The sequence below is a fragment of the Enterobacter sp. UPMP2061 genome, from assembly GCF_053709615.1.
In genome coordinates this window covers 857,024-914,694 of the sequence record NZ_JBSKJP010000001.1, presented here as the reverse complement: position 1 = coordinate 914,694, position 57,671 = coordinate 857,024, and the positions used below count along the sequence as shown (strand labels likewise).

Here is a 57,671-nt window from a genome sequence, read left to right as displayed (position 1 = left end):
TTAGCTTTTGATTTTTCTGTAGATAAACAGAACAACCAGCGCGCCAATCACCGCGACGACAAAGCTGCCGAAGTTGAAGCCATCAACTCTGCCAAAGCCGAACAGGGTACTGATCCAGCCACCGACGACTGCACCCACAATCCCCAGAATGATCGTGACGATGAAACCGCCGCCATCTTTGCCCGGCATAATCCACTTCGCCAGGATCCCCGCAATCAGCCCAAAGATAATCCAGGATAAAATTCCCATAGCTTTCCTCTCTGTATGGTTTTTGTCATTAAATCAACGACACAGAAAAGGATAGCACAGGATCTGAGAAAGGAAATTTGTGATAAGAATCACACGGTTCGTTTGATTAAAATATGAGCAGTAAAAAAATGCCGTTCCACACTCATCGTGGGGTTGCATCTTTTACTGAGAAAGATTATCTTTCTCATTACTGAATAGTTGAGCAAATCACTCAGGTATTCAGTACGACATTGCTCACATTGCTTCCAGTATTTCTTGCCCACTCTTGAGTGGGCTTTTTTTTGCCCGAACCCACCAAAATCTGGCGTTTCTTCAGTGGAGGTGAAACGCTATTCTCTGTGGCTACTGAACAACAAAAACGTTGATAACATGAACGTATCAAGCAAGTTTGTCATCTGCCTTAATCTTGTTTCTGCCAGTACGTTACTGCTACTGCTCTCAACACGGTTTGAGTGGTTCTGAGATGAAAGGAGCCTGGCATGGTGGCTTTCCTTTCGATTCCGTGCAGCCTCAACTCTCGTACTTGTAGCTTTTATGACCTGTGTTAAGATCCCTGCACCTCAGGACGTGGTGGGACAACAGGAAAATGAAGAAGGCCATTGCCGTTGCTATCATCTCAACCTTTATGGTCGTCCTGTCGCTGTATGCGGTTAACGCCATTATCGCTGAGCAGCAAAAGAACCGGCAGAGGGAGATCTCCCACACGCTCTTAAGCTATTCTGAAGAGTTAACGCAAAATATCGCCAGTACGCTTAAAAATACCTCCGCGCAGGGATGCGATAGCGCCAGTCTGAACGTCTACCGAAAATTAAAGATGCGAAGTCTCTATTTCGCCGATGTGGGGTTTATTGAAAAGGGGAAAATCACCTGCACCGCGTTTTGGGGCAAGCTGGCAAATCCCATCGCCCTTCCCTCTGAGCTGCATAATACCCAGAACGGATTCAGCCTGGCGCAGTTTTCGCAGAAAGATTTCTTTGTCGGCAATGCGACAATCTATAACCACCTTATTATCTTCACCTCCCGTTCAGCCTACGATAAATTTGCCCCCGTTACCGCCAACTATTCGCTTCGTTCTTCCACTAAAGATTTCGGCCGCACCTTTTTCACCGTTACGCCGCCATCAGAAAACTTCAGCCGCTTACAGTCTCTGTTATTTACGCTGGCTGTGACAGAGTGCAGTACGCGCTGGGATTTGTGCGTTACCGTCACACACCATGATGCCGGACTGGCTTCGCTCTCCCACGTAGTGATGGTGCTTCTGTGCTTGTTTTTATACTTTATCTGGGTATCCCTGACGCTGTTTTCTCTTCGACTTTATGAAGACCGACGTTCTCTGGAACGAACGCTGGTCAAAGCGGTAAAAGCGAATACCATCAGCGTTCATTTTCAGCCTGTTATTCGGGTTGCTGATAAGAAAATCGTCGGGGTTGAAGTGTTATCAAGATGGCAGGATAACAATCACAAAGAGGTTTCTCCTGAGCTGTTTATCCCGTTAATTAAAAAAATTGGCCTGTATAACGTTTATTATCAGAACATGATAAAGAAATCCCTGGCGGAAATTGCCGCGCTGGCCGCTGAACATCAGTTAATGATTTCACTGAACGTTGGCCGGACGGAAATTGAAGACGGCAAATTCCTGGCGGTATTACGTCATGAATGCTCAGAGAACGCGATTCCCTTATCGTTAATCAAAGTTGAGTTATCCGAGAATGGCGTTTCCACCGCGGCCATCCTTGAAGAGTTTTGTGAGGAGCTTAAATCGGCAGGCGTCAAAATTTCAATAGACGATTTTGGTGTGCAAAACTCTAATCTGGCCAGGCTATCAAATCTCAAATATGACGAAATCAAGGTGGATAAGTCGTTAGTGGACGGCATCAGCGAGCACTATAAACAGGATATCCTGGTGATCTTCAGCGACGCGCTCGCTAAACTGCACAAAACCCTTGTTTTTGAAGGGGTTGAAAGCGAAACGCAATATCAGTTCATCGCGCAGAGATACCCCGATGCCCTCGTACAAGGCTGGTACTTTTCAAAGTCGCTAACCCGGCACGACCTCGCCAGGCTGCTGGCAGACTCAGCGCGATGACGCGTTATTCATTGCCCCACTGATTCAGGAAGTTTGCAATATCGTCAATGCGCGCTTCGTCTATCTCGGCCTGGACAGCCATCTCCCGCTGCGCCTCTTCACTGATTTCCTCATTGTTGTATAAGCGAGTGAGCAGCAGCTGGAAATAGTGTGCCAGCGGCGTACGCTCTGCCTCTTCTACCGGTTTCGCCGTTTCAGTCGCATACTCGTCGACGATGTCATAATACTTGAGCGGGATATCATGGGTCATAGCGTTGTTTCCGTCTTGTGTGCATAAAAAACGGGAACCCTCAGGCTCCCGTTGTCATTTAACCCAGCGAGTGGATTACATGTTCGCGATAATCGCGTCGCCAAACTCTGAGCATTTCAGCAGTTTAGCGCCTTCCATCAGACGTTCAAAGTCATAGGTGACGGTTTTCGCGTTAATCGCGCCTTCCATACCCTTAACGATCAGGTCTGCGGCTTCGAACCATTCCATATGGCGCAGCATCATCTCTGCGGACAGAATGATAGAGCCTGGGTTGACTTTGTCCTGGCCTGCATATTTAGGTGCAGTACCGTGAGTTGCTTCGAACAGGGCGCACTCGTCACCGATGTTCGCGCCCGGGGCGATACCGATACCCCCCACCTGCGCGGCCAGCGCATCGGAGATGTAGTCACCATTCAGGTTCATACAGGCGATCACGTCATACTCAGCAGGTCGCAGCAGGATCTGTTGCAGGAACGCATCGGCAATCACATCTTTAATGATGATCTCTTTACCGGTGTTCGGGTTCTTAATTTTCTGCCATGGGCCGCCGTCGATCAGTTCACCGCCGAACTCTTCGGTCGCCAGCTGGTAGCCCCAGTCTTTGAACGCGCCTTCGGTGAACTTCATGATGTTGCCTTTGTGAACCAGGGTCACAGAGTCACGATCGTTGGTGATAGCGTATTCGATGGCGGCACGCACCAGACGCTTGGTCCCTTCTTCGGAGCATGGCTTGATGCCGATGCCGCAATGCTCAGGGAAGCGAATTTTCTTCACGCCCATCTCTTCGCGCAGGAATTTAATCACTTTTTCTGCATCAGCAGAGTCCGCTTTCCATTCGATACCGGCGTAGATGTCTTCTGAGTTTTCACGGAAGATAACCATGTCGGTCAGTTCCGGGTGCTTAACCGGGCTTGGGGTGCCCTGGTAGTAACGCACCGGACGCAGACACACATATAGATCCAGTTCCTGACGCAGCGCCACGTTCAGGGAGCGAATGCCGCCGCCAACTGGCGTGGTCAGAGGGCCTTTGATAGCAACGCGATAGTCGCGGATCAGGTCCAGCGTTTCGGCTGGCAGCCAGACGTCCTGGCCATAAACTTGAGTCGATTTTTCACCGGTGTAAATTTCCATCCAGGAAATTTTACGCTCGCCTTTGTAGGCTTTCTCAACAGCGGCATCAACCACTTTCAGCATTGCCGGGGTAACGTCTACGCCGATACCGTCGCCTTCAATGAACGGGATAATCGGGTTGTGAGGAACGTTAATCTTGCCGTTTTGCAGGGTGATCTTTTTACCTTCCGCCGGAACAACTACTTTGCTTTCCATTAACCTCTCCTTCGAGCGCTTCTGGTTGTTACTGATCTTATGTTAATAAATTGTAATGAGCCTTCCGATAGTACCTGATTGTCCGACGCCATGAAAGGTCTTCGTTATTAGGCTATAATGCGGCAATTGATAACGCCTGAAAATACCATGACGAAAACTTCTTTTAGAAAACACCGGGTTGAGCGATTCAGCTCACGACAAGCCACCAGAAGAACGCCAGAACCCCAGCCAACGCGGGTCATACTGTTCAATAAACCCTACGATGTATTGCCACAGTTTACCGACGAGGCCGGGCGCAGCACGCTGAAGGACTTTATTCCCGTTCAGGGAGTGTACGCGGCGGGACGTCTGGATCGTGACAGCGAAGGGTTGCTGGTGCTCACCAATGACGGCGTGCTCCAGGCCAGGCTCACTCAGCCGGGCAAGCGTACCGGGAAAATTTACTTTGTGCAGGTTGAAGGCGAGCCGGACGACGCGTCGCTGGCAAAACTGCGTAACGGCGTAACGCTGAACGACGGTCCCACCCTGCCGGCTGGTATTGAGCGCGTGAATGAACCCGAGTGGCTATGGCCGCGCAACCCGCCGATTCGTGAGCGGAAATCCATTCCCACCAGCTGGCTTAAAATCACCCTTTATGAAGGCCGCAACCGACAGGTCAGGCGCATGACTGCGCATGTGGGCTTCCCTACCCTGCGACTCATTCGCTATGCCATGGGCAGCTACACGCTGGACTCGCTGGCAAACGGGGAATGGCGGGATGTTACCCCTAAGGAGAACTGATGTTTAAACCTCATGTTACGGTCGCCTGCGTGGTCCATGCGCAGGGGAAATTCCTGGTGGTGGAAGAGACCATCAACGGCAAAGCGCTGTGGAACCAGCCTGCCGGGCATCTTGAAGCCAATGAAACCTTACGCCAGGCGGCAGCCCGTGAGCTGTGGGAGGAGACGGGTATCCGCGCCGAACCGCAGCATTTTATCCGTATGCATCAGTGGATAGCGCCTGACCAGACGCCTTTCCTGCGCTTCTTATTCGCCGTTGAACTTAACGAAACGTGCGCCACTGAACCGCACGACGACGATATCGATCGCTGCCTGTGGGTGACTGCCGAGGAGATCTTGAACGCGCCAAACCTGCGTTCGCCGCTGGTGGCGGAAAGCATCCGCTGCTGGCAGTCTGCGGCGCGCCTGCCGCTGGATATCATTGCAGAGTTTAACTGGCCGTTTACAGAGGGTGTCAATGGTGGGGGGGCGTGATAGAATACGCCGCCTTGAAGTTCAATGTCGTGAGTATTCCATGTCAGATAACAGCCAGAAAAAAGTAATCGTCGGCATGTCCGGCGGTGTCGATTCCTCCGTTTCCGCCTACCTGTTGCAGCAACAGGGCTATAAGGTGGAGGGCCTGTTCATGAAGAACTGGGAGGAAGACGATGGCGAGGAATACTGCACTGCCGCTGCGGATCTCGCCGATGCGCAGGCCGTGTGCGATAAGCTCGGCATCGAACTGCACACCGTTAACTTTGCCGCAGAATACTGGGACAACGTTTTTGAACTCTTCCTCGAAGAGTACAAAGCGGGCCGCACGCCAAACCCGGATATCCTGTGCAACAAAGAGATCAAATTCAAAGCCTTCCTGGAATTCGCCGCGGAAGACCTGGGCGCAGACTACATTGCGACCGGCCACTACGTGCGTCGCGCGGATGTGAATGGCAAAAGCCAGCTGCTGCGCGGCCTGGACGGCAACAAAGATCAGAGCTACTTCCTCTATACGCTGAGCCACGAACAGATTGCCCAAAGTTTGTTCCCGGTCGGCGAGCTGGAAAAGCCGGAAGTGCGTAAGATTGCTGAAGATCTGGATCTGATCACCGCGAAGAAAAAAGACTCCACCGGTATTTGTTTTATCGGCGAGCGTAAATTCCGCGAGTTCCTGGGGCGCTACCTGCCTGCACAGCCGGGCAAAATCGTCACCGTTGACGGCGATGAGATTGGTCAGCACCAGGGGCTGATGTACCACACTCTCGGCCAGCGTAAAGGTCTGGGTATCGGCGGCACCAAAGAGGGCAGCGAAGATCCGTGGTACGTGGTCGACAAAGACGTCGAAAACAATATTCTGGTTGTGGCTCAGGGTCACGACCACCCGCGCCTGATGTCCGTTGGACTGATCGCGCAACAGCTGCACTGGGTCGATCGCGAGCCGCTGAAAGGCACGCTACGCTGCACAGTGAAAACGCGCTACCGCCAGACGGACATCCCTTGCACCGTAACCGCACTGGATGACGATCGCATTGACGTGCGTTTCGACGAGCCGGTTTCCGCCGTTACCCCTGGCCAGTCTGCTGTTTTCTACCGCGGCGAAATTTGCCTCGGCGGTGGGATCATTGAACAGCGCCTGCCGCTGCCTGCTGTTTAAACCGTTTGCACACATAAAGGAGACCGTGTGGCGAAGAACTATTATGACATCACCCTGGCGCTGGCGGGAATTTGCCAGTCAGCCCGTCTGGTGCAACAGCTGGCGCATCAGGGTCATTGCGACGCTGATGCCCTGCACGTTTCACTCAACAGCGTTATCGATCTTAACCCAGGCTCCACGCTGGGCGTCTTTGGCGGCAGTGAAACCAATCTTCGTCTCGGTCTTGAAACTCTGCTCGGCGTGCTCAACGCCAGCAACCGTCAGGGGTTGAACGCGGAACTGACCCGCTACACCTTAAGCCTGATGGTGCTGGAACGTAAGCTTAATGCGGCAAAAGGCGCAATGAATACCCTGGGCGACCGCATCGCCGGGCTACAGCGCCAGCTCGACCACTTTGACCTCCAGTCTGAGACCCTGCTCAGCGCGATGGCCGGTATCTACGTTGACGTGATTAGCCCGCTCGGCCGGCGTATTCAGGTCACCGGTTCGCCTGCCGTATTGCAAAGCCCACAGGTACAGGCGAAGGTACGCGCTTCGCTGCTGGCAGGCATCCGTGCCGCCGTGCTGTGGCAACAGGTCGGCGGTGGCCGCCTACAGTTAATGTTTTCTCGTCATCGCCTGACGACTCAGGCAAAACAAATTCTTGCTCATTGTTAACCTCCCGGAGTTGCGAATTATGGAATTATCCTCACTGACCGCCGTATCCCCTGTCGATGGACGCTACGGCGATAAAGTCAGCGCGCTGCGCGGGATCTTCAGCGAATATGGCCTGCTGAAGTTCCGTGTTCAGGTTGAAGTACGCTGGCTGCAAAAGCTGGCCGCCCAGACAGCAATCAAGGAAGTTCCTGCTTTTGACGCAAAGGCAAACGATTACCTTGATAAAATCGTTGCTGAGTTCAGCGAAGAAGATGCCGCGCGCATTAAAACCATCGAACGCACCACCAACCACGACGTGAAAGCGGTTGAATACTTCCTGAAAGAGAAAGTGGCAAGCGTCCCTGCCCTGCACGCGGTATCTGAATTTATTCACTTCGCCTGTACGTCTGAAGATATTAACAACCTGTCTCACGCACTGATGCTCTCTACCGCGCGGAAAGAGGTAGTACTCCCTTACTGGCGTAAAATCATTGATGCGGTGAAAGCGCTGTCCGTGGAATACCGCGACATTCCGCTGCTGTCCCGTACTCACGGCCAGCCAGCAACCCCATCCACCATGGGTAAAGAGATGGCGAACGTGGCGTACCGCATGGAACGCCAGTATCGTCAGCTGGAGCAGGTTGAGATCCTCGGCAAAATCAACGGCGCGGTGGGTAACTACAACGCCCACATCGCCGCGTACCCGGAAGTGGACTGGCACCAGTTCAGCGAAGAGTTTGTGACCTCTCTGGGGATCCAGTGGAACCCGTACACCACCCAGATTGAGCCGCACGACTACATCGCCGAGCTGTTTGACTGCATTGCGCGCTTCAACACCATCCTGATCGACTTCGATCGTGACGTATGGGGTTACATCGCCCTGAACCACTTCAAGCAGAAGACCATCGCCGGGGAAATCGGTTCGTCCACCATGCCGCACAAAGTGAACCCAATCGACTTCGAAAACTCCGAAGGTAACCTGGGTCTGGCGAATGCCGTGTTGCAGCATATGGCGAGCAAGCTGCCGGTATCTCGCTGGCAGCGCGACCTGACTGACTCCACGGTGCTGCGTAACCTGGGCGTAGGTATTGGCTACGCGCTGATCGCCTACCAGTCCACCCTGAAAGGTGTGAGCAAACTGGAAGTTAACCGCGACCGTCTGCTGGACGAGCTGGATCACAACTGGGAAGTGCTGGCGGAGCCGATTCAGACCGTGATGCGTCGTTACGGCATCGAAAAACCGTACGAGAAACTCAAAGAGCTGACCCGCGGTAAACGCGTTGATGCTGAAGGTATGAAACAGTTTATCGACGGTCTGGCGCTGCCAGAAGAAGAAAAAGCGCGCCTGAAAGAGATGACCCCGGCAAACTATATTGGCCGTGCCATCGCTATGGTTGACGAGCTGAAGTAATCGCCCTTCCCCCTTTCCACCTGGAAAGGGGGCTGCTTTACATCATCGAGCCGACATTTCACGTCACATTATCTGTTTTGCCGGGATTAGAGCCTGCCGTCAGGCTGATTGTTATTTTTTGCCGTGGAATAACTTTCCGGAATATACCGTTTTAAGCCGAACGGGCACAGTTTGAACTGGCACGGGGTTTCAGCCGTGCACGGGCGATCCATCTCCTGTCGGTTGCCTGGACACGCGTTTTTCTGTTTGAACCCCATCCAGCCTATTGATGTAAAGGGCATTGCCTGCGCTATCCATACTCTACGCCGCCGATCGTTAATCAGGATCCCCTGGTTTGAAGTGGTGATGATTTCACCTGTACGAACGTAATAATCTCCCTTTAACCACAGGATATAATTCAGGCCATACTGTGTTTCAACTTTGCAAAAGATGGTTCCGCTTTCCGGGCTCGCAATAGTCTCAACAACCTTCCATTCCATAAAGTCCTCTTTACTCGCTATATTGCTGTTTTGTTGTGTAAAAATGCTGCTTTTCTGGCACATCTTATGCAAATCTAATTTCGCACCATAAAATAAGCGTAGACAAAGCCAGGCATAGTGAGAACATCCTTACAAAAAAAAAGGGCAATATTTACAAAACTGGCGTGCTCGTGCTGTCCAAAAAGCGACTCGCCTTCAACAGTTCATAAACGGATGGCTGTTTTATCGGGATTGCGAAAGCTTGCGAAAACAAGTCAGTTTATATTAACCGCGCCTGCTGGGGGCGCATGAGGCTTACGTGAGTTGGGTGGGTGATATGAACCAGGCTCAGGTCAACATACTTAATAATCAGGTGCCTGGCGTCATCCCCCCTGTGTTCGGGAGCATGAAAAAATCATTTAATTTCATTGCGCTGGTGTCAACCTGAATAATCAGCGTTAAACTATTCATACCATTTATAAAGGGAGAAGTGATGATGCGCGTACTGGTTGTTGAGGATAACGCATTGCTACGTCATCACCTGAAAGTTCAACTTCAGGAGATGGGTCATCAGGTGGATGATGCTGAAGACGCAAAAGAGGCCGATTATTATCTCAATGAACACCTGCCGGACATCGCCATTGTCGATTTAGGGCTGCCGGATGAAGACGGATTGTCCCTTATCCGCCGCTGGCGTAGCCATGACGTTTCCCTGCCGGTACTGGTGCTGACTGCCCGCGAAGGCTGGCAGGACAAGGTTGAAGTCCTGAGCGCTGGCGCGGATGACTACGTGACCAAACCCTTCCATATTGAAGAAGTCGCTGCGCGTATGCAGGCGCTGCTGCGCCGCAACAGCGGGCTGGCGTCACAGGTTATCTCTCTGCCGCCGTTCCAGGTGGACCTCTCTCGCCGCGAATTTTCTATTAATGATGAAGTGATCAAGCTGACCGCATTCGAATACACCATCATGGAAACGCTGATCCGTAACAACGGTAAAGTGGTGAGCAAAGATTCCCTGATGCTTCAGCTCTATCCGGATGCCGAGCTGCGCGAAAGCCACACCATTGACGTGCTGATGGGTCGCCTGCGTAAAAAAATTCAGGCGCAGTACCCGCATGACGTGATCACCACCGTGCGTGGTCAGGGCTACCTGTTCGAATTACGCTAAATGAAAGGGATATTGCGCCACATTTTACCCCTTTCGCTGCGGGTTCGCTTTTTGCTGGCAACCGCCGCCGTCGTGCTGGTGCTGTCGCTCTCTTATGGGATGGTGGCGTTGGTCGGTTATAGCGTGAGCTTCGATAAAACCACCTTCCGCCTGCTTCGCGGCGAAAGTAACCTGTTTTATACCCTGGCGAAGTGGGAGAACAACCGAATCACCGTCGAGATGCCGGAAAACCTGAATCAGCAGAGCCCGACGCTGGCGCTGATCTATGATGAAAAAGGGAAATTGCTTTGGGCCCAGCGCGATGTCCCGTGGTTGAAAAAGCGCATCCGTCCGGAATGGCTGAAAACCAACGGTTTTCATGAAATAGAAGCCGACCTCAACTCCACCAGCAGCCTGCTGCGTGACGATCGCGCCTTACAGATTAAGCTTAATGAGATCCGGGCCGAAGATGACGACACGGAGATGACCCACTCTGTGGCCATCAACCTTTACCCCGCCACCCTGAACATGCCGCAGTTAACCATTGTGGTGATCGATACCATACCGGTTGAGCTGAAACGCTCGTATATGGTCTGGAACTGGTTTGTGTATGTTCTGGCTGCCAACCTGCTGCTGGTGATCCCTCTCCTGTGGGTTGCTGCGTGGTGGAGCCTCCGCCCGATTGAATCCCTTGCCAAAGAGGTGCGCGAGCTGGAGGAACATCACCGCGAGAAGCTAAACCCGGAGACCACGCGTGAGCTGACCAGCCTGGTGCGCAACCTCAACCGCCTGCTGAAAAGCGAACGTGAACGCTACGACAAGTATCGCACGACGCTCACCGACCTTACGCACAGCCTGAAAACCCCGCTGGCCGTGATGCAGAGTACCCTGCGTTCCATGCGCAGTTCGAAAATGAGCGTGGATGACGCCGAGCCGGTGATGCTGGAACAAATCAGCCGTATTTCACAGCAGATCGGCTATTACCTGCACCGCGCGAGCATGCGTTCCGGAAGCGCCCTGTTGAGCCGTGAACTGCACCCGGTAGCCCCGCTGCTGGATAACCTCACCTCTGCGCTAAACAAGGTGTACCAGCGTAAAGGGGTCAACATCAGTCTGGATATCTCACCGGAAATTAGCTTTGTCGGTGAGAAAAATGACTTTATGGAAGTGATGGGAAACCTGCTCGATAACGCCTGCAAATATTGTCTGGAGTTTGTCGAGGTGTCCGCGCGGGTAACGGATAACGAACTGCATATTATCGTTGAGGATGATGGTCCTGGCATTCCCCGTAATAAACGCGAAGTGGTGTTCGATCGCGGCCAGCGCGCCGATACGCTGCGGCCAGGCCAGGGCGTCGGATTATCCGTCGCCAGGGAAATCGTCGATCAGTACGAGGGCAAGATTGAAACCGGTGAAAGTTTGCTGGGCGGTGCCCGTATGGAAGTCATTTTTGGCCGCCAGCATCCCGTATCGAACGATAGTTGACCCGAAATGTGAAAAATACGCGGATCTCGCAGTCAGGGGGCGGTGCTTCCGTTATAATCCGTCTCAGTAAGAGCCTGCGGAATACAAAAATATGGATTATCAATTAACGCTTAACTGGCCCGAATTTATTGAACGTTACTGGCAAAAACGCCCGGTCGTTCTTAAACGCGGGATCAGCAATTTTATCGACCCTATTTCTCCTGACGAACTCGCTGGTCTGGCGATGGAAAACGAGGTAGACAGCCGTCTGGTGAGCCACCAGGACGGGAAATGGCAGGTCAGCCACGGTCCCTTTGAAAGCTACGATCACCTGGGCGAAAACAACTGGTCTTTACTGGTGCAGGCGGTCAACAACTGGCACGAACCCACCGCAGCCTTAATGCGTCCCTTCCGCGCCCTGCCAGACTGGCGAATGGACGATCTGATGATCTCCTTCTCCGTTCCCGGTGGCGGCGTGGGTCCGCATCTGGATCAGTACGACGTGTTTATCATTCAGGGTACCGGGCGCCGTCGCTGGCGCGTGGGCGAAAAAGTGCCAATGAAGCAGCACTGCCCGCACCCGGATCTGCTTCAGGTTGATCCGTTTGAAGGGATCATTGATGAAGAGCTGGAGCCAGGTGACATTCTCTATATCCCACCGGGCTTCCCGCATGAAGGTTATTCCCTGGAAAACTCGCTGAACTATTCGGTTGGTTTCCGCGCGCCAAGCGGGCGCGAGATGATCAGCGGATTTGCTGACTATGTTTTACAGCGTGAGCTGGGCAGCTACCGTTACAGCGATCCGGACGTTCCGGCGCGTGAGCACCCGGCGGATATTCTGCCAGAGGAGCTGGATAAGCTGCGCGGGATGATGCTGGATCTGATCAACGAACCGGAGCACTTCAGACAGTGGTTTGGCGAGTTTATCAGCCAGTCGCGTCACGAACTGGACGTCGCACCGCCAGAGCCGCCGTATCAGGCAGATGAAATTTATGATGCGCTCCAGCAGGGCGATAAGCTGGTTCGTCTGGGCGGATTACGCGTACTACGCATTGGCGAAGAGGTATTCGTCAACGGCGAGCGCCTGGACTCTCCGCATCGCCCGGCGCTGGAAGCGATTGCCAGCCATATGGTGCTGACTGCGGATACCTTTGGCGACGCACTGGACGATCCCTCCTTCCTCGCCATGCTGGCCGCGCTGGTGAACAGCGGGTACTGGTTTTTTGAGGACTGAGCCGCTTTAATGCCCGGTGACGCTGCGCTTACCGGGCCTACGATCGAAATGTAGGCCGGGTAAGGCGTAGCCGCCACCCGGCATAAAACATTACCGCTTCGCGGTTAACTCCGCTATCCGCACGATCACCTGCACCGCTTTCTCCATCCCTTCCAGCGTCACGAATTCATGCTTGCCGTGGTAGTTATATCCACCGGTAAACAGGTTCGGGCACGGCAGGCCCATAAACGACAGCTGTGAACCATCGGTACCGCCACGGATCGGTTTCATCACCGGCTCGATGTCACAATCGCGCATCGCCTGCTGGGCGATATCAAGAATATGCGGATGCTCCATCACCTTATCGCGCATATTGTAATAGCTGTCTTCGATGATGAGTTCAATATAGCAATCCGGATGTAGCCCCTTGCCGACCTTTTTCGCGATCTCCATCATCTTACGTTTGCGTGCTTCAAAGGCTTTGCGGTCGAAATCGCGGACAATATAGTGCATCTGCGCGCTGTCCACGGTCCCCTTGATGCTGGTCAGATGATAAAAACCCTCATACCCTTCCGTCATCTCCGGGCTCTCTTCGGCGGGCACTTCCGCATGAATACGCGCAGCCAGCGACAGCGCATTCACCATCACCCCTTTCGCAGACCCCGGGTGCACGTTATTCCCGACGATTTTGATCGTTACCGATGCCGCGTTAAAGTTTTCATACTCCAGTTCACCCACGCCGCCACCGTCGACGGTGTAGGCCCACTGCGCGTTAAACGCCTCAACGTCAAAGTGTTTTGCGCCTTTTCCAACCTCTTCATCCGGCGTGAAGGCCACGCGGATATCGCCATGTGGGATATTTTTGCCCTTCAGCACCGCCAGCGCCGTCATGATCTCGGCGATGCCCGCTTTGTCATCGGCCCCCAGCAAGGTTTTGCCGTCAGTGGTGATTAACGTCTGCCCCAGCAGCTGATGCAGTACCGGGAACATCACCGGCGACAGCACTTCGTCGCCAATGCCCAGCGCAATATCACCGCCGCGGTAGTTTTCAACAATCTGCGGGTTTACGTGTTTACCGCTAAAATCAGGTGAGGTATCGACATGAGAAATAAAGCCAATTGCCGGGATATCGCCGTCAATATTCGCCGGCAGCGTTCCCATCACGGTCCCTTTTTCGCTGAGCGTGACATCAACCAGCCCCATGGCCTCCAGCTGCTCTTTCAGCAGATTTAGCAGCTTCCACTGGCCTTCGGTGCTTGGCACCTGTCGGACCCCCGGCTTAGATTGGGTATCCAGCGAAACGTAATGTAAGAAACGCTCAAGTAGTTTATCCATGCAGTCACCCTCACTTTTTGTGACAACATTATCATTAAGCAGCAAAACGCAAATATTGCGTCAGGTCACTTTTATCCCGCAAACGAGAACTTTTTACGTTTATATCGTTGTGCGTTAATAAATGTAGCTTATGAATAAGTGAGAAGGATTGGCGATTCAATGGGTTTGCCGTAGAATGTCCGCCCTCATTACGAGTCACCAAGGTGGTTACACACAAACCCCGCTTCAGTCTGCTGCCTGAGGCGTCTATATGGGACAGCGCGAAAATTGAATACACAACCCCGTTCCCTTTCACCGCTGGTGCAACTGGAACGAATTCGTAAAAGTTTCGATGGCAAAGATGTCATTTCCGACCTTAATCTGACCATCAATGACGGTGAGTTTCTCACGCTGCTCGGCCCCTCCGGCTGCGGCAAAACCACCGTCCTGCGCCTTATCGCCGGGCTGGAAAGCGTCGATAACGGCCATATCCATCTTGAGAACCAGGACATAACCCAGGTTCCAGCCGAAGATCGCCACGTCAATACCGTCTTTCAGAGCTATGCCCTGTTCCCGCACATGACCGTGTTTGAGAACGTGGCGTTTGGCCTGCGGATGCAAAAAACACCGGCCAGCGAGATCCCACCTCGGGTTACCGAAGCCCTGCGCATGGTACAGCTGGAGGCGTTCGCCCAGCGCAAGCCGCATCAACTTTCCGGTGGTCAGCAGCAGCGTGTGGCCATTGCCCGCGCCGTGGTCAACAAACCTCGCCTGCTCCTGCTGGATGAATCCCTCTCCGCGCTGGACTACAAGCTGCGCAAGCAGATGCAGAACGAGCTGAAAGCGCTTCAGCGTAAGCTCGGCATCACGTTCGTGTTTGTTACGCACGATCAGGAAGAAGCCCTGACCATGTCAGACCGTATCGTGGTGATGCGCGACGGCAAGATTGAGCAGGATGGCACCCCGCGTGAAATTTACGAAGAGCCGAAAAACCTGTTCGTCGCCAGCTTTATAGGCGAAATCAATATTTTCAACGCCACGGTGATTGAGCGTCTGGACGAGCAGCGCGTTCGCGCGAACGTGGAAGGCCGCGAATGCAATATTACCGTCAACTTTGCCGTCGAGCAGGGGCAAAAGCTCAACGTCCTGCTGCGCCCGGAAGATCTCCGCGTTGATGAGATCCACGACACGGCTGACGTCGAAGGTCTGATCGGTTACGTTCGCGAACGCAACTACAAGGGAATGACCCTCGAATCCGTTGTGGAACTGGAAAACGGCAAAATGGTGATGGTCAGCGAGTTCTTTAACGAGGACGATCCGGACTTCGACCACTCGCTGGATCAGAAAATGGTCATCAACTGGGTAGAAAGCTGGGAGGTTGTACTGGCTGATGAAGAACACAAGTAAGTTCCAGAATGTGGTGATTGCCACGATCGTCGGTTGGCTTGTGTTGTTTGTCTTTCTACCCAACCTGATGATCATCGTAACCAGCTTCCTGACCCGCGACGACGCGAACTTCGTCGCGATGGTCTTTACGCTGGACAACTACGCGCGCCTGCTCGATCCGCTCTATTTTGACGTGCTGCTGCACTCGCTCAATATGGCGCTGATTGCTACCCTCGCCTGTCTGGTGCTGGGGTATCCATTCGCCTGGTTCCTGGCCCGCCTGCCGCAAAAAGTACGGCCGCTGCTGCTGTTTTTACTGATTGTACCCTTCTGGACCAACTCGTTAATCCGCATCTACGGGCTGAAAATCTTCCTCAGCACCAAAGGTTATCTGAACGAGTTTCTGCTGTGGCTGGGGGTGATCGAGACGCCGATCCGCATCATGTTCACCCCGGGCGCGGTAATTGTCGGCCTGGTTTATATCCTGCTGCCGTTTATGGTGATGCCGCTCTACTCCAGCATTGAAAAGCTCGATAAACCGCTGCTGGAAGCGGCGAAAGACCTGGGCGCCAGTAAGTTACAAACCTTTGTCCGCATCATTATTCCGCTGACCATGCCGGGTATTATCGCCGGCTGTCTGCTGGTCATGCTGCCTGCGATGGGCCTGTTCTACGTATCGGACCTGATGGGCGGGGCGAAAAACCTGCTGATCGGTAACGTGATTAAGAGTCAGTTCCTGAATATCCGCGACTGGCCGTTCGGCTCGGCCACCAGCATAACGCTGACGGTGGTGATGGGACTGATGCTGCTGGTTTACTGGCGTGCATCACGCCTGCTGAATAAGAAGGTGGAGCTGGAATGATCGGTCGACTGCTTCGCGGCGGTTTTATGACCGCCATTTATGCGTATCTCTATATTCCGATAATCATTTTGATCGTGAACTCTTTTAACAGCTCACGCTTCGGGATCAACTGGCAAGGGTTTACCACCAAATGGTATGGCCTGCTGATGAACAATGACAGCCTGCTACAGGCCGCTCAGCACTCGCTGACGATGGCGGTATTTTCTGCCACCTTCGCGACGCTGATTGGCTCACTGACCGCCGTGGCGCTGTACCGCTACCGTTTTCGCGGTAAGCCGTTCGTCAGTGGCATGCTGTTTGTGGTGATGATGTCCCCGGATATCGTGATGGCCATTTCACTGCTGGTGCTGTTTATGCTGCTGGGCGTCCAGCTCGGTTTCTGGTCGCTGCTGTTCTCGCATATCACCTTCTGTCTGCCGTTTGTGGTGGTAACCGTCTACGCGCGTCTGAAAGGGTTCGACGTACGCATGCTGGAAGCGGCGAAAGATCTGGGTGCGAGCGAGATGACCATTCTGCGCAAAATCATTCTGCCGCTGGCGATGCCCGCCGTGGCAGCAGGATGGCTGCTCAGCTTTACCCTGTCGATGGACGACGTGGTCGTGTCCTCCTTCGTCACCGGGCCGAGCTATGAAATTCTGCCGTTGAAGATCTACTCAATGGTTAAAGTCGGTGTTTCACCCGAAGTGAACGCGCTGGCGACTATTCTGTTGGTGTTATCGCTGGTTCTGGTAATTGCCAGCCAGGTTATTGCTCGTGATAAAACAAAATCTCAGGGGACACAGAAATGAAAAAAATGCTTGCCGCTGCGGCACTGATGCTCGGAATGGGCGCCGCGCATGCTGATGACAGCAAAACGCTCTATTTCTACAACTGGACCGAGTATGTGCCGCCGGGCCTGCTGGAGCAGTTCACCAAAGAGACGGGCATCAAGGTGATCTATTCGACCTACGAGTCGAATGAAACCATGTACGCCAAGCTCAAAACCTATAAAGATGGCGCGTATGACCTGGTGGTGCCGTCGACCTATTTCGTCGACAAGATGCGCAAAGAAGGCATGATCCAGAAGATCGACAAAACGAAGCTAACCAATTTTTCAAACCTCGATCCTGAGATGCTAAACAAGCCGTTCGACCCGAATAACGACTACTCCATTCCGTACATCTGGGGCGCGACGGCAATTGGCGTCAACAGCGATGCCATTGAACCAAAAACGGTTTCATCCTGGGCTGACCTGTGGAAGCCGGAATACAAAAGCAGCCTGCTGTTAACCGACGATGCGCGCGAAGTGTTCCAGGTTGCGCTGCGTAAACTCGGCTATTCCGGTAACACCACCGATCCGAAAGAGATCGAAGCGGCGTATAACGAACTGAAAAAGCTGATGCCAAACGTGGCGGCGTTCAACTCGGATAACCCGGCTAACCCGTATATGGAAGGTGAAGTGAATCTGGGTATGGTCTGGAACGGCTCTGCGTTTGTGGCGCGTCAGGCCGGGACGCCGCTGGAGGTGGTCTGGCCGAAGGAGGGCGGCATCTTCTGGATGGACAGCCTCGCGATCCCGGCGAATGCGAAAAACGTCGAGGGCGCCCTGAAGCTGATCAATTTCCTGCTGCGCCCGGATGTGGCAAAAGAGGTGGCGGAAACCATCGGCTACCCGACGCCAAACCTGGCCGCGCGGAAGCTGCTCAGCCCTGAAGTGGCAAATGATAAATCGCTTTATCCGGACGCTGAAACCATCAGCGAAGGGGAATGGCAGAACGACGTCGGTGACGCGAGCCGCCTGTATGAAGAGTATTATCAGAAGCTAAAAGCAGGCCGTTAATGCATAACGGGCGACGCAATGTCGCCCGTTACTCTTACAGCCCCTTCAGGAGTTTATCCACAAAGGCTGGCACCACCTCGCTCGCCAGACCGTAATGTTTCTCTTCAAACTCGCTTCCGACCTGGCTTGGCTCCAGATTAAGCTCCACCGTATGGGCACCTTGCAGTCGCGCTTCGTGAACAAATCCTGCCGCCGGATAGACATGTCCTGAGGTACCAATGGCGATAAAGACGTCCGCCATAGCCAGGGCGCTGTAGATCTCATCCATTCCCAGCGGCATTTCGCCAAACCAGACCACATGCGGACGCAGACGCGAAGGGAACTGACAGCAGTGGCAGCGGTCTTCGTCCAGCACGTCCTCTTTCCAGTCCAGCACCTGACCACTCCATGCGCACCGCACCTTGAGCAGTTCGCCGTGCATGTGAATGATGTTGTGGTTTCCGGCCCTTTCGTGAAGATTGTCGATGTTCTGCGTGACCAGCAGAAAACGATCCCCCAGCGCTTCCTCCAGCTTTGCCAGCGCCAGGTGCGCCGCATTCGGCGCAATCTCCGGCTGCTGAAGCTGGCGACGGCGGGCGTTGTAGAACGCCTGCACCAGCGCCGGGTCGCGGGCGAAACCTTCCGGCGTCGCCACATCTTCAACTCGGTGTTCTTCCCACAGTCCGTCCGCCGCGCGGAAGGTCTGAATACCGGATTCGGCGGAGATCCCCGCCCCGGTCAACACCACCACTCTGGGTTTATCCATCGCTTCTGGCATCATCCTGTCTCTGAAAAAGATCCGCTGACGCAGGCGTTCACGTAAGCGGCGTTTATTTTTGCGAAAACGGCTGAGTCGACCCTGGCGACGCGACAGCATAATAACCTCGTAAACTAATCGGTGAGATGAAGGAATGCGGCTCCGCGCATGCCTCCTGCGTCCCCGTGTCGCGCACGCTCAATGCGCGGCACGCGGGCGACCGGCAATAAATGTCGGGGCAGACGCCCGGACAACTGTTCCGTAATCGCAGTGAAATTTGACAGCCCTCCCCCGATCACCAGCAGATCCGGATCGACGATGGTCAGGATATTCCCCAGGCACACGGCCAGCAGGTCGAGATAGCGTTCAACGTGCTCTCGCGCCTGCGCATCCCCTTGTTCCCACAGGGTAATGATTTGGGGGGCGTCATGTTTCTGATGATAGAAGTGTTCATAAAGCCATGCAAACCCACGGCCTGAAAGGTAACTCTCAATACAGCCGTGCTGACCACAACCGCAGCGGATCAACGGGAAATCACGTCCGACAACATCCAACGCATCCACCGGCAGACGGATATGACCAAATTCGCCGGTAATGTAGCTGCGCCCGGTAATGGGCTTACCGTTAATGACTATCCCGCCCCCCACGCCGGTTCCGAGGATCAGCCCCATCACCAGCGGATAGCGACGAAACTCGTCGTCCCAGGCCTCTGAGAGAGCAAAACAGTTGGCATCGTTGTCTAAGCGCACGTCGCGCTCAAGGAGAGCAGAGAGATCGGCACGCAGCGGTTTGCCGCTGGCGGCAGGAACGTTGGCGGCATACAGCGTGCCATCGTCGGTTTCGGGCATACCCGGAATACCAATGCCGACGCTGCCTATGACGCCAAAGCGTTCATCCGCTTGCGCCACCAGCGCGGCAATGGCGGTTAAAAATTCATCGTAGCTTTCGCGCGGCGTGGGTACGCGGGTTTCCCATTGTAGCTTAAGGTCTTTATCGAACACGCCGAGCGCAATCTTGGTGCCGCCAATATCAAATCCGTAATACATGATGCATTCCTCTGTTTGATTCAGCGGCCAAAAGACCGCTAAACCATGACGAAATTACTGGCCACTTAATACCCTCGCCGGATCAATTCGGCTTGCGCGACGCGCCGGATACCAGCTTGCCAGCAGACTCAGTAAAAGTGCTGTAACCAGCACATAAATAACGTCCAGCCAGTGCAGTTCAGACGGCAGGAAGTCAATAAAATAGATATCGCCTGACAGGAACTGATGGCCAATAAGCGCTTCAATTCCGTTAATAATCGGCGTCAGCTGAAGGGAAACCACCACGCCGATCGCCACGCCGCAGAGGCTGCCAAACAGCCCCGCCAGCAAACCGTACCAGACGAAGATGGCGCGAATAAGACCGTCTTTCGCCCCTAAGGTACGCAGCACGGCGATGTCGCCGCTCTTATCCTTAACGGCCATGACCAGCGTCGAGACGATATTAAAACACGCCACCCCAATCACCAGCACCATCGCCAGATACATAATCGCGCGGATCATCTGGATATCACGGTACATATAACCGTAAGTGCCGATCCAGCTTTTGATGTAGACATAGTTATTGGTCACGCTGCCAGCGTCACGCACCAGTTTATTGGCGTTGAAGACGTCGTTAACCTTAATGGCAATGCCCGTCACGCTGTCGCTCATATCCAGATACTGGCGCGCATCTTCCAGCGGCACCATCGCGAAGCTGTGATCGAGCTGGCCGCTCAGTTGCAAAATACCGGTGACGTGCAGACGTACGCGCTTAGGCTGCTGCAATTTGTGATCAGCGCTGGCGTTCGGGATCATGATCGAGACCCAGTCGCCCTGCTTCACCTTCAGCGCATCGGCAACGCCTTTGCCCATGATGATCTGCTGCTCGCCAGCCTTAAAGTTTGCCCATGCGCCATTTTGCACATAGCGCGGCAGCGCGCTCAGACGCTCTTCCTGACGAGGATTTACCCCTTTCACCTGAATGGCGCGCAGGTTTACCCCGCTCTCTACCAGCCCGGTAAAGTTGATGTAAGGTGCAGCCGCCGCAATGCCGGGCACCTTTTCCACTTTGTTAAGGGCATCACGCCAGCTGGACCACGGCTGGTTAACCGGCTCGATTTCACCGTGGGGGACAACGGCCAGAATGCGGTTATTCAGTTCACGCTCAAAGCCGTTCATGGCGCTTAAGCCCACGATCAACACCGCCACGCCCAGGGCGATACCGATGGTGGAGATCACGGAGATAAGGGATACCATCCCGCTCCGGCGACGACCGCGGCTAAAGCGTAACCCGATGAGTAACGATAACGGTGAAGCCATTACTCCGCTCCCATCAGCGTCAGTTCAGCATTCAGACGACCGTCGCGCATTTCCAGCTGACGCCCCATCCGCTTAGCCAGTTGTAAATCGTGGGTGACCACCAGAAACGCGGTTCCCTGCGCGGCGTTCAGTTCGCCGAGAAGCTGGAAAATGCTGTCTGCGTTACGCGCATCGAGGTTACCTGTCGGTTCATCCGCCAGCACCAGGCGCGGGTGGTTGACCAGCGCACGGGCGATGGCCACACGCTGACGCTCGCCGCCGGAAAGCTCAGACGGACGGTGATTCCCGCGATGACCCAGCCCTACCGCTTTTAGCATGTCGCTGGCGCGGGCATTAATTTCCGCGGGTTTCTTTTTACCAATCAGCAGCGGCATTGCGACGTTTTCCAGCGCCGTAAAGTCCGGCAGCAGATGGTGGAACTGATAGATAAAGCCCAGCTCGCGGTTACGCAGCTCGGCTTTCGCCGTAGACGACATTTTACTCAGCGGCTGCCCGGAGAAGATCACATCGCCTTCGGTTGGCGTGTCCAGCCCGCCAAGCAGGTGCAGCAACGTACTTTTACCGGAGCCAGAGCTACCGACAATCGCCATCATCTCGCCTTCGCCCACGCTAAAACTCACATTGTGCAACACGTCGGTCTGCACAGTGCCTTCCTGATAGCGTTTGGACAGGTTGTCGCACTGCAACAGGATCTTATTCATAACGTAAAGCCTCAGCGGGTTGAGTGGCGGCAGCCCGCCAGGAAGGATAAAGCGTAGAAAGCAGCGCAATGGCCATCGCGGCCAGCGCAATACCAACCACCTGGAGCGGCTCGATTGCCACCGGCAGCGCCGCGCCATCAAGCAGCGCGCCGATAATCGGCATGAGATTGTTGAGCTGGCTGGCGAGCAGCGCCCCCAGCGCCGCGCCGAGCAGCGCGCCGATGATGCCGGCGCTGGCGCCCTGGACCATAAATACCGCCATGATCTGGCGCGGAGTCAGCCCCTGGGTTTGCAGAATGGCGACTTCGCCTTGCTTCTCCATCACCATCAGCCCGAGCGAGGTGATGATATTAAACGCGGCAACGGCCACGATCAGGCTCAGCAGCAGCCCCATCATGTTTTTCTCCATGCGCACGGCCTGGAACAGTTCGCCCTTCCGGTCGCGCCAGTCCTGCCATTTCGTCCCTTCCGGTAGCGTCTGCTGGCTAAGGGTATCCACCTTCAGCGGCGCATCAAGCCACAGACGCCAGCCGGTGATATTTCCCGCCGGGTAGCGCATCAGACGCGAGGCGTCCTGAATGTTCACCAGCATCTGGTAACCATCAACTTCGCTGTTCGCCGCAAACGTGCCAATCACGTTGAACAGACGCTGGCTTGGCAGACGCCCCATCGGCGTAAACTGACTGGCTGACGGCACCATCACACGCAGCTGATCGCCACGGTTGACCCCGAGCTGCCCGGCAAGCTGCTCGCCGAGGATGACGTTGTATTTACCCGCTTCCAGGTCGGTTTGTTTCACATTGACCAGGAACGGCGTCAGCGGATCTTTTTGCGCCGGATCGATACCCAGCATCACCCCGACCGCCACGCTACGGGCGCTTTGCAGCACCACATCGCCCGTCGTGAGCGGCGCAACGCGCGTGACACCCTGTAACTTCACCGCGCTTTCCGGCAGCTGTTGCGGATTAACGGAACCCTGAGTGGAAGAGAGAACGGCCTGCGGCATCAGCCCCAGGATATTGTTTTGCAGCTCGCGCTCGAAGCCGTTCATGACGGAAAGCACCGTCACCAGTGCCATCACGCCAAGCGTAATGCCAATAGTCGAAAGCCAGGAGACAAAGCGACCGAAGCGGTCCGCGGCGCGCCCACGCATGTAACGTAAGCCTATAAAGAGTGCGACAGGTTGATACATGAAATCCGTCTGTTTGCTGATAGCAGACCCACGAGTATATAAGCGAATCCGCTAAGCGTAAATGACTGAAACCGTAAGATTCGGTAATCATTTTTCCGAAAAATTCAGATAAATCATCATGCTACTGACTGAACTTCCGCCAGACAGCCTCCACCTTTTCCGAAAATCGTCCTGATACAGACTGTTACCCGTTACATCAGGGTTTCATTTTACAACAATCGTCCTTTCGTTTATGGCAACAAGGTCGTCACGCACAATGAAACAAAAAGCATTATGGATTAACCAGATAAAAGGTCTGTGCATCTGCCTGGTGGTGATTTACCACTCGGTGATCACCTTTTATCCTCACCTGGACGGGCTACAGCATCCGTTATCGGGCCTGCTCGCCAAATGCTGGGTCTACTTTAATCTTTACCTTGCCCCGTTCCGTATGCCGGTGTTTTTCTTTATCTCCGGCTATTTGATCCGTCGATATATTGACGAGGTGAACTGGCGCACCAGTCTCGACAAGCGGATCTGGAGCATTGTCTGGGTTTTGGCCCTGTGGGGCGTCCTGCAATGGCAGGCGCTGACTCATCTGAATGCCTGGCTCGCCCCCGAGCGAGAGCTGGCGACAGCATCCAATGCGGCCTACGCCGATTCCGTTTCAGGGTTTGTACGGGGAATGCTCACGGCCAGCACCAGCCTATGGTATTTGTACGCCTTAGTGGTCTACTTTACGCTCTGTAAGCTGCTGAGCCGCTGGAAACTGCCGATGCTGGGGCTTCTGGCGCTGGCAAGCATCGCCATCAACTTCCTGCCGTTACCGTGGTGGGGAATGAACAGCGTGGTGCGCAACATGGTCTACTACAGCCTCGGCGCATGGTATGGCGCGCAGTTGATGGCGTGGATGAAAGGGATGAATTTGCGCCTCAGCTGGCTGATCCTCATCGCCTCTGGTGCGGTGTCGGTGGTGCTGTGGTTCGCTAATGTCCCTCTGCCGCTCTCTCTGCTGTCAATCGTGGTTATCATGAAGCTCTTTTACAGCTTCGAGCAGCGTTATGCCGTTCATCCCAATAATCTGCTGAACGTCATCGGTTCAAACACCATCGCGATTTATACCACCCACCGCATTTTAATTGAGGCGTTTAGCCTGCTCATGATCCGCGAAATGAATGCGGCGTACTGGCCGATCTGGGCGGAGTTAACGCTGATTCTGGTCTATCCGTTTATCAGCCTGCTCGTCTGCACGCTGGTTGGGCTGGGGGCACGTAAGCTCTCGACCGCCCTCTTTGGCGATCTTTTCTTCTCCCCTCCCGCGCGGCTTTCGCCCGTGCCCACGACCCGCTAACTAACCCTGTCCCATACGGGCTACAAAATAAGGCCTGCACAGACGGCTCTCTCTCCCTATGGGAGAGGGCTGGGGTGAGGGTGAACATACAGCTGTGGTGCTCGTTCCGTTCACCTTATATTCCTTGCTATTCTATAACCGCACGAGCGGTGAACGTGCCAGGGTGGCTCAGTCGCCACCACCCTGGCAACCCGGGCTCCCGGCGGTAAATCGTCGCTTCGCGATACCCTCGGCTTATTCCTTCCGGCTATCGGGTCGGGCATGAGCCTGCATCCATGCAGGCCACGCCCTCTCGGCGCATCCCTGCGCCTCGCCCCGGCCTTCAGGAAACGCCTCAGCGATTTACAGCCGGACCAGGGCATCGCTGAAAGCCCTCAGTTAGTCTGAAGACAACGTTATTGCTTCTGCTTTCAAATTACTGAGGAACCCTCTACCCATCCGGGGGCACTTTCCCTCTTGTGCGGTTACGATTTGCTTATGTAAAACGATCGAGGATAATAAAGACATTGCGTATCAGTGATATGCCCCAATACTGTTGGTATATCCCCAAGAGACTCTGACATAGCCATGCCTGAACACTATCGTTACTCCTTGCCTGTCAAAGCGGGCGACCAGCGCCAGCTGGGCGAACTCACGGGCGCGGCCTGCGCCACCCTGGTGGCGGAAATTGCTGAGCGGCATCCTGGGCCGGTGGTGCTGGTTGCCCCGGACATGCAAAACGCCCTGCGCCTGCACGATGAAATTCGTCAGTTCACCGACAGTCTGGTATTCAGCCTGGCCGACTGGGAAACGCTTCCCTACGACAGTTTTTCTCCGCACCAGGAGATCATCTCTTCGCGCCTGTCGACGCTGTATCAGCTTCCCACCATGCAGCGCGGCGTGCTGATTGTGCCGGTGAATACCCTGATGCAGCGCGTCTGTCCGCACAGCTATTTGCACGGCCATGCGCTGGTAATGAAAAAAGGCCAACGCCTGTCGCGCGATGCCCTGCGCGTGCAGCTGGACGGAGCCGGCTATCGACATGTCGACCAGGTGATGGAGCACGGCGAATATGCGACGCGCGGTGCGCTGCTGGATCTCTATCCGATGGGCAGTGATCGGCCATATCGTCTGGATTTCTTTGATGATGAGATCGACAGCCTGCGCGTGTTCGACGCTGACACCCAGCGCACGCTGGAGGAAGTGGACTCCATTAACCTACTGCCCGCCCATGAGTTCCCGACGGATAAAACCGCCATCGAGCTGTTCCGCAGCCAGTGGCGCGACAGGTTCGACGTGAAGCGCGATGCCGAACATATCTACCAGCAAGTCAGCAAGGGCACCCTTCCGGCCGGGATCGAGTACTGGCAGCCCCTGTTCTTTAACGAACCGCTGCCGGCGCTGTTCAGCTACTTCCCGGCGAATACGCTGATTGTTAACACCGGGGATATCGACGCCAGTGCCAGCCGCTTTGAAAGCGAAACGCGCGCCCGCTTTGAAAACCGGGGCGTTGACCCGATGCGTCCGCTGCTGCCGCCGGAAATGTTGTGGCTACGTACCGACGAGCTCAACGCCGAGCTGAAACGCTGGCCGCGCATGCAGCTCAAAACCGACGCGCTTGCCGAGAAGGCGGCGAACACCAATCTCGCGTTCCGGACGCTGCCTGACCTGGCCGTCCAGGCGCAGCAGAAATCCCCGCTTGATAATCTGCGCAAGTTTCTTGAGTCCTTCACCGGGCCGGTGGTCTTCTCCGTTGAAAGTGAGGGTCGCCGTGAAGCGCTGGGCGAACTGCTGGGACGGATCAAAGTTGCGCCGAAGCGCATTCTTCGCCTGAGCGAAGCGACCGGAAATGGCCGTTACCTGATGATCGGCGCCGCCGAGCACGGATTCATTGATACGCTCAATAACCTGGCGTTGATTTGTGAAAGCGACCTGCTGGGCGAGCGCGTCGCGCGCCGTCGTCAGGACAGCCGTCGCACCATCAACCCGGACACCCTGATCCGTAACCTGGCCGAACTGCACCCCGGTCAGCCGATCGTTCACCTGGAACACGGGGTGGGTCGCTATCAGGGGATGACCACCCTCGAAGCAGGCGGCATCAAAGGTGAATACCTGATGCTGACCTACGCCAACGACGCCAAACTGTACGTGCCGGTGTCGTCCCTGCACCTGATCAGTCGCTACGCCGGGGGCGCGGAAGACAACGCGCCGCTGCATAAGCTGGGCGGCGATGCCTGGGCGCGTGCGCGCCAGAAGGCAGCGGAAAAAGTGCGCGACGTGGCCGCCGAGCTGCTGGATATTTACGCCCAGCGTGCGGCCAAAGAGGGCTATGCGTTTAAGCATGATAAAGAGCAGTATCAGCTGTTCTGCGACAGCTTCCCGTTTGAAACTACGCCGGATCAGGCCCAGGCCATTAACGCCGTGCTGAGCGACATGTGCCAGCCGCTGGCCATGGACCGCTTGGTCTGCGGTGACGTGGGCTTCGGCAAAACCGAAGTGGCGATGCGTGCCGCCTTTTTGGCGGTGGAAAACAACAAGCAGGTGGCGGTGCTGGTGCCGACTACCCTCCTCGCCCAGCAGCACTTCGACAACTTCCGCGACCGCTTCGCCAACTGGCCGGTGCGCATTGAGATGCTGTCGCGTTTTCGCAGCGCCAAAGAGCAGACGCAAATCCTGGAACAGGCAAGCGAAGGCAAAATTGATATTCTGATCGGCACTCACAAGCTGCTGCAAAGCGACGTGAAGTGGAAAGATCTGGGGCTGCTGATCGTGGATGAAGAGCACCGCTTCGGGGTGCGCCATAAAGAGCGCATCAAAGCGATGCGCGCCGACGTCGACATTCTGACCCTGACCGCAACGCCGATCCCGCGCACCCTGAACATGGCGATGAGCGGCATGCGCGATCTGTCGATAATCGCCACCCCACCGGCGCGCCGTCTGGCGGTGAAAACCTTTGTTCGCGAGTACGACAATCTGGTGGTGCGCGAGGCGATCCTGCGCGAAGTGCTGCGCGGCGGCCAGGTGTATTACCTGTATAACGACGTTGAAAATATTCAGAAAGCCGCCGACAGGTTGGCAGAGCTGGTACCGGAAGCGCGCATCGCCATTGGTCACGGCCAGATGCGCGAGCGCGAGCTGGAGCGGGTGATGAACGATTTCCACCACCAGCGTTTCAACGTGCTGGTGTGTACCACCATCATTGAGACCGGGATCGACATTCCAACGGCGAACACCATCATTATCGAACGTGCGGATCACTTCGGCCTGGCCCAGCTGCACCAGCTGCGCGGGCGCGTCGGGCGCTCGCACCATCAGGCCTACGCCTGGCTGCTGACGCCGCATCCGAAGGCGATGACCACCGACGCGCAAAAGCGTCTGGAAGCTATCGCCTCGCTGGAAGATCTGGGTGCTGGCTTTGCGCTGGCGACCCACGACCTGGAGATCCGCGGCGCCGGTGAGCTGCTGGGTGAAGACCAGAGCGGCTCCATGGAAACCATCGGTTTCTCGCTGTATATGGAGCTGCTGGAAAATGCCGTCGACGCGCTTAAAGCCGGACGTGAACCGTCTCTGGAAGATCTCACCAGCCAGCAGACCGAAGTGGAACTGCGCATGCCTTCTCTGCTGCCGGATGATTTTATTCCTGACGTGAATACCCGTCTGTCGTTCTACAAACGCATTGCCAGCGCGAAAAGCGAAGGCGAGCTGGAAGAGATCAAAGTCGAACTGATTGACCGTTTTGGGATATTGCCCGATGCGGCGCGCAACCTGCTGGATATTGCCCGCCTGCGTCAGCAGGCGCAGAAGCTGGGCATTCGCAAGCTTGAAGGCAATGAGAAAGGCGGCGTCATTGAGTTTGCCGAGAAGAACCACGTCGATCCGATGTGGCTGATTGGCCTCCTGCAAAAACAGCCGCAGCATTTCCGTCTTGATGGCCCGACGCGTCTGAAATTTACTCAGGATCTGACGGAACGTAAAACCCGCATGGACTGGGTGCGTAACTTTATGCGTCAGCTGGAAGAGAACGCCATCGCATAACGGTATCCCCCGCCAGCGCCCGGCTGGCGGGGGGACAATTTACAAACTCTTTGCACTTCGCCCGAACTTCCCGACTATACATTCGCCATAATTATCATTAACGCCTTATAAAACAATAACCTTATCATTTGTATGGATTATGATAATGATGATTTCTTCGCGTTTTACCCGCTGGTTAACTCTGTTTGCGCTGGCCGCGACGGTTGCCGTCGCGCTCCCTGCTCGCGCAAATACCTGGCCTCTTCCGCCTGCCGGCAGCAACGTCGTAGGTGAAAACCGCTTTCACGTGGTTGAAAACGATGGCGGTTCGCTGGAAGCGATTGCCAAAAAATATAACGTCGGGTTCCTGGCGCTGTTGCAGGCCAACCCGGGCGTAGATCCATACGTGCCCCGGGCAGGCAGCGTACTGACGATTCCGCTGCAAACCATCCTGCCGGACGCGCCGCGTCAGGGCATTGTGATTAATCTCGCCGAGCTGCGTCTGTATTACTACCCGCCGGGCAAGAACGAAGTGACCGTCTACCCTATCGGTATTGGTCAGTTGGGGGGCGATACGCTCACGCCTACCATGGTCACCACCGTCTCTGATAAGCGCGCTAATCCAACCTGGACCCCGACGGCAAACATTCGCGCCCGTTATAAAGCTCAAGGTATCGACCTGCCTGCCGTGGTGCCTGCTGGCCCGGATAATCCGATGGGGCACCATGCGATTCGCCTGGCGGCATACGGTGGGGTTTATCTTCTGCACGGAACGAATGCGGATTTCGGGATCGGGATGCGCGTCAGCTCCGGCTGCATTCGCCTGCGCGATGACGATATCAAAACGCTCTACCGCGTGATCGCCCCTGGCACGAAAGTGAATATCATTAATACGCCGATTAAAGTGTCTGAAGAGCCGGGTGGCGTCCGTCTGGTTGAGATCCACCAGCCGCTATCGAAAAACATCAATGACGATCCGCAGACGCTGCCAATTAATCTGAATGCCTCGATGGTGAGCTTTAAAACGAATGTCAATACCGATGGCGCGGTGATGGAGCGGGCGATGGAAGCGCGCTCGGGGATGCCAACCGATGTCACGCGGCATCATGAGGTTGCTCAGCAATCAATGTAAAGCAGTAATAACGACAAACGCCCTGCATCAGCAGGGCGTTTTTTTGCAGTGGCATAACGGAGGGTTGCGTTACGCTTATTTGTAGATAACAGCGGTACCGTGCAGGGTGTTAGGACCGGTCACAGAGGTGATGCGGAATGATTTCGCACCCATTTCGTCAGCTTTTTGTGCCAGCTGATCTTCCAGAGAGCCCAGATTAGTCCCGGCAGTGGCAGAGATGGTACCGACTTTCTGCTGGTCTGCTGGCGTGGATTGCACTTCAACAGCAGCGAAGCTTGCGAAAGAGAGTGAACTCAGAACGGCGGCAGCGATGAGGGTTTTAACGTTTTTCATGATTTTATACCTTTAGGCAGATGATGTAGTGGTCGTTAGTTATTTAGTTAACGATCGATAGGTAAATGATAGATGTGATCCAGGTCACACGTCAACCCATTTTTATAATGGTCGTTAAATTAATTTCATTTGCCTTATATTTCATAAAGATAAAATTAAATTATTTTTCAGAAATCACCGCTGGTCGTTGCAGACGTTTATTTTTATAATGACTATTCAACAAAACAACAGAGGACCAACGGCACATGACAACCGATGTCACGCGTTGCGCGAAGAAAAGCCGTGGCCGACCAAAAGTGTTCGACAGGGATGCGGCGCTCGATAAGGCCATGACGCTCTTCTGGCAGCATGGGTATGAAGCCACGTCGCTTTCCGATCTCGTGGAAGCAACGGGCGCGAAAGCCCCTACCCTGTACGCAGAGTTCACCAACAAAGAAGGCTTATTCCGGGCCGTTCTGGACAGATACATCGCGCGCTTCGCGGCAAAACATGAAGCCCAGCTGTTCTGCGAAGAAAAAACGGTTGAGCAGGCATTGCAGGATTATTTCACGGCAATCGCGACCTGCTATACCAGCAAGGACACGCCTGCGGGCTGTTTTATGATCAACACCTCCGCGACCCTCGCGGCATCGTCTAAAGAGATTGCCAACACGGTCAAATCGCGACATGCGATGCAGGAGGAGACGCTCAGCACGTTTCTGGCTCAGCGTCAGCAGCGCGGCGAAATACCGGCGCATTGCCGTCCGCAGGAGCTTTCCCAGTATCTGAGCTGTATTTTACAGGGGATGTCCATCAGCGCCCGTGAAGGCGCGACGCTGGAAAAATTGCAGGGGATTACGCAAACAACGCTGCGCCTGTGGCCTGAACTTCTTAAACTCTGACGCAAAAAAAAAGCTCCTCAGCCTGAGCGCATGAGGAGCTAAGTTCAGAGAACATCTTTTTTACACTTTGTTATTCAGTATCAGCTGACCGTTGCTGTCGAGAGGGATCTGCGTGCCAGGATCTTTATCCATTCGGATTTTGCCCTGCTGATCGCCAATTTTGTAGGTTACGTCGTAGCCCAACATTTTTTCAGACTTGTCATACACGGTTTTACAGCGCTGCTGCGTTGTGGTGTAGGTATCATTTTCCTGCATCGCGCCCTGTACCTGGTTACCGGCATAACCGCCACCCAGCGCACCAACCACCGTCGCGACATCCTTACCACGGCCGCCACCAAACTGATGACCAATCACCCCACCAGCAACCGCGCCCAGCACGGAGCCAGCGATACGGTTTTCATCCTGAACCGGACGACGGTGGGTGACAGAAACATTACGGCACTCCTGACGAGGCGTCTTGACCGTCTCTTTGATCGGTGTAGCGGAAACCACCTGCGCATACTGCGGGCCACGATCAAGTACGTTCAGACTGGCAACGGCAGCCACACCTAACGCAGCTGCGACGCCAATCCCTATACCCGCCAACATTGATTTATTCACGGGACTTCCTCCTTTGTTGCAATTGGTAGCAATTTTGCAGCGCAATAAACGCTTCGCCAATAAGATAAAGGATCAAAATCAGGGCTGTTGACCGGGACAACGTGGGTTTAAGAGAACTCTTAAGCGTCAGGAGGGAAATGCACAGCATGATGTGCTAAGAATTCCCTCCGGAGGGCCCGGAGGGAGAGAGAAATTAGTGCAGCTTCAGGCGTGGACGGATCACGCGGTTGATGCGGCCAACCAGCATCATCAGGCCGGTTTTGAAGTAGCCGTGCAGCGCAATCTGGTGCATACGGTACAGAGAAATGTACACGAAGCGGGCGATGCGCCCTTCCACCATCATGGAGCCGCGCATCAGGTTACCCATCAGGCTGCCCACGGTGGAGAAGTTTGAGAGCGACACCAGAGAGCCGTGGTCTTTGTAGACATAGGCTTTCATCGGTTTGCCTTTCATCTGCGCCAGGATGTTATGCAGCACGAGGCTTGCCATCTGGTGCGCGGCCTGGGCGCGAGGCGGTACAAATCCGCCTTCCGGACGTGCGCAGGAGGCACAGTCGCCAATGGCGAAGATGTCCGGATCGCGCGTGGTTTGCAGCGTCGGCTCTGTCACCAGCTGGTTAATGCGGTTCGTCTCCAGCCCACCGATATCTTTCATGAAATCAGGCGCTTTGATCCCCGCAGCCCAAACCATCAGGTCGGCCTGGATATATTCGCCGTCTTTGGTATGCAGGCCGCCCTCATCCGCGCTGGTCACCATGGTCTGGGTCAGCACGCGCACGCCCAGTTTGGTCAGCTCGTTGTGCGCCGCGCCGGAAATACGCGGCGGCAGCGCAGGCAGAATACGTTCACCTGCTTCCACCAGCGTCACATTCAGCGCTTCGTTAGTCAGCCCTTTGTAGCCGTAGCTGTGCAGCTGTTTGACCGCATTGTGCAACTCCGCCGATAATTCAACGCCCGTTGCGCCGCCGCCCACGATAGCAATGTTGACCTTGCCGTTAGCACCCATGTTGTTGGTGTACTTCAGGAACAGGTTAAGCATCTCCTGATGGAAACGACGCGCCTGATGCGGGTTATCCAGGAAGATGCAGTGCTCTTTTACGCCTGGGGTGTTGAAATCATTGGAGGTACTGCCCAGGGCCATCACCAGCGTGTCATAGGCCAGCTTGCGCTCAGGAACCAGCAACTCGCCTTTATCATCACGCAGCTCAGCCAGCGTGATGGTTTTGTTTTCACGATTGATATCCACCACCGAACCCAGCTGGAACTGGAAGTGGTGGTTACGCGCATGCGCCAGATAGCTCAGCGCATCCACGCCCTCATCCAGCGACCCGGTCGCCACTTCGTGCAGTAACGGCTTCCACAGATGACTGTGGTTACGATCCACCAGCGTGATTTTGGCTTTCTTACCGCGACCCAGCTTCTTACCCAGCTGTGTCGCCAGCTCCAGTCCGCCAGCACCACCGCCGACAATCACTATCTTTTTCAATGGCGTAGTCAACGTGACCCCCTCAAATTATTAACCAATTGTTAATTAAAAGTTATATAAATAACCCTTAATTAACAATAGGTTACTGCGCTGAAACCATTCAGATTCATTGAGAATAGCACGTCAGGCGCATTGGTCATACCAAAATTGATATGTATCAAGTTTTGATGGTTTAAAAGTAGACAACTCTGACAAAAAAGAGGCCCGGTACGCTTTCACGTACCGGGCCTTTATCAGGTTCAGGGAGATCAGCCCAGCGTTTTAAAGGCTTTAATACGCTGCAAGTGCGGGGAAATGTTTTTGAACTTGTGGGTCTGCTCTTCGTCCCAGACAATTTCGTAGTAATGGTGCAGAAGCTCGGCGGCGCGGGAGCTGTTCAGCGCTTCATCGTTGCGGGAGAGGATCACCAGACACCGATCGCGGTTCTTTTCACGGAAATTGCTCACGCATTTAGTTGCGATGTCGGCGTACTCTTCCGGGCGATCGATTTTGCCTTCCATGTTTTCGTTCGGAAAGAGGTTAGGATTAAAAATGACCTGACGGATATCGCACAAAAAACCGATGCGCTCTGCCCAGTATCCTCCTAACCCCACGCCGCAGATCAGCGGGCGATCGTCGATATTGAGCTGCAACATTTTATCCACTTCTTTAAGCAGATGCTGCATGTCATGCTTCGGATGACGTGTGCTGTAACTGATCAGCCGGACATCCGGATCGATAAACTGCAATTGCAGCACTTTCTCATGATTACCAGGACTGTTTGAGTCAAAACCGTGTAAATAGATGATCATCGTCTCACCACGCTACGCCTTCCGGGATGAATTAAAGGGCTGCTTTATGTGCCTGCCAGCGCTCGTTCAGGGCTTCAAGCCGGGCGTTTACCGTTTTCCAGCGCGCCGAGTCCATCAGCTCCTGACGACTAAATGAACCTTTATGATACAATTGTGTAACACGTTCAGCATTGATCGGCGACAGGTTATCCAGCACGCTCACCGCCCCTTTACGATTATTGCAGACGAGGATCATATCGCAACCCGCATCCAGCGAAGCCTGCCCACGTTCGGCATAGCTACCCATAATTGCCGCCCCCTCCATGGATAAATCGTCAGAGAAAATTACGCCATTGAAGCCTAATTCCTGACGCAGTACGGTTTTCAGCCAGTGCGGAGAGCCGCTGGCCGGACGCGGATCGACCTCACTGTAGATGACGTGCGCAGGCATGATGGCATCCAGCTTGTTATCAGCAATCAGCGAGCGGAAAACCGACATGTCTTTAGCGCGAATGTCTGCTTCCGGGCGCGGATCGCGCGGGGTTTCTTTATGGGAATCCGCCGTCACCGCCCCGTGGCCCGGGAAATGTTTGCCGGTGGTTTTCATGCCCGCAGCATGCATACCGTCAATAAAGCGCGTCGCCATTGCCAGCGCAATACGCGGATCGTCATGATACGAACGCTCACCAATTGCCGCGCTAATGTGTCCTACGTCCAGCACCGGGGCGAAGCTGATGTCGATATCCATGGCGATCATCTCGCTGGCCATCAGCCAGCCGGCGTCCTGCGCCAGTTGACCGCCCTCTTCGATCCCCAGCAGCGCAGCAAAAGATTGCGCGGCGGGTAAACGGGTAAACCCTTCGCGGAAACGCTGCACACGCCCACCTTCCTGGTCTACGGCCACCACCAGGTGATTGCGCGACGCCGCACGGATCTGGCGAACCAGCTCACGCAACTGCTCCGGATCATGATAATTGCGGGTGAAAAGAATCAGCCCCCCTACCAGCGGATGCGCCAGAATTTCGCGCTCTTCCGCATCCAGCTCAAACCCTTCGACATCCAACATTACTGGACCCACACCTACCTCTCTTATCCTTTCGTTTGTAACTGACGCCAGGCATCATTTGCCAGCGCAATAAATTGTTTGTCATCTGTCTGCTGAAGGCGCATTTCAAACCATCCCGCCATCAGCATCAACACCCACGGACGCCAGCGCGCGACCTGCCGCGCAAGGGTGAGCGCATTGATGTTGGCGTTTCGGGCATAGGCGGTTATCAGCTGCTCGCGCGACGCCTCATCAGGCATCCAGACCGCAGCGAGTTCGAGCGCCACGTCACCGTCTCCGGCATATTCCCAGTCGATAAGTTTCTCGCCTGCCGTGGTATGAACGATATTACCCGCGTGGACATCCATATGCAGCGGCGCCAGACGTAACGCCTGCGGCTCTCCCGCTCTGCGTAGCCGCTTAAGCTGCGCCAGCCAGTAGGGCGTGCGTCGTCCAGGCGCAGCCTGCTGCCAGTAGTGATCCAGCAAAGGAAGTAACGTTACCCGCCAGCCCAGACGCGGCTGGCGATGCAGATGATACAGCATGGCTGCAAGCGCAGGCGTATCGGGAAGCTCGCTTTTGATCTCACCCGCAATAAACGCCACCGCCATCCAGTCTCTGATAAAGAGATGAGGTTGTGGCGCAAGGTCGGCGGGCAGGCGCTTCAGGGCGCGGAACTGGCGACGAAAATGGGAGGCAGGCGCGGCGGCATCGTGATGCTGACGTAAAACCAGCCGATGGTCGCCACGCTCAATAATGCAACTCGCGCCGCCAAGCCCGGCGGGGGCTTGCGGCGCGATAACACGGTACTGAGGGAAATAACGCGTCAGGACGTCATGACGCGTGCGCTTATTGTTGCGTAACGGCACCTTTACCTGACCAGATAATTTCGCCGGTCTGAACCAGCATTAACTGCATCTGCAACGACGGCGTGTTCACGTTGCCTGTCGCGTTAGAATAAAGGACATACTGCGCGCCAACGTTGCGGGCAATACCAATCGCTTTACTGCGCGAACCCAGGCTGTCCTGAGGCGACAGACCAAGCTGCTGCTTGGCGACCGCGAGCTGCTGAGCTGAGACCAGCGTAAATTTACCGTTGTTTGCCAGCGCGTTGCGCAGGGTTTCCGTCGCTTCTCCCGCATTCAGGGAACCGTTTGTACGGTTGTTCACGCTGTCCACCAGCAGCACGCTGCCGGGCGTAACGCCCTGTGCCTGCAACATTTTGCCCACCATCGGCTGCATCGCGCCGTTCCAGTCATAGTGGCGTACTCGCGGCGCAGGCTGTGCGGTGTCGTCCGGATGTTCGATCGGGCCAGGCTGCGCCGGAATGGTCGGTACAGACGGCACGGTTGGAACAGGCTGCGCTGGCGTTGTTGGCTGTTCCGTTCCCGGCTTCGCCTGATCTACCGGTGCTGGTTCTTCCGTTCGCGTCACACAACCCGCCAGAAAGAGTGCAAAAGCACTCAGGAGCGCATAACGGCTCATTGTTTTAATCAAGGTTCACTCCTTACAAATAAAGATAAAGTCTCACCTTATGTGCACCCAGATAGCTGGCGCTGCCGTAGAGCGTGACTGACGATCTTGCCGGGATAGTCACGCTGCGCGGCGCCTCAAGCGGGTGCATCTCAAGACCTCTCACGTCATACCAGTAGAAGCGATAATGCACCGTCACTGGCTCTTGCCTTTCGTTATAGAGCGTAGAGGAGGCTGAAGACTGGATTTCGCTTATGGTCAGCGAAGGTTTCTCCGCCGTGATGCCCGCAGCAAGCACTGAGGACTCCATCACCAGCGTCTGTTCTTCACTGACCGGGATGGCGGGACGCGCGCTGCACCCAACCATTACCAGCGTCACGATCAGCGCTGCAATACGCCCAGTTAACATATTAAAGACCTTTATGTGCCAGCATCGGTCCCAGTGGACGTCCACCCAGCAGATGCATATGAATATGATAGACTTCCTGGCCGCCATGGCGATTACAGTTCATGATCAGACGGTATCCGTCTTCAGCAATCCCTTCCTGCTCTGCGATTTTCGCGGCCACCGTAAGCATACGGCCCAGCGCCACTTCATGCTCGGTTTTAACGTCATTGACGGTCGGGATCAGAATATTGGGAATAATAAGGATGTGCGTCGGCGCCTGGGGAGAAATGTCGCGGAAAGCCGTGACCAGTTCATCCTGATAGACAATATCCGACGGAATTTCGCGGCGGATAATTTTACTGAAAATCGTTTCTTCAGCCATGACCTTTTCCTTTTAAGTTTAATCTGGCGTCGTGCGTCCGTTGTTAACACACATTGTCTGATTTACTGCGTGACACAAGACAAGAGTATGAGCGAGTTTCTCCTGTCCTTTCAACCTTCTCCCGTGATTTCTTTCCTGATTGTCCGCCATCTGGCTTAAGAGGCATCGCTTTAGGACATTTCTTTTCTGAAACCTTATTTCAGTTCATCCCGAAACATCTGTTTACAGCGTTAATCACAATGCGTATATTTCGCATTTGCATTTTCATGCGCATTTTTAACATAGAAAACGACGTCAGCCCGTGCTAGCGGGACTGTCGCGAATTACCTTCACCATTCACTAAGGGTTTGATGATGTCTTTCATTAATCACACCAGGGATGGGCAACATCAGCCTGCCGCAACACCTTCGTTGCTGGCCGCCTGCATTGCTATGGCATTGACGCCAACCGCCGCTTTCGCTGCTTCAACCACCGAAGATACCGTCGTCGTTGACGGAGGTTTTGACAACACACAGGATCTTTCTGCCAGCCAGGATCAGGATTACAGCGTAAAAACTACCACCACCGGCACCAAACTGTTGCTGGTTCCCCGCGACATCCCACAGTCCGTCAGCGTTATCAGCCAGCAACGTATGGCTGACCAGAATCTGCAATCCATCGGACAGGTGCTGACGAATACCACGGGCATTACGGCCCAGGTGCAGGACAGCGACCGTACCGTGTTTTACTCACGCGGCTTTTTCGTCAGCAACTACGCCTATGACGACCTGCCAACCTCCATCAGTGAAGTGTGGAACTTTGGTGATACCGCCGCGGATACCGCGATTTATGACCGCATCGAAGTGGTTCGCGGCGCCACCGGCCTGATGTCCGGCACGGGCAACCCGGCGGCGTACGTTAATATGGTGCGTAAGCATGCGGACAGCCCGGAATTTAAAGGTAACGTCTCCGCCAGTTACGGCAGCTGGGACAAGCAGCGCTACGTGCTGGATCTCCAGGCGCCGCTGGTAGAGTCAGGTAAGGTACGAGGCCGTCTGATCACCGGTTATCAGGACAACGACAGCTTCGTGGATAACTACCACTACCGGAAGAAATTCCTCTACGGCGTGATGGACGCGGATGTCACCGACAGCACCACCCTCTCGGTAGGGTATGAATATCAGGAAAGCCATACCGCCGACCCAACCTGGGGCGGGCTGCCGACCTGGTACAGCGACGGAAGTAAGACCCACTACAATCGCAGCCAGACCGTCGCGCCTGACTGGGCTTATTCAGATAAAGACAGCACCCGCATCTTCGCTAACCTGACTCAGCGTTTCGATAATGGCTGGGAAGCGCACATCAACGGTATGCATGCTGAAACCAACTTCGACTCCAAACTGATGTATATGTCCGGCTATCCGGATAAAGAGACCGGCGCGGGTCTGGTGGGTTATGGCGGCTGGAACCGTGGAGAACGTAAACAGGATGCGGTTGACGCCTTCCTGCGCGGCGGCTTCGATCTCTTTGGCCGTCAGCACGAAATGATGTTCGGCGGCAGCTTCAGCCGTCAGCGTAACCATTACGACAACTCCATGCCGGATGCGGTATACGGCATGGTTGATGTCGGCAACTTTAAGAACTGGAACGGGAACATCGCCGATCCCCAGTGGACGCCGTGGAAACTCTACAGCAAGGATGATATTCGCCAGTCTTCAGCCTATTCGTCGGCTCGTTTCTCGCTGGCCGATCCGCTGCACCTGATCCTGGGCGCGCGCTACACCCAATATAACATTCGTTATAACCCGGCAGGATCGCCGAATACCCGTCTGGAAAGCACCAAAGATGATGTCACGCCGTACGCCGGCCTGGTGTATGACATCAATGAGGACTGGTCGACCTACGTCAGCTATACCTCTATCTTCCAGCCGCAGGATAAGCGCGACGCCAGCGGACGTTATCTCGACCCTACCACGGGTAAAAGCTACGAAGCCGGGGTGAAGGCGGACTGGTTTAATACCCGTCTCACCACCTCGCTGGCGATTTTCCGCATTGAGCAGGATAACGTCGCCAGCAACACCTATACCTACATGCCGAGCGGTGAGTCGATCTATGAATCGCTGGACGGGGTGGTCAGCAAAGGGGTCGAGTTCGAGCTCAACGGTGCCCTGACCGATAACTGGCAGCTGACCTTCGGCGCGACGCGTTACATCGCAGAAGATAAGAATGGCAACGCCGTCAGCGCCGATCAGCCGCGCACAACCATGAAGCTCTTCACCCGCTATCAGTTGCCAATGCTGCCGGAACTGACCGTGGGCGGCGGCGTAAACTGGCAGAACAAAGTGTGGACGGACGTGGAAGGCGGCCCGGCAGGACGTTCCCGCGCGGAGCAAGGCAGCTATGGGCTGGTGAACCTGTTCAGCCGTTATCAGGTCACCAAAGATTTTGCGGTGCAGGCTAACGTCAACAACCTGTTCGACAAAGAGTATTACGATTACGTCGGTTCTTATGTAGTGTATGGCGCGCCGCTGAACGTCTCGGTGAGCGCGAGCTACGATTTCTGAGTGACAGAAGCCCGGTGGCGCTGCGCTTACCGGGCCTACCCATCACGTAGGCCCGGTAAGGTGCCGCCGCCACCCGGCACCACAAGCCGCAGTAATAAAAAAGGCAGCCATTCGGCTGCCTTAGTCTCCCCAGGTCACAGCTTAGTTGTTGCGGATGTACTCATCCATTTCGGTTTTCAGGTTATCGGATTTCGTACCGAAGATTGCCTGAACACCAGAACCTGCAACAACGACGCCCGCTGCGCCCAGTTTTTTCAGACCCGGCTGGTCTACTTTCGCAACGTCGGCAACGCTCACACGCAGACGAGTGATACACGCGTCCAGGTTAGTGATGTTCTCTTTACCGCCGAAAGCAGCTACCAGAGCAGGCGCCATTTCGCTGGTCACACCGGCTTTGCTGTCTTCCGTTGCATCTTCACGACCCGGCGTTTTCAGGTCCAGTGCTTTGATCAGCACGCGGAAGACGGTGTAGTACACCACTGCGTAGCCCGCACCCACAATTGGGAACAGCCACAGCTTGCTGCTGTTACCGGACAGAACGATGAAGTCGATCAGACCGTGAGAGAAGGACGTACCGTCACGCATACCCAGCAGGATACAGATTGGGAATGCCAGACCTGCCAGTACCGCGTGGATGATGTACAGGATCGGCGCAACGAACATGAAGGAGAACTCGATCGGCTCGGTGATACCGGTCAGGAACGAGGTCAGCGCTGCGGAGATCATGATACCGCCCACTTTTGCACGGTTCTCTGGTTTAGCAGAGTGCCAGATCGCAATTGCGGCGGCCGGCAGACCGTACATTTTGAACAGGAAGCCACCAGACAGTTTACCTGCCGTTGGGTCACCCGCCATGTAGCGTGGGATGTCGCCGTGGAACACCTGGCCTGCTGCGTTGGTGTATTCACCAATCTGCATCTGGAATGGAACGTTCCAGATGTGGTGCAGACCAAATGGTACCAGGCAGCGCTCAATGAAGCCGTAGATACCGAACGCCACAACCGGGTTCTGGTAAGCCGCCCACTGAGAGAAGGTCTGGATTGCTGTACCGATTGGTGGCCAGATGAAAGACAGAACCACACCGGTGAAAATCGCGGCCAGACCAGAAATGATCGGCACAAAACGTTTACCCGCGAAGAAGCCCAGATACTCAGGCAGCTTGATGCGATAGAAGCGGTTAAACATATACGCTGCAATCGCACCGGAGATGATACCACCGAGAACACCGGTGTCCGCCAGATGCTTAGCGGCAATCTCTTCAGCAGGTAAGTGCAGTACCAGCGGCGCAACCACAGCCATGGTTTTCACCATGATGCCGTAAGCAACAACGGACGCCAGCGCGGATACACCGTCGTTATTGGTGAAGCCCAGAGCAACACCGATAGCGAAGATCAGCGGCATGTTAGCAAAAACAGAACCGCCTGCTTCGGCCATCACGTGGGAAACTACGGCTGGCAGCCAGCTGAAGTTTGCAGAACCGACACCCAGCAGGATACCTGCGATAGGCAGTACGGATACTGGCAGCATCAGCGATTTACCGACCTTTTGCAGGTTAGCAAATGCATTCTTAAACATAATTGAGAGTGCTCCTGAGTATTTGTGCTTTTTTTACGTTTTCACGCATTGGCCCGGGGGGAGTACCGCGCCGTGGACAGGACATCTAAGCGCCCTTTATTTATTACACAGAGTAAAATAATTCCCTCTGAGTTTGTTTGACGGCTATCACGTTTCAGTTCAAGACGGCCAAAAAACTTGCAGATATTTACATAAAGCATGTCTGGATGTGTCTAAAAACGCCATCACCGCCCCAAATGAGGCGGTGAACTTTACTCGTTTTACTTATTAATTACGAGCCTAAAAATAACAGGCGTATCAGACAGATTGCAGGTGGGCGGGGTCGATATGGAACAGACTGGCGAAGTTTTCCGTTGTCACGCGAGCCAGCTCTTCAATACTGACACCTTTCAGAACGGCCATATACTCAGCGACATCCCGGGTCATCGCTGGCTGATTTTCTTTGCCGCGATGAGGCACCGGTGCCAGGTACGGGGAATCGGTTTCCACCAGAATACGATCCAGCGGAACATATCGCGCCGCATCACGCAGTTGCTCAGCATTCCGGAACGTTACAATCCCCGAGAACGAGATATAAAAGCCTAAATCAAGCAGCTTACCCGCCGTTTCTCTGTCTTCAGTGAAACAGTGTAGTACGCCACCGCAATCCGTCACCTTTTCTTCCCGCAGGATCGCCAGCGTGTCGGCGCGCGCATCGCGGGTATGAACGATAACAGGCTTATTCAGTTCACGGCCAATACGGATGTGGTTGCGGAAGGATTCCTGCTGGCGAGGTTTCGTTTCCGGGGTGTAGAAATAGTCGAGACCGGTCTCGCCCATCGCCACTACGCCCTCTTCTGCGGCAAGACGGCGTAAATCCTCAACGTCGTACGCTTCATCCTGATTCAGCGGATGCACGCCGCAGGAGAAGACGACATTATCGCGCTCGCCTACCAGTTCACGCATGGCGCGGTAACCCGGCAACGTGGTCGCCACGGCCAGGCAAAATTTCACATCGCGCGCGGCGGCTTTCGCCAGCACGTCGTCCACATTTTTATGCAGGGACTGATAATCCAGGCCATCGAGATGGCAGTGTGAGTCGACTAAAAACATAATGTCTCTCTCAGAGGTGGGAAACCGGCGGTATGACGCCCGGTTGCAGGTAGTGTTCGATACGCAGTAACTGGTCGGTCAGTAAAAGCTCGCGATTGAGACCGGTCACTGTCAAAAGTTGTTCACGGCTCTGGCAGATATCATGAAGGATAGCGTGCAGCGACTGCCCTGACAGGCGATTCGCCAGCGTGGTGACCAGCGCCCACACGTCAGGGTTAGTCAGAAGCGTCGCCCCCTGCTGGATTTTGAGCGCATCCAGCAGCAGTGCGGCCAGCCAGTGCAGCCGTTCCGGTGCCTGATCGCTGTTCAGCGCTGGCAGCACGCTCAGCCAGTCATGGCTATCGAGGGCTGATTCAACCGCACGACATAGCGTTTCACGCTGGGACCACACCTCCGGCTGCAATAAGGCCAGCGCAGCCGCAGGCGCACCGCTGCACAGGCGCAACGCCGAACGCGCCGCATCTGGTGACACCGTCACTTCTCGCTCAAGCCAGGCGAGCGCCCAGGATTCCTGAGGGACAGCGAGGTGGTGAAGAAGGCAGCGACTGCGCAGCGTCGCCAGCAAGCGTTCCGGCTCGCGGCAGGAGAGGAAAAACCAGGTATTCTCTGGCGGCTCTTCCAGGGTTTTTAACAGGGCGTTGGCTGCGGCTTCCGTGAGCAGCGCGGCGTCTTTCAGCCACACCACTTTCGCCCCCCCCAGACGCGCATATTCGTACAGTTTCTCACTGACCTCACGCACCGCGTCGATACCGAGCGTATTTTTGCCCTTCTCGGGTTCGAGGGTGTAATAGTCAGGATGCGTGCCCGCCTGCATAAGCTGGCAACCCCGGCATTTACCGCAGCTTTTATGTCCTTCCGGCTGTTGGCACATCAGAAAGCGGGTGATGGCGTAAATCAACGCATCATCACCCATTCCCGGCAGCGCCTGGATCAGTAACGCATGATGCCCCCGACCAACCTGATAGCTGCCGATCAGCTGTTCAAAGTGTGGGCGCAACCATGGATACCATTTCATGCCTGCTGCTCCTGTAGCCACTGCGTAACGGTCTGCTGAATATCACGCGTAACGTCTTCAAGGGATTGCGTCGCATCGATGGTACGAATGGTCTTGTCCTGCCCGGCCAGTTCCAGATAACGCGCACGGGTGCGGTTAAAGAAATCAAAAGACTCCTGTTCAATGCGGTCCAGTTCGCCGCGGGCACGGGCGCGCTTCAGGCCCACCTCAGGGGTCACGTCCAGATACAGCGTCAGGTCAGGACGGAAATCGCCCAGAACCGCGTCGCGAAGCGTAGCCAGCATGGCCTGATCGATACCCCGGCCACCGCCCTGATACGCCTGGGTTGAGAGATCGTGGCGATCGCCGATCACCCATTTTCCTTCTGCCAGAGCGGGTTTGATCACCGTCTCCACCAGCTGAACGCGCGCCGCATAGAACATCAGCACTTCCGCTTTGTCGGTAATAACTTCATCGCCAACGGATTTGATATCCAGAACCAGGCTGCGCAGTTTTTCCGCCAGCTGCGTACCGCCCGGCTCGCGGGTAAAGACCATGTCGGCAACGCCAAGCGACTTAAGCGTATCCACCACCACGTTACGGGCAGTTGTTTTGCCCGCCCCTTCGAGTCCCTCAATGACAATGTATTTACTGCGCATTTTTTTCCTTAAGTGCCTTCAGATAGTCCTGAACGGAGCGATTGTGGCTGGCCAGGTTGGTATTAAACGTATGCCCCCCTTTTCCGTCAGCCACAAAATAGAGATACGGCGTTTTGGCCGGGTGCGCGGCGGCCTTCAACGATGCTTCACTCGGCGTCGCGATCGGTCCAGGCGGCAGGCCGCTAATCACGTAGGTATTATACGCCGTTGGCGTCTCCAGATCTTTTCTGGAAATCCTGCCGCTGTAGTTTTCGCCCATGCCGTAGATGACGGTAGGATCGGTTTGCAAACGCATGCCGATGCGCAGACGGTTAATAAACACCGAGGCAACCTGGTCACGCTCGGCAGCAACGGCCGTCTCTTTCTCGATGATCGAGGCCATCGTCATGAACTGGTTTTGATCTTTATAAGGCAGGCCCTCTGCTCGCCCTTTCCAGGCAGCGTCTACCGCCGCGACCATTTTGTTGTGCGCGCGCTTCAGAATGGCCACATCCGTCGTGCCTGCCGTATACATCCACGTATCGGGCCAGAACCAGCCTTCCACCCACTCGGGATGTTCGAATTTTAAGGCGTCTGCCACGGTCTGGTAGCGGTCATCTTTCAGCGTATGCTTAATGTATGGCGCGTCCCGCAGCTGCCTGAGGTAATCGCTCAGACGCATACCTTCCACAAAACGCAGCGGGAACTGGGCTTCTTTACCACTCTCCAGCAGTTGCAGCATCTCGCGCACAGTCATGCCAGGGGTAAAGCGATAGGTGCCGGCCTTGAAATGGGACAGGTCCGGTTCAATACGCAGCAGCCACTGGAATACGCGTGGGCGATTGATAATTTTGTCGTCATACAGCTGCTGACCAAGCGCCTGCCGCCCGGTACCCGCTTTCAGGGTAAAAATCGTCTCGTCTTTAATCAGGATCTGACTCTCCGCCAGCTGACGGACTTTCCACACTCCCGCTCCGCCAGCGATACCGAACGCAACGATAAGAAGGAGGACAAAGCGTAACATTTTCTTCATGACTACCTGGTTTGCTCACATAACGGGGCCAGAAACTGGAACAGCTCGCGGGATGACCAGCATTTGCGGCCATAAGCGCGAACGGGGACAACGGGCATCAGCGCATTGCAGATTACGACTTCATCGGCAGACAGCAGCGCCTGTTCCTTAGCGTTGACTTCGACAACGCGAAAGCCTGCGCGTGCCAGCTGGTGCAGACAAAACTGCCGCATAATGCCGTTGACGCCGGCCTGCTCCAGCGAAGGCGTGAACACGTCACTGCCCTTCCGCCAGAGTAAATTAGCCGCACAGCATTCCGTAATGTACCCTTCGCTGTCAAGAACCAGCGCCTCCCCGGCCTCCGTCTGCTCAAGATGAGTACGAATAAGCACCTGTTCAAGGCGGTTGAGATGTTTTATGCCAGCGAGCATCGGGTTTCGCCCCAGACGTACCGGACTTAACGCCAGGGCTACGCCCTCTTCACGCCAGTGCGCATAATGGGAAGGATAATCTGAAACGGAAAGGACCCGCGTAGGATGCAGACAGGCAGAACCGCTATAGCCCCGGCAACCGCTCCCGCGGCTAATAATGACTTTCAGGACGCCGCTTGCTTTATCTGACGCCAGCCGACGCATTTCACTTTCAAGAATGTCCCACTGCGAGAAGGGGATCAGTAATGCTTCGCAGGCTTTTTGTAAACGAAGGATATGGGCCCCGAGCAGACACACGCCACCGTTGAGAATACGCGCAGTCGTGAAACAGCCATCGCCAAACTGGGTCGCCCTGTCGCTTGCCGGCAGCGTTTCTTGCTCAAGGCCATTAATTAAAAACATGGTGGCTCCTTATGCGTGGAGGCTCAGTCTGGCAGGATGTGAGCAGCCGGACAAGGGGATTTCACCTAATAAAAAAGGCCCGGCAAGCGGACCTTTTTTATCGTCAGCGACTAACCAGACTCAGACCTTTTTGAAGATCAGAGAACCGTTAGTCCCACCGAAGCCGAAGGAGTTACACAGGGTATACTCCATACCGCTAACCTGGCGTGCTTCGTGAGGAACGAAGTCCAGATCGCAACCTTCATCCGGATTATCCAGGTTGATGGTTGGCGGTACAGCCTGATCGCGCAGCGCGAGAATTGAGTAGATCGACTCTACCGCCCCCGCAGCACCCAGCAGGTGACCGGTCATGGATTTCGTGGAGCTTACCATTACGCGGCCGGCAGATTCGCCGAAGATAGACTTAACAGCCTGCGCTTCTGCTTTATCGCCCGCAGGGGTAGACGTCCCATGGGCGTTAACGTAGCCAATCTGTGCCGGCGTAATGCCCGCATCGCGGATGGCGTTTTCCATCGCCAGCGCAGCGCCTGCGCCGTTCTCTGGAGGAGACGTCATGTGATAAGCATCGCTGCTCATGCCAAAGCCAACAACTTCAGCATAAATTTTCGCGCCACGTTTTTTCGCGTGTTCGTACTCTTCCAGTACGATCATGCCTGCACCGTCACCCAGCACGAAGCCGTCACGGTCTTTATCCCACGGACGGCTCGCCGCCTGAGGATTATCGTTTCGGGTAGAGAGCGCACGCGCTGCACCGAAGCCACCGACGCCCAGTGGGGTACTGGCTTTTTCAGCGCCGCCCGCAACCATAGCATCTGCATCGCCGTACGCAATGATGCGCGCGGCCTGGCCGATGTTATGCACGCCAGACGTACAGGCTGTCGCGATTGAGATGCTTGGGCCACGCAGGCCGAACATAATGGTCAGGTGACCTGCCACCATGTTGACAATCGTAGACGGAACGAAGAACGGGCTGATTTTACGCGGGCCGCCATTCATCAGAGATGTATGGTTTTCTTCAATCAGACCAAGACCGCCAATCCCGGAGCCGATAGCGGCGCCGATACGGGTCGCGTTCTCTTCCGTAATCTCAAGGCCAGAATCCTGCATGGCCTGAACGCCAGCGACAATTCCATATTGAATGAAGGCATCCATCTTGCGCTGTTCTTTGCGCGAGATGATCTCTTCACAGTTAAAATCCTTTACTAAGCCAGCAAATTTCGTTGCATAGGCGCTAGTATCGAAATGGTCGATTAGGCTGATGCCGCTCTGACCGGCAAGGAGAGCTTTCCAGGTGGACTCTACGGTATTGCCGACAGGAGACAACATGCCAAGTCCGGTCACAACTACACGACGCTTAGACACGCTTGTCCTCCAGGGAGGGATAAAAAAAGAGATTCGTGGGACAACAAAAGATAAAACTCAGGCGGTCGAATGACCGCCTGGAGATGTTCACTTACGCCTGGTGACCGTTGATGTAATCAATGGCAGCCTGAACGGTGGTGATTTTCTCAGCTTCTTCGTCCGGAATCTCAGTATCAAACTCTTCTTCCAGAGCCATTACCAGCTCAACGGTGTCAAGAGAATCTGCGCCCAGGTCTTCAACAAAGGAAGCGGAGTTCACAACTTCTTCCTGCTTAACGCCCAGCTGTTCGCCGATAATTTTCTTAACGCGTTCTTCGATAGTGCTCATACTCTTAAATTTCCTATCAAAACTCGCTTTCGCGATGGTTTTCGTAGTGTATAAAATGTTGAAAAATTTGCAACTAAATCCCGGCAGGTCTTACCACGATTTTACGTTATTTTGAGGCCATTTGCCCAAATAACGCAAATATTTTCGATCGTGATTAAACCATGTACATCCCGCCGTTGACGTGGAGGGTTTCACCAGTGATGTAACCCGCTTCGTCAGAGGCTAAAAATGCAACCGCGCTGGCGATTTCTTTAGGGTCGCCAAGACGACCCGCCGGAACTGCCGCCAGCGTACCCGCACGCTGCTCATCAGTCAGCGCACGCGTCATGTCCGTTTCAATAAAGCCCGGAGCAACAACGTTTACAGTAATTCCACGGGACGCGACTTCACGCGCCAGCGACTTACTGAAACCGATCAGACCTGCTTTCGCCGCAGCGTAGTTAGCCTGACCAGCATTTCCCATGGTACCAACCACAGAACCTACAGTGATAATACGACCATGACGCTTTTTCATCATAGCGCGCATTACCGCTTTTGACAGACGGAATACAGATGACAGGTTGGTTTCGATAATATCGTTCCACTCGTCGTCTTTCATTCGCATCAGCAGGTTGTCGCGAGTGATCCCGGCATTATTGACCAGAATATCCACTTCGCCAAACTCTGCGCGAATATTTTCCAGAACAGATTCGATAGATGCTGGTTCAGTCACATTCAGTACCAGACCTTTACCGTTCGCACCCAGATAGTCGCTGATGGCCTGTGCGCCATTCTCACTGGTCGCAGTCCCGATCACCGTCGCGCCGCGCGCAACCAGTGTTTCAGCAATAGCGCGCCCAATACCGCGGCTTGCGCCGGTCACCAGGGCAATTTTTCCTTCAAAACTCATGGTATTCCTCTTTTATTGCGAGAGTGCCGCTTTCATGGCTTCCGGCTCGTTAATCGCCGAGGCAGTCAGGGTGTCTACAATACGTTTTGTCAGACCGGTAAGTACCTTACCTGGACCAACTTCATACAGATGTTCAACGCCCTGAGACGCCATAAATTCAACGGTTTTAGTCCACTGAACCGGGCTGTAGAGCTGGCGAACCAGCGCGTTACGGATAGCCTCCGGCGCGGTTTCGCACTGCACATCGACGTTATTCACAACGGAAATCGTCGGTGCGTTAAAGGTCATTTTTTCCAGCTCAACCGCCAGCTTATCGGCAGCGGGCTTCATCAGCGCGCAGTGAGACGGCACGCTCACCGGCAGGGGCAGTGCACGTTTTGCGCCCGCAGCTTTACAGGCAGCGCCTGCACGCTCAACCGCTTCTTTATGACCCGCGATAACCACCTGGCCTGGCGAGTTAAAGTTTACCGGAGAAACGACCTGACCTTCAGCAGATTCTTCACAGGCTTTAGCGATAGACGCATCATCCAGACCGATGATGGCAGACATGCCGCCCGTGCCCTCTGGCACCGCTTCCTGCATGAATTTACCACGCAATTCAACCAGGCGTACCGCGTCAGCGAAGGCAATCACCCCTGCGCAGACCAGCGCAGAGTATTCACCCAGGCTATGACCCGCCATCAGCGTCGGCGCTTTGCCGCCCTGCTGCTGCCATACGCGCCACAATGCGACGGAGGCTGCCAGCAGTGCCGGTTGAGTCTGCCAGGTTTTGTTCAGCTCTTCAGCGGGGCCCTGTTGGGTCAGCGCCCACAGATCATAACCCAGCGCGTCAGAGGCTTCACGGAAAGTCTCTTCAATAACCGGATAGTTTGCTGCCATTTCAGACAACATCCCAACAGTTTGCGAGCCCTGTCCCGGGAACACAAAAGCAAATTGCGTCATTTTTTAATCCTTATCCTAGAAACGAACCAGCGCGGAACCCCAGGTGAACCCGCCACCAAAGGCTTCAAGCAAGACCAGTTGGCCCCGTTTAATTCGTCCATCGCGTACCGCTTCGTCAAATGCGCACGGTACCGATGCCGCAGAGGTGTTGCCGTGGCGATCAAGCGTCACCACAACGTTATCCATAGACATGCCCAGCTTCTTCGCCGTCGCGCTGATGATACGCAGGTTCGCCTGATGCGGCACCAGCCAGTCGAGTGCGGTGCGTTCAAGGTTATTGGCTTCCAGCGTCTCATCGACAATATGCGCAAGCTCAGTCACCGCCACCTTGAATACTTCATTACCTGCCATGGTGAGGTAAATGGAGTTATCAGGATTAACGCGATCGGCGTTAGGCAGCGTTAACAGCTCGCCGTAGCGGCCATCGGCATGCAAGTGCGTGGAGATGATGCCCGGCTCTTCGGACTGCCCCAGCAGCACCGCGCCCGCGCCATCGCCAAAAATAATGATCGTGCCGCGATCGGTTGGATCGCAGGTACGCGCCAGCACATCAGCGCCGATCACCAGCGCATATTTTACGGCGCCCGATTTTACATACTGATCGGCGATGCTCAGCGCATAGGTGAAACCCGCGCACGCTGCTGCAACATCAAATGCCGGGCAGCCTTTGATGCCGAGCATGTTCTGCACCTGGCACGCTGCGCTTGGGAAGGCATGCGTGGCAGAGGTTGTCGCCACCACAATAAGCCCGATCTGTTCTTTATCAATGCCAGCCATCTCAAGCGCTCGCTGAGCGGCTTCGTAGCCCATGGTGGACACAGTTTCGTCTGGCGCGGCGATACGACGTTCACGGATACCTGTGCGCGTGACAATCCACTCGTCAGACGTATCTACCATTTTTTCAAGATCGGCGTTGGTACGCACTTGTTTTGGCAGGTAGCTGCCGGTACCTAAAATCTTCGTATACATGTACGCTCAGTCACTTTTAGCTAATACAGATCCCAGGCGAGCGGCAATCCTCTGAGGGACTTGTCGCTGCACCGCCTGCACTGCCTGTTCAATCGCGACGGTAAATGCTCGCTGATTGGCGGCGCCATGACTCTTAATCACGATGCCGCGCAATCCTAACAGACAGGCGCCATTATACTGGTCGGGGTTGAGGTGACTGAATCGCCGCGTCAGGCTTTTTTGTAACCAACGCTTTAATAAAATCAGCCACCAGGACCTTTTTTTACCTTCTCCCTGCGATTTCAGCAGAGAAAGGAACATTCGTACGACCCCTTCCATGGTCTTCAACGTCACGTTTCCAGTGAAGCCATCACACACTAATACATCCGTTTTGCCCGTCAGCAACTCATTGGCTTCGAGATAACCAATATAGTTGATGGAGGGGACCTGTTTGAGTATTTCCGCAGCGTCGCGGATACTGTCCAGGCCTTTGGTCTCTTCTTCACCAATATTCAGTAAAGCAACGCGGGGATTGTTAATCCCGACCACGTCTTCTGCCAGCACCGACCCCATAACGGCAAACTGAGCCAGCATTGTACTATCACAATCCACGTTAGCGCCCAGATCCAGCACCACCGTTTTGCCCTTCTGCTGATGCGGTAATACCGTCACCAGCGCCGGACGCTCAATGCCCTCAATCGGCTTGAGCAATAATTTCGACAGCCCCATCAGCGCGCCAGTATTTCCCGCGCTGACGCAAGCCTGCGCTCGCCCTTCTTTCACCAGCTCCAGCGCCATTCGCATAGAGCTGCCACGACTATTACGAATAGCCTGCGATGGCCGGGCATCACTGGCAATAACTGACTGCGCAGGAATAATCTGCAGACGCGAACGTTGTTCAAAGTCAGCTTTTGCAAGTAATGGCGTGATTGTGTCGGGATTACCGACTAAAAGAAGTGTGAGTTGCGAATTAGAATTCAGTGCCTGCAATGCTGCAGGCACTGTCACGGTAGGGCCAAAATCTCCCCCCATGACATCTAACGCCAGGGTTAGACGTGTCAAGGTATCGTCGCAGCCTGGTTCGGTAAACTCCCCGTTTGCACGGGGAAGTTCCTCACTAAGCCTAATCACGCTGACGCGTGATTACTTAGTGATAACCTTGCGGCCGCGGTAGAAACCGTCAGCGGTGATGTGGTGACGCAGGTGTTTCTCACCAGAAGTCTTGTCTACAGACAGGCTGGTAACTGCGGTCAGCGCGTCATGGGAACGACGCATGCCACGTTTGGAACGGGTTGGTTTATTCTGTTGTACGGCCATGGACCTTACTCCTCAATTACTTACGCTTTAAGCTGGCTAATACGGCAAATGGGTTTGGTTTTTGCGCTTCATCAGGCAGTTCCCCAAAGACCATGTCCGCCTCGGACACTTCACAGTGTTCAGAATCATGCACCGGAACGACTGGCAGGGAGAGGATGACTTCATCTTCAACCAGCGCCAGAAGATCGATTTCACCGAATTCGTTAACCTCAATCGGCTCATACGCTTCCGGGAGTGCTTCAGCCTGTTCGTCAGAACGAACCGGACTAAAACAATACGTTGTGTGAACATGCTGTACAAACGGTTTCCCGCAACGCTGACATTCGAGCGTTACCGTCACCTTTGCATCACCGGTTAACACGGCGAGACGCTGGTTGTCGATAGCGAACGACATGGAGCATTCTACATCACTGTCCACACTGACTACAGATTCGGCAATACGCTCAGCCTGATCGGAAGAATAGATTCCTTCGTAATCGAGGCGTTTTTGAGCCGTACGAACCGGATCAAGAGTCAGGGGTAATTTTACCTTTTGCATAGGGCGCGCATATTAACTTTGTAACGTCATAGAGTCAAAGAAAAAGGCAACCAGAGCTGCCTTTTGCCAATTATTCGCACACATTGCGGCCTGTAGTTTAAAATGGCTGGCATCGATACGCTATATCTGGTGATAAAAATATGCCAAATCTCGTCCTTGCTTCCACTTCACCTTATCGCCGAATGCTGCTGGAAAAGCTCGGGATCCCGTTTGAATGCGCTGCGCCGGAGGTGGATGAAACGCCACAGCCGGGCGAGTCACCGCGTCATCTGGTGACCCGTCTCGCGAAAGAGAAAGCACAGTCGCTGGCCGTACGTTACCCCGCACATCTGATTATAGGCTCCGATCAGGTTTGTGTGCTGGACGGCGAAATCACCGGCAAACCGCATACGGAAGAAAACGCCTGCCAGCAACTTTTGCGTGCGCGAGGCGGTATCGTGACCTTTTATACCGGCCTGGCGCTTTATAATTCGGCTTCCGGTCATCTGCAAACCGAGTGCGAGCCGTTTGATGTGCACTTCCGTCATCTTAGCGAGCAGGAGATTATGGATTATGTGCGTCGGGAACGTCCGCTGAACTGTGCCGGGAGCTTTAAAAGTGAAGGACTAGGGATTGCGTTGTTCGACAAGCTCGATGGCCGCGATCCCAACACGCTGGTGGGGTTGCCGCTGATTGCGCTGTGCCAGATGTTAAGGCGAGAAGAGTGTAATCCGCTGACGATGTGACCGTTGCGGCCTGATGCTCACAGGGAGAGGGAGAAAAACATGTTGGCCGGGTAAGCGCAGCGCCACCCGGCACAAAATCAGCCGCGCAGAACTTTCAGACAGCGTTTGAGCTGCTCATCCAGCGGCGCTTCAATACGGATAACTTCGCCGGTATTAGGATGGGTAAATTTCAGCGCTGCCGCGTGCAGGAACAGACGCGACAGCCCTGTTCCCGCCAGCTGCTTATCAAATTCGCGATCGCCATAGCGGTCATCAAACGCAATCGGATGGCCCGCAAACTGGGTATGGACGCGAATCTGGTGGGTACGCCCCGTCACCGGACTACAGCGCACCAGCGTGGCGAATTCGTAGCGCTCTTCAACTTTAAAGCGCGTCTCAGACGGTTTCCCTTCCTGATTAACACGAACAATGCGCTCGCCGCTTTGCAGAATATTTTTCAGCAGCGGCGCCTGCACCACTTTCACGTGGGACTGCCACTGGCCGCGCACCAGCGCCAGGTAATCTTTCTGCATCCCTTTTTCGCGCAGCTGTTCATGCAGTGAACGCAGCGCAGAACGTTTTTTCGCCACCAGCAGCACGCCAGAGGTATCGCGGTCAAGACGGTGAACCAGTTCGAGGAAACGCGCTTCCGGGCGCAGCGCGCGTAACCCTTCAATCACGCCGAAGCTCAGACCACTCCCCCCGTGTACCGCCGTTCCGGACGGTTTATTCAGCACCAGAATGTGGTCGTCCTCATAAAGGATAACGTCGCTCAGGGCCGCGACTTTTTGCAGCTTCGGAGAAACGACCTCTTCTTCACGCTCTGCAACACGTACCGGTGGGATCCGGACTTCATCGCCCGCCTCAAGCTTATACTCTGGCTTCACGCGTTTTTTGTTCACCCGCACCTCGCCCTTACGCAAGATGCGATAAATCATACTTTTTGGCACGCCCTTCAACTGGGTGCGCAAAAAATTATCGATACGTTGCCCCGCCTCGTCGTCGGCGATGGCAACCATTTTTACGGCTGGAGTCTCTGTTTTCATGGTTGGCGATTCTAAATAGCGTCAGACATTAGCGCCACTCATTTTTCTATGCTTATATTTACTTTTATCCGGACCACTCCCCTTTCGCGCAATCGATTTGGTGGTTATTAAACCAATCACCCCGTTGAAGTGAAGAAACTGTGAGTAACCGGGTGATAATTGGTAAAAGTCATCTTGCTATAACCCGGCGAGCAGTGGAATAATGAATCCGTTTTCCGCGTTAAATCCGGGTTTTGTAAGGATGTCGACGGAATGACCAATTTTGTCTGACCGATCATCCACGCAGCAATGGCGTAAGACGTATTGATCTTTCAGGCAGTTAGCGGGCTGCGGGTTGCAGTACTTCCCGGTATAAGGATTGTTCTCTGGAGAGTTTTCCCAGGCAATTCCCCTGATAATTGCGCTGTGTTTCCGTATGAAACACAGGCAACCGACACTCTGCGCCTCTTAAGCGAGCGACAACCGTGAGGTTGGCGACGTGAATAGACACGAGGCCATCGGTTCATACCCCGGAAAGCGTCACCTTGCCCGCAGCTTTGTCGTCAATGTAAGAATAACGAGTAAGTTACGATGAAAAGAATGTTAATCAACGCAACTCAGCAAGAAGAGTTGCGTGTCGCCCTTGTGGATGGGCAGCGCCTGTACGATCTGGATATCGAAAGTCCTGGACACGAACAGAAAAAAGCGAACATTTACAAAGGCAAAATCACCCGCATTGAACCAAGCCTTGAAGCTGCATTTGTCGATTACGGTGCTGAGCGTCACGGTTTCCTTCCTCTCAAAGAAATCGCCCGCGAATATTTTCCTGCAAACTACAACTCCCATGGCCGTCCGAACATTAAAGATGTTCTGCGTGAAGGTCAGGAAGTTATCGTCCAGATCGATAAAGAAGAGCGTGGCAACAAAGGTGCCGCACTGACCACCTTTATCAGCCTGGCAGGAAGTTATCTGGTATTGATGCCAAACAACCCGCGTGCGGGTGGCATCTCTCGCCGTATCGAAGGCGATGACCGTACCGAGCTGAAAGAAGCGCTGGCAAGTCTCGAGCTGCCAGACGGCATGGGCCTTATCGTGCGCACCGCAGGCGTCGGCAAATCTGCCGAAGCGTTGCAGTGGGACCTGAGCTTCCGTCTGAAGCACTGGGAAGCCATCAAGAAAGCGGCTGAGAGCCGTCCTGCTCCGTTCCTGATCCACCAGGAAAGCAACGTTATTGTGCGTGCCTTCCGTGATTATCTACGTCAGGACATCGGTGAAATTCTGATTGATAACCCGAAAGTGCTTGAGCTGGCTCGCCAGCACATCGCCGCGCTGGGTCGCCCGGATTTCACCAGCAAAATTAAACTGTACACCGGTGAAATCCCGCTGTTCAGCCACTATCAGATTGAATCCCAGATCGAGTCTGCCTTCCAGCGTGAAGTGCGTCTGCCGTCCGGCGGTTCTATCGTAATTGATACCACCGAAGCGCTGACCGCTATCGACATCAACTCCGCGCGTGCAACTCGTGGCGGCGACATCGAAGAGACCGCCTTCAACACCAACCTTGAAGCCGCTGATGAAATCGCCCGCCAGCTCCGCCTGCGCGACCTGGGTGGTCTGATTGTTATCGACTTCATCGACATGACCCCGGTTCGCCACCAGCGTGCGGTTGAAAACCGTCTGCGTGAAGCGGTACGCCAGGATCGCGCACGTATCCAGATTAGCCATATCTCGCGCTTCGGCCTGCTGGAAATGTCCCGTCAGCGTCTGAGCCCGTCACTCGGCGAGTCCAGCCATCACGTCTGCCCGCGCTGTTCCGGTACGGGTACCGTGCGTGACAATGAATCGCTCTCCCTCTCTATTCTGCGTCTGATTGAAGAAGAAGCGCTGAAAGAGAACACCAAAGAGGTTCACGCCATCGTTCCGGTGCCGATTGCCTCCTACCTGCTGAACGAAAAACGTGCAGCGGTAAGCGCAATCGAAGCGCGTCAGGGCGGCGTTCGCTGCATCATCGTGCCAAACGACGAGATGCAAACCCCGCACTATCACGTGCTGCGCGTGCGTAAAGGCGAAGAGACAAGCACCCTCAGCTACCTGCTACCGAAGCTGCATGAAGAAGAAATGGCGCTGCCATCGGATGAAGAGCCTGCCGAGCGTAAACTGCCTGAGCAGCCTGCATTAGCAACCTTCATCATGCCGGAAGCCCCGCCGGAAGCGACGCTGGAAAAACCAGCGGCAAAACCTGCCGTGCAAAAGGCGGCCCCTGCCGCGCCAAAAGCGCAGCCTGAGCAGCCGGGTCTCCTGAGCCGCATCTTCGGCGCGTTGAAAAAAATGTTTGCTGGCGAAGAAGTTCAGCCTGAGCAGCCGAAAGAAGCGCCAAAAGAAGCGAAACCAGAGCGTCAGCAGGACCGTCGTAAGCGTCAGAACAATCGTCGCGATCGTAATGACCGCAACGACCGTAGCGATCGTAACGAACGCCGTGATAATCGTTCCGAGAACAACGAAGGTCGTGAACAACGCGAGGACAACCGTCGCAACCGTCGCGAGAAGCAACAGCAGAACGTTGAAGATCGTGAGATTCGCCAGCAGGCGGGCGATGAGTCCGAGAAGAGCAAACAGCGTGACGAGCAGCAACCTCGCCGCGAGCGTAACCGTCGTCGTAACGACGAGAAACGCCAGGCCCAGCAGGAAGTCAAAAACCTGAACCGCGAAGCGCCTGTTGAACAGCAGGACACGGAGCAGGAAGAGCGTACTCAGGTTATGCCGCGTCGTAAGCAGCGTCAGCTGACCCAGAAAGTACGTGTGGGTGCTGTTCAGACGGAAGAAAACGACGTTATCGCGGTTGAAGCAGCAGAAAGCACAACGGGTACCCAGGTTGCAAAAGTTGACCTGCCAGCCGTCGTGGAAAATCAGGTTGAGCAGGACGAAAGCAGCGAAAACCGTGACAACGCAGGTATGCCGCGTCGCTCCCGTCGTTCTCCGCGTCATCTGCGCGTGAGCGGTCAGCGTCGTCGTCGTTACCGTGACGAGCGTTACCCGACTCAGTCGCCAATGCCGCTGACCGTGGCGTGCGCGTCACCTGAGATGGCATCCGGCAAAGTCTGGATCCGTTATCCGGTTGCTCGCCCGGAGCAAGCTGTTGAAGAACAGGCTGTGACCGAAGAGGTGATTGCACCGGTAGCAGCGGTGGAAGACGTCGTGACTGAAGCGGCAACCGTGGTTGAACCGCAGGTTGTTGACACGGCGGCACCGCAGGCTGTGGAAGTGGAAACGCCCCATCCTGAAGTGATTGCTGCGCCGGTTGATGCCGCTCCGCAGATCATTGCCGAAGAAGATACCGTGGTGGCTGAAGAAGTCGCGGAAGAAGCTGAACCAATCTCCGCAGCAGAAGAACCCGCAGACGTTGCCGTCGAGACGGTGACGGAAGAGGTTGTTCAGGACGTCGAGATTCAGGTTGAACCTGTTGTCGAAGAGGTCAAAGCGCCTGAAGTGAAATCCGAGCCGGTTGAGGTCGTTGCCGCTCCAGCGCCTGCTCACGTAGCTACCGCGCCGATGACTCGCGCCCCGGCACCTGAGTATGTACCTGAAGCGCCACGCCATAGCGACTGGGTTCGTCCGGCATTCAACTTCGAAGGCAAAGGTGCTGCCGGTGGTCACAGTGCAACGCACATGGCTACTGCGCCAGCTACTCGTCCTCAGCCTGTTGAATAACGCACGCTAAGACTGAAAGCCGACCTACGGGTCGGCTTTTTTATGGCTGTTGCAGGGGCTTTCTCATTCCGGTGACCTCCGGCATTATCTGCCGCATCAGCTCCAGAAAACGCCGCAAACGCGCCGGATAATAACGAGACCAGGGGTAAACCAGATGTACCGGTAACGCTGCCGGCTGCCACTCTGGCAGTAGATGCACCAGTCTTCCTTCCTGAATATCATCCTGTACTGTCCAGCTGGATACCACCGCCACGCCCAGCCCGGTGAGTGCCGTATTGCGCGCCACATACAGGCTGTCGGTACTCAGGCGTGGCGTAATGGTAACCCGCGCCGGGGCAGATGATGCATCGTGGAAAAGCTCCACATGGCGTTGATAAAAAGAGCTGATGGCAATCCAGGGAAGCTGCTG

At 54.9% G+C, this 57,671-nt stretch carries 56 protein-coding genes (1 of these 56 cut by a window edge); 21 read left to right on the top strand and 35 right to left on the bottom strand.

What is annotated here, in order from left to right:
- Positions 1-249, bottom strand: coding sequence for a GlsB/YeaQ/YmgE family stress response membrane protein (locus ACWKXX_RS04410; RefSeq protein ID WP_003857896.1), 249 nt, complete (start codon positions 247-249; stop codon positions 1-3).
- 369 nt (positions 250-618) lie between these two features.
- Between ACWKXX_RS04410 and yncL the strand changes: the two genes are divergently transcribed.
- A complete protein-coding gene (gene yncL / locus ACWKXX_RS04405) occupies positions 619-711 on the top strand; it encodes a stress response membrane protein YncL (protein WP_071524166.1) in 93 nt (30 codons plus the stop codon).
- 124 nt (positions 712-835) lie between these two features.
- Entirely contained in the window at positions 836-2,335 is a 1,500-nt protein-coding gene (locus ACWKXX_RS04400) for an EAL domain-containing protein (protein WP_023296321.1), read from the top strand.
- A 4-nt stretch (positions 2,336-2,339) separates the two neighbouring features.
- On the opposite strand, the gene ACWKXX_RS04395 is transcribed toward ACWKXX_RS04400, so the two are convergent.
- Both ACWKXX_RS04395 and icd read right to left on the bottom strand, forming a co-directional pair.
- A complete protein-coding gene (locus ACWKXX_RS04395; RefSeq protein ID WP_022650806.1) occupies positions 2,340-2,585 on the bottom strand; it encodes a YmjA family protein in 246 nt (81 codons plus the stop codon).
- Positions 2,586-2,660: 75 nt separating this feature from the next.
- Positions 2,661-3,911: an NADP-dependent isocitrate dehydrogenase gene (gene icd, locus ACWKXX_RS04390; protein ID WP_003857898.1), complete on the bottom strand. Its 1,251-nt coding sequence runs from the start codon at positions 3,909-3,911 to the stop codon at positions 2,661-2,663.
- Between the two features lie 117 nt (positions 3,912-4,028).
- Between icd and rluE the strand changes: the two genes are divergently transcribed.
- Genes rluE through purB form a run of 5 tightly spaced genes read left to right on the top strand, consistent with a single transcriptional unit; the run spans position 4,029 to position 8,364 of the window.
- Positions 4,029-4,691, top strand: coding sequence for a 23S rRNA pseudouridine(2457) synthase RluE (gene rluE, locus ACWKXX_RS04385; RefSeq protein WP_017693618.1), 663 nt, complete (start codon positions 4,029-4,031; stop codon positions 4,689-4,691).
- Positions 4,691-5,164: an NUDIX hydrolase gene (locus tag ACWKXX_RS04380; protein ID WP_015570797.1), complete on the top strand. Its 474-nt coding sequence runs from the start codon at positions 4,691-4,693 to the stop codon at positions 5,162-5,164. The genes rluE and ACWKXX_RS04380 overlap by 1 nt, the downstream gene beginning before the upstream one ends.
- A gap of 40 nt (positions 5,165-5,204) precedes the next feature.
- The gene (gene mnmA, locus ACWKXX_RS04375) at positions 5,205-6,317 is read left to right on the top strand and encodes a tRNA 2-thiouridine(34) synthase MnmA (protein WP_032667904.1); all 1,113 of its coding nucleotides are present in this window, start codon (positions 5,205-5,207) and stop codon (positions 6,315-6,317) included.
- Positions 6,318-6,344: 27 nt separating this feature from the next.
- Positions 6,345-6,974, top strand: coding sequence for a high frequency lysogenization protein HflD (hflD, locus tag ACWKXX_RS04370; protein ID WP_261666295.1), 630 nt, complete (start codon positions 6,345-6,347; stop codon positions 6,972-6,974).
- 19 nt (positions 6,975-6,993) lie between these two features.
- Entirely contained in the window at positions 6,994-8,364 is a 1,371-nt protein-coding gene (gene purB / locus ACWKXX_RS04365; RefSeq protein ID WP_017693620.1) for an adenylosuccinate lyase, read from the top strand.
- A gap of 86 nt (positions 8,365-8,450) precedes the next feature.
- Here purB and ACWKXX_RS04360 read toward each other — a convergent pair whose 3' ends face one another.
- Positions 8,451-8,843: a hypothetical protein gene (locus ACWKXX_RS04360; RefSeq protein WP_023303483.1), complete on the bottom strand. Its 393-nt coding sequence runs from the start codon at positions 8,841-8,843 to the stop codon at positions 8,451-8,453.
- 475 nt (positions 8,844-9,318) lie between these two features.
- Between ACWKXX_RS04360 and phoP the strand changes: the two genes are divergently transcribed.
- From phoP to ACWKXX_RS04345, 3 genes are all read left to right on the top strand, one after another.
- On the top strand, positions 9,319-9,990 hold the full coding sequence (phoP, locus tag ACWKXX_RS04355; protein WP_026094318.1) for a two-component system response regulator PhoP: 672 nt from the start codon (positions 9,319-9,321) through the stop codon (positions 9,988-9,990).
- Positions 9,991-11,454, top strand: a complete 1,464-nt coding sequence (gene phoQ, locus ACWKXX_RS04350; protein ID WP_015570801.1) for a two-component system sensor histidine kinase PhoQ — start codon at positions 9,991-9,993, stop codon at positions 11,452-11,454.
- A gap of 91 nt (positions 11,455-11,545) precedes the next feature.
- Positions 11,546-12,667 (top strand): ribosomal protein uL16 3-hydroxylase, encoded by a 1,122-nt coding sequence (locus ACWKXX_RS04345; RefSeq protein ID WP_017384706.1) that lies wholly within the window; start codon positions 11,546-11,548, stop codon positions 12,665-12,667.
- Between the two features lie 90 nt (positions 12,668-12,757).
- On the opposite strand, the gene pepT is transcribed toward ACWKXX_RS04345, so the two are convergent.
- A complete protein-coding gene (gene pepT / locus ACWKXX_RS04340; protein WP_006809220.1) occupies positions 12,758-13,981 on the bottom strand; it encodes a peptidase T in 1,224 nt (407 codons plus the stop codon).
- A 237-nt stretch (positions 13,982-14,218) separates the two neighbouring features.
- On the opposite strand from pepT, the gene potA reads away from it, so the two are divergent.
- From potA to potD, 4 genes are read left to right on the top strand one after another with little or no spacing between them, the layout of a single operon-like run.
- Positions 14,219-15,367 (top strand): spermidine/putrescine ABC transporter ATP-binding protein PotA, encoded by a 1,149-nt coding sequence (potA, locus tag ACWKXX_RS04335; RefSeq protein ID WP_162871832.1) that lies wholly within the window; start codon positions 14,219-14,221, stop codon positions 15,365-15,367.
- A complete protein-coding gene (potB, locus tag ACWKXX_RS04330; protein WP_017693625.1) occupies positions 15,351-16,208 on the top strand; it encodes a spermidine/putrescine ABC transporter permease PotB in 858 nt (285 codons plus the stop codon). Before potA ends, potB begins: the two co-directional genes overlap by 17 nt.
- Positions 16,205-16,996 carry a spermidine/putrescine ABC transporter permease PotC gene (gene potC, locus ACWKXX_RS04325; RefSeq protein ID WP_015570805.1) on the top strand — a complete coding sequence of 264 codons (792 nt, stop codon included), beginning with the start codon at positions 16,205-16,207 and terminating at the stop codon, positions 16,994-16,996. The genes potB and potC overlap by 4 nt, the downstream gene beginning before the upstream one ends.
- Positions 16,993-18,027 (top strand): spermidine/putrescine ABC transporter substrate-binding protein PotD, encoded by a 1,035-nt coding sequence (potD, locus tag ACWKXX_RS04320; protein ID WP_261666296.1) that lies wholly within the window; start codon positions 16,993-16,995, stop codon positions 18,025-18,027. Before potC ends, potD begins: the two co-directional genes overlap by 4 nt.
- 34 nt (positions 18,028-18,061) lie before the next feature.
- Here the strand turns inward: potD and cobB are convergent, their stop codons facing one another.
- The 5 genes from cobB to lolC are packed head-to-tail and all read right to left on the bottom strand — an operon-like array spanning position 18,062 to position 23,001.
- Complete coding sequence (gene cobB / locus ACWKXX_RS04315; RefSeq protein WP_006809226.1) at positions 18,062-18,883, bottom strand: Sir2 family NAD+-dependent deacetylase; 822 nt, start codon at positions 18,881-18,883, stop codon at positions 18,062-18,064.
- Between the two features lie 14 nt (positions 18,884-18,897).
- Positions 18,898-19,809 (bottom strand): N-acetylglucosamine kinase, encoded by a 912-nt coding sequence (gene nagK, locus ACWKXX_RS04310; protein WP_015570807.1) that lies wholly within the window; start codon positions 19,807-19,809, stop codon positions 18,898-18,900.
- 54 nt (positions 19,810-19,863) lie between these two features.
- Entirely contained in the window at positions 19,864-21,108 is a 1,245-nt protein-coding gene (lolE, locus tag ACWKXX_RS04305) for a lipoprotein-releasing ABC transporter permease subunit LolE (RefSeq protein WP_017384711.1), read from the bottom strand.
- Complete coding sequence (gene lolD, locus ACWKXX_RS04300) at positions 21,108-21,809, bottom strand: lipoprotein-releasing ABC transporter ATP-binding protein LolD (protein WP_126498932.1); 702 nt, start codon at positions 21,807-21,809, stop codon at positions 21,108-21,110. The genes lolE and lolD overlap by 1 nt, the downstream gene beginning before the upstream one ends.
- Positions 21,802-23,001, bottom strand: coding sequence for a lipoprotein-releasing ABC transporter permease subunit LolC (gene lolC, locus ACWKXX_RS04295; protein ID WP_017384712.1), 1,200 nt, complete (start codon positions 22,999-23,001; stop codon positions 21,802-21,804). The genes lolD and lolC overlap by 8 nt, the downstream gene beginning before the upstream one ends.
- Before the next feature lie 256 nt (positions 23,002-23,257).
- Here lolC and ACWKXX_RS04290 point away from each other — a divergent pair, with 256 nt between their 5' ends.
- The 3 genes from ACWKXX_RS04290 to ldtC all read left to right on the top strand — a co-directional run bounded on the left by ACWKXX_RS04290 (position 23,258) and on the right by ldtC (position 29,456).
- Positions 23,258-24,331, top strand: coding sequence for an acyltransferase family protein (locus ACWKXX_RS04290; protein WP_454540763.1), 1,074 nt, complete (start codon positions 23,258-23,260; stop codon positions 24,329-24,331).
- 567 nt (positions 24,332-24,898) lie between these two features.
- Positions 24,899-28,345: a transcription-repair coupling factor gene (gene mfd, locus ACWKXX_RS04285; RefSeq protein ID WP_017693631.1), complete on the top strand. Its 3,447-nt coding sequence runs from the start codon at positions 24,899-24,901 to the stop codon at positions 28,343-28,345.
- A gap of 145 nt (positions 28,346-28,490) precedes the next feature.
- Positions 28,491-29,456, top strand: a complete 966-nt coding sequence (gene ldtC, locus ACWKXX_RS04280) for a L,D-transpeptidase LdtC (RefSeq protein WP_045141466.1) — start codon at positions 28,491-28,493, stop codon at positions 29,454-29,456.
- 75 nt (positions 29,457-29,531) lie between these two features.
- On the opposite strand, the gene bhsA is transcribed toward ldtC, so the two are convergent.
- On the bottom strand, positions 29,532-29,789 hold the full coding sequence (bhsA, locus tag ACWKXX_RS04275) for a multiple stress resistance protein BhsA (protein WP_006809234.1): 258 nt from the start codon (positions 29,787-29,789) through the stop codon (positions 29,532-29,534).
- 245 nt (positions 29,790-30,034) lie between these two features.
- Here bhsA and ACWKXX_RS04270 point away from each other — a divergent pair, with 245 nt between their 5' ends.
- Positions 30,035-30,670 carry a TetR/AcrR family transcriptional regulator gene (locus ACWKXX_RS04270; RefSeq protein WP_015570813.1) on the top strand — a complete coding sequence of 212 codons (636 nt, stop codon included), beginning with the start codon at positions 30,035-30,037 and terminating at the stop codon, positions 30,668-30,670.
- Positions 30,671-30,730: 60 nt separating this feature from the next.
- Here ACWKXX_RS04270 and ACWKXX_RS04265 read toward each other — a convergent pair whose 3' ends face one another.
- From ACWKXX_RS04265 to hinT, 8 genes are all read right to left on the bottom strand, one after another.
- A complete protein-coding gene (locus tag ACWKXX_RS04265) occupies positions 30,731-31,270 on the bottom strand; it encodes a glycine zipper 2TM domain-containing protein (protein WP_017384715.1) in 540 nt (179 codons plus the stop codon).
- Between the two features lie 193 nt (positions 31,271-31,463).
- A complete protein-coding gene (locus tag ACWKXX_RS04260) occupies positions 31,464-32,768 on the bottom strand; it encodes an NAD(P)/FAD-dependent oxidoreductase (protein WP_017693633.1) in 1,305 nt (434 codons plus the stop codon).
- Positions 32,769-33,004: 236 nt separating this feature from the next.
- Positions 33,005-33,547 (bottom strand): alpha/beta hydrolase YcfP, encoded by a 543-nt coding sequence (gene ycfP / locus ACWKXX_RS04255; RefSeq protein WP_006809239.1) that lies wholly within the window; start codon positions 33,545-33,547, stop codon positions 33,005-33,007.
- Positions 33,548-33,578: 31 nt separating this feature from the next.
- Positions 33,579-34,604 (bottom strand): beta-N-acetylhexosaminidase, encoded by a 1,026-nt coding sequence (gene nagZ / locus ACWKXX_RS04250; protein ID WP_003857934.1) that lies wholly within the window; start codon positions 34,602-34,604, stop codon positions 33,579-33,581.
- Positions 34,605-34,615: 11 nt separating this feature from the next.
- Complete coding sequence (thiK, locus tag ACWKXX_RS04245; protein WP_017384718.1) at positions 34,616-35,440, bottom strand: thiamine kinase; 825 nt, start codon at positions 35,438-35,440, stop codon at positions 34,616-34,618.
- Positions 35,421-36,065, bottom strand: coding sequence for a penicillin-binding protein activator LpoB (gene lpoB / locus ACWKXX_RS04240; RefSeq protein WP_085929697.1), 645 nt, complete (start codon positions 36,063-36,065; stop codon positions 35,421-35,423). The genes thiK and lpoB overlap by 20 nt, the downstream gene beginning before the upstream one ends.
- Before the next feature lie 13 nt (positions 36,066-36,078).
- The gene (locus ACWKXX_RS04235) at positions 36,079-36,453 is read right to left on the bottom strand and encodes a YcfL family protein (protein WP_003857939.1); all 375 of its coding nucleotides are present in this window, start codon (positions 36,451-36,453) and stop codon (positions 36,079-36,081) included.
- Position 36,454: 1 nt separating this feature from the next.
- The gene (gene hinT / locus ACWKXX_RS04230; RefSeq protein WP_006809243.1) at positions 36,455-36,814 is read right to left on the bottom strand and encodes a purine nucleoside phosphoramidase; all 360 of its coding nucleotides are present in this window, start codon (positions 36,812-36,814) and stop codon (positions 36,455-36,457) included.
- Positions 36,815-37,167: 353 nt separating this feature from the next.
- Here hinT and fhuE point away from each other — a divergent pair, with 353 nt between their 5' ends.
- A complete protein-coding gene (gene fhuE / locus ACWKXX_RS04225) occupies positions 37,168-39,357 on the top strand; it encodes a ferric-rhodotorulic acid/ferric-coprogen receptor FhuE (protein WP_017384719.1) in 2,190 nt (729 codons plus the stop codon).
- Between the two features lie 141 nt (positions 39,358-39,498).
- Here fhuE and ptsG read toward each other — a convergent pair whose 3' ends face one another.
- The 14 genes from ptsG to yceD all read right to left on the bottom strand — a co-directional run bounded on the left by ptsG (position 39,499) and on the right by yceD (position 51,825).
- On the bottom strand, positions 39,499-40,932 hold the full coding sequence (gene ptsG, locus ACWKXX_RS04220; RefSeq protein ID WP_006809245.1) for a PTS glucose transporter subunit IIBC: 1,434 nt from the start codon (positions 40,930-40,932) through the stop codon (positions 39,499-39,501).
- A 297-nt stretch (positions 40,933-41,229) separates the two neighbouring features.
- Positions 41,230-42,024, bottom strand: coding sequence for a metal-dependent hydrolase (locus ACWKXX_RS04215; RefSeq protein WP_017384720.1), 795 nt, complete (start codon positions 42,022-42,024; stop codon positions 41,230-41,232).
- Positions 42,025-42,034: 10 nt separating this feature from the next.
- Positions 42,035-43,039: a DNA polymerase III subunit delta' gene (gene holB / locus ACWKXX_RS04210; protein ID WP_023296308.1), complete on the bottom strand. Its 1,005-nt coding sequence runs from the start codon at positions 43,037-43,039 to the stop codon at positions 42,035-42,037.
- Entirely contained in the window at positions 43,036-43,677 is a 642-nt protein-coding gene (gene tmk, locus ACWKXX_RS04205; protein WP_045349252.1) for a dTMP kinase, read from the bottom strand. The genes holB and tmk overlap by 4 nt, the downstream gene beginning before the upstream one ends.
- Positions 43,667-44,689: a cell division protein YceG gene (gene yceG, locus ACWKXX_RS04200; protein ID WP_023296306.1), complete on the bottom strand. Its 1,023-nt coding sequence runs from the start codon at positions 44,687-44,689 to the stop codon at positions 43,667-43,669. The genes tmk and yceG overlap by 11 nt, the downstream gene beginning before the upstream one ends.
- Positions 44,690-44,691: 2 nt before the next feature.
- Positions 44,692-45,501, bottom strand: a complete 810-nt coding sequence (gene pabC, locus ACWKXX_RS04195) for an aminodeoxychorismate lyase (protein ID WP_261666300.1) — start codon at positions 45,499-45,501, stop codon at positions 44,692-44,694.
- A gap of 120 nt (positions 45,502-45,621) precedes the next feature.
- Positions 45,622-46,863: a beta-ketoacyl-ACP synthase II gene (gene fabF / locus ACWKXX_RS04190; protein WP_032104090.1), complete on the bottom strand. Its 1,242-nt coding sequence runs from the start codon at positions 46,861-46,863 to the stop codon at positions 45,622-45,624.
- Positions 46,864-46,954: 91 nt separating this feature from the next.
- On the bottom strand, positions 46,955-47,191 hold the full coding sequence (gene acpP, locus ACWKXX_RS04185) for an acyl carrier protein (RefSeq protein WP_003857954.1): 237 nt from the start codon (positions 47,189-47,191) through the stop codon (positions 46,955-46,957).
- 154 nt (positions 47,192-47,345) lie between these two features.
- Positions 47,346-48,080, bottom strand: a complete 735-nt coding sequence (gene fabG / locus ACWKXX_RS04180) for a 3-oxoacyl-ACP reductase FabG (protein ID WP_003857956.1) — start codon at positions 48,078-48,080, stop codon at positions 47,346-47,348.
- Positions 48,081-48,092: 12 nt separating this feature from the next.
- Positions 48,093-49,022, bottom strand: coding sequence for an ACP S-malonyltransferase (gene fabD / locus ACWKXX_RS04175; protein ID WP_015570824.1), 930 nt, complete (start codon positions 49,020-49,022; stop codon positions 48,093-48,095).
- A 15-nt stretch (positions 49,023-49,037) separates the two neighbouring features.
- Positions 49,038-49,991: a beta-ketoacyl-ACP synthase III gene (locus ACWKXX_RS04170; protein ID WP_017384725.1), complete on the bottom strand. Its 954-nt coding sequence runs from the start codon at positions 49,989-49,991 to the stop codon at positions 49,038-49,040.
- Between the two features lie 6 nt (positions 49,992-49,997).
- Positions 49,998-51,032 (bottom strand): phosphate acyltransferase PlsX, encoded by a 1,035-nt coding sequence (gene plsX, locus ACWKXX_RS04165; protein WP_017693638.1) that lies wholly within the window; start codon positions 51,030-51,032, stop codon positions 49,998-50,000.
- Positions 51,033-51,113: 81 nt separating this feature from the next.
- Positions 51,114-51,287, bottom strand: a complete 174-nt coding sequence (gene rpmF, locus ACWKXX_RS04160; RefSeq protein WP_003857964.1) for a 50S ribosomal protein L32 — start codon at positions 51,285-51,287, stop codon at positions 51,114-51,116.
- Positions 51,288-51,303: 16 nt separating this feature from the next.
- Entirely contained in the window at positions 51,304-51,825 is a 522-nt protein-coding gene (gene yceD / locus ACWKXX_RS04155; protein WP_003857966.1) for a 23S rRNA accumulation protein YceD, read from the bottom strand.
- 140 nt (positions 51,826-51,965) lie between these two features.
- On the opposite strand from yceD, the gene ACWKXX_RS04150 reads away from it, so the two are divergent.
- Positions 51,966-52,550 (top strand): Maf family protein, encoded by a 585-nt coding sequence (locus ACWKXX_RS04150; RefSeq protein ID WP_017693639.1) that lies wholly within the window; start codon positions 51,966-51,968, stop codon positions 52,548-52,550.
- Between the two features lie 77 nt (positions 52,551-52,627).
- On the opposite strand, the gene rluC is transcribed toward ACWKXX_RS04150, so the two are convergent.
- On the bottom strand, positions 52,628-53,575 hold the full coding sequence (gene rluC / locus ACWKXX_RS04145) for a 23S rRNA pseudouridine(955/2504/2580) synthase RluC (RefSeq protein WP_003857970.1): 948 nt from the start codon (positions 53,573-53,575) through the stop codon (positions 52,628-52,630).
- A 570-nt stretch (positions 53,576-54,145) separates the two neighbouring features.
- On the opposite strand from rluC, the gene rne reads away from it, so the two are divergent.
- The gene (gene rne / locus ACWKXX_RS04140; RefSeq protein ID WP_261666301.1) at positions 54,146-57,262 is read left to right on the top strand and encodes a ribonuclease E; all 3,117 of its coding nucleotides are present in this window, start codon (positions 54,146-54,148) and stop codon (positions 57,260-57,262) included.
- A 40-nt stretch (positions 57,263-57,302) separates the two neighbouring features.
- On the opposite strand, the gene ACWKXX_RS04135 is transcribed toward rne, so the two are convergent.
- Positions 57,303-57,671 carry the 3' end of a LysR family transcriptional regulator gene (locus ACWKXX_RS04135; RefSeq protein WP_261666302.1) on the bottom strand. 585 nt of this gene lie beyond the right edge of the window, so only the last 369 of its 954 coding nucleotides appear in the window; the start codon falls outside the window, past its right edge; the stop codon is at positions 57,303-57,305.

What these genes read in the sequence shown, in the direction of transcription:
- ACWKXX_RS04235 (WP_003857939.1), bottom strand. Translation starts at nt 36,453, where the DNA reads ATGTTAACTGGGCGTATTGCAGCGCTGATCGTGACGCTGGTAATGGTT.
- potD (WP_261666296.1), top strand. Translation starts at nt 16,993, where the DNA reads ATGAAAAAAATGCTTGCCGCTGCGGCACTGATGCTCGGAATGGGCGCC.
- ldtC (WP_045141466.1), top strand. Translation starts at nt 28,491, where the DNA reads ATGATGATTTCTTCGCGTTTTACCCGCTGGTTAACTCTGTTTGCGCTG.
- ACWKXX_RS04215 (WP_017384720.1), bottom strand. Translation starts at nt 42,024, where the DNA reads ATGTTTTTAGTCGACTCACACTGCCATCTCGATGGCCTGGATTATCAG.
- bhsA (WP_006809234.1), bottom strand. Translation starts at nt 29,789, where the DNA reads ATGAAAAACGTTAAAACCCTCATCGCTGCCGCCGTTCTGAGTTCACTC.
- ACWKXX_RS04380 (WP_015570797.1), top strand. Translation starts at nt 4,691, where the DNA reads ATGTTTAAACCTCATGTTACGGTCGCCTGCGTGGTCCATGCGCAGGGG.
- mfd (WP_017693631.1), top strand. Translation starts at nt 24,899, where the DNA reads ATGCCTGAACACTATCGTTACTCCTTGCCTGTCAAAGCGGGCGACCAG.
- ACWKXX_RS04360 (WP_023303483.1), bottom strand. Translation starts at nt 8,843, where the DNA reads ATGGAATGGAAGGTTGTTGAGACTATTGCGAGCCCGGAAAGCGGAACC.
- ACWKXX_RS04290 (WP_454540763.1), top strand. Translation starts at nt 23,258, where the DNA reads ATGAAACAAAAAGCATTATGGATTAACCAGATAAAAGGTCTGTGCATC.
- cobB (WP_006809226.1), bottom strand. Translation starts at nt 18,883, where the DNA reads ATGCTGTCGCGTCGCCAGGGTCGACTCAGCCGTTTTCGCAAAAATAAA.
- potC (WP_015570805.1), top strand. Translation starts at nt 16,205, where the DNA reads ATGATCGGTCGACTGCTTCGCGGCGGTTTTATGACCGCCATTTATGCG.
- rpmF (WP_003857964.1), bottom strand. Translation starts at nt 51,287, where the DNA reads ATGGCCGTACAACAGAATAAACCAACCCGTTCCAAACGTGGCATGCGT.
- ACWKXX_RS04400 (WP_023296321.1), top strand. Translation starts at nt 836, where the DNA reads ATGAAGAAGGCCATTGCCGTTGCTATCATCTCAACCTTTATGGTCGTC.
- ACWKXX_RS04410 (WP_003857896.1), bottom strand. Translation starts at nt 249, where the DNA reads ATGGGAATTTTATCCTGGATTATCTTTGGGCTGATTGCGGGGATCCTG.
- rluE (WP_017693618.1), top strand. Translation starts at nt 4,029, where the DNA reads ATGCGGCAATTGATAACGCCTGAAAATACCATGACGAAAACTTCTTTT.
- pepT (WP_006809220.1), bottom strand. Translation starts at nt 13,981, where the DNA reads ATGGATAAACTACTTGAGCGTTTCTTACATTACGTTTCGCTGGATACC.
- ACWKXX_RS04345 (WP_017384706.1), top strand. Translation starts at nt 11,546, where the DNA reads ATGGATTATCAATTAACGCTTAACTGGCCCGAATTTATTGAACGTTAC.
- rluC (WP_003857970.1), bottom strand. Translation starts at nt 53,575, where the DNA reads ATGAAAACAGAGACTCCAGCCGTAAAAATGGTTGCCATCGCCGACGAC.
- rne (WP_261666301.1), top strand. Translation starts at nt 54,146, where the DNA reads ATGAAAAGAATGTTAATCAACGCAACTCAGCAAGAAGAGTTGCGTGTC.
- mnmA (WP_032667904.1), top strand. Translation starts at nt 5,205, where the DNA reads ATGTCAGATAACAGCCAGAAAAAAGTAATCGTCGGCATGTCCGGCGGT.
- fhuE (WP_017384719.1), top strand. Translation starts at nt 37,168, where the DNA reads ATGTCTTTCATTAATCACACCAGGGATGGGCAACATCAGCCTGCCGCA.
- icd (WP_003857898.1), bottom strand. Translation starts at nt 3,911, where the DNA reads ATGGAAAGCAAAGTAGTTGTTCCGGCGGAAGGTAAAAAGATCACCCTG.
- ycfP (WP_006809239.1), bottom strand. Translation starts at nt 33,547, where the DNA reads ATGATCATCTATTTACACGGTTTTGACTCAAACAGTCCTGGTAATCAT.
- ACWKXX_RS04170 (WP_017384725.1), bottom strand. Translation starts at nt 49,991, where the DNA reads ATGTATACGAAGATTTTAGGTACCGGCAGCTACCTGCCAAAACAAGTG.
- yncL (WP_071524166.1), top strand. Translation starts at nt 619, where the DNA reads ATGAACGTATCAAGCAAGTTTGTCATCTGCCTTAATCTTGTTTCTGCC.
- holB (WP_023296308.1), bottom strand. Translation starts at nt 43,039, where the DNA reads ATGAAATGGTATCCATGGTTGCGCCCACACTTTGAACAGCTGATCGGC.
- yceG (WP_023296306.1), bottom strand. Translation starts at nt 44,689, where the DNA reads ATGAAGAAAATGTTACGCTTTGTCCTCCTTCTTATCGTTGCGTTCGGT.
- ACWKXX_RS04150 (WP_017693639.1), top strand. Translation starts at nt 51,966, where the DNA reads ATGCCAAATCTCGTCCTTGCTTCCACTTCACCTTATCGCCGAATGCTG.
- ptsG (WP_006809245.1), bottom strand. Translation starts at nt 40,932, where the DNA reads ATGTTTAAGAATGCATTTGCTAACCTGCAAAAGGTCGGTAAATCGCTG.
- hinT (WP_006809243.1), bottom strand. Translation starts at nt 36,814, where the DNA reads ATGGCTGAAGAAACGATTTTCAGTAAAATTATCCGCCGCGAAATTCCG.
- tmk (WP_045349252.1), bottom strand. Translation starts at nt 43,677, where the DNA reads ATGCGCAGTAAATACATTGTCATTGAGGGACTCGAAGGGGCGGGCAAA.
- nagK (WP_015570807.1), bottom strand. Translation starts at nt 19,809, where the DNA reads ATGTATTACGGATTTGATATTGGCGGCACCAAGATTGCGCTCGGCGTG.
- lolC (WP_017384712.1), bottom strand. Translation starts at nt 23,001, where the DNA reads ATGTATCAACCTGTCGCACTCTTTATAGGCTTACGTTACATGCGTGGG.
- lolE (WP_017384711.1), bottom strand. Translation starts at nt 21,108, where the DNA reads ATGGCTTCACCGTTATCGTTACTCATCGGGTTACGCTTTAGCCGCGGT.
- phoQ (WP_015570801.1), top strand. Translation starts at nt 9,991, where the DNA reads ATGAAAGGGATATTGCGCCACATTTTACCCCTTTCGCTGCGGGTTCGC.
- lolD (WP_126498932.1), bottom strand. Translation starts at nt 21,809, where the DNA reads ATGAATAAGATCCTGTTGCAGTGCGACAACCTGTCCAAACGCTATCAG.
- potB (WP_017693625.1), top strand. Translation starts at nt 15,351, where the DNA reads ATGAAGAACACAAGTAAGTTCCAGAATGTGGTGATTGCCACGATCGTC.
- fabD (WP_015570824.1), bottom strand. Translation starts at nt 49,022, where the DNA reads ATGACGCAATTTGCTTTTGTGTTCCCGGGACAGGGCTCGCAAACTGTT.
- phoP (WP_026094318.1), top strand. Translation starts at nt 9,319, where the DNA reads ATGCGCGTACTGGTTGTTGAGGATAACGCATTGCTACGTCATCACCTG.
- fabG (WP_003857956.1), bottom strand. Translation starts at nt 48,080, where the DNA reads ATGAGTTTTGAAGGAAAAATTGCCCTGGTGACCGGCGCAAGCCGCGGT.
- acpP (WP_003857954.1), bottom strand. Translation starts at nt 47,191, where the DNA reads ATGAGCACTATCGAAGAACGCGTTAAGAAAATTATCGGCGAACAGCTG.
- purB (WP_017693620.1), top strand. Translation starts at nt 6,994, where the DNA reads ATGGAATTATCCTCACTGACCGCCGTATCCCCTGTCGATGGACGCTAC.
- pabC (WP_261666300.1), bottom strand. Translation starts at nt 45,501, where the DNA reads ATGTTTTTAATTAATGGCCTTGAGCAAGAAACGCTGCCGGCAAGCGAC.
- ACWKXX_RS04395 (WP_022650806.1), bottom strand. Translation starts at nt 2,585, where the DNA reads ATGACCCATGATATCCCGCTCAAGTATTATGACATCGTCGACGAGTAT.
- yceD (WP_003857966.1), bottom strand. Translation starts at nt 51,825, where the DNA reads ATGCAAAAGGTAAAATTACCCCTGACTCTTGATCCGGTTCGTACGGCT.
- ACWKXX_RS04270 (WP_015570813.1), top strand. Translation starts at nt 30,035, where the DNA reads ATGACAACCGATGTCACGCGTTGCGCGAAGAAAAGCCGTGGCCGACCA.